The organism is Mesorhizobium sp. M1365, assembly GCF_040317865.1.
GTDB lineage: Bacteria > Pseudomonadota > Alphaproteobacteria > Rhizobiales > Rhizobiaceae > Mesorhizobium.
On the sequence record NZ_JAMYLG010000030.1, the window covers coordinates 1 to 57,671 of the forward strand.

Consider the following 57,671-nt stretch of genomic DNA (forward strand, 5'->3'; position numbering starts at 1 on the left):
TGACCCAGAACACGATCCACCATCGCGAATCTCCCTGCTCCAACCTCACAACAGAATCACTGATCGGCTTCTGTGCAAAGATCTCCCAAGGGGAGAAGGCAAGAACCTACTGCAAACTCGAACCGAAATCCTCATTGTCGCGCGCCAGCGCCATTTCGGTGATGGCGATCAGGGTCTCGGCGCGTGTCTTCAGATCGGCCGCTTCGAGCAGCGCCTGTTTCTCGGCCGGCCCGTAGGGCGCCATCATCGACAGTGCGTTGACCAGCATGGCGTTTTCGGCGCGGCTGACGCTTTCCCAGTCGGCCTCCAGATCGTTAGCCTGCAGATAGGCGCGAAACGCTTTGAGCAGCGCCGGCCGGTCGATCTCGGCGTCTGCCTGCTCCTCGTCGAGATCGGCGAGAAAGGGTGCCAACCGGCACTGCCGGAACGGTGTTTTGACCGTGAGCTCCTGGACAATACGGAACCGGCACACGCCCTGCAGCGAAATCAGGTAACGGCCGTCGCCGCTCTCGGACAGCGCAATGATGCGCCCGGCGCAGCCTACATTGCAGAGCTCCGGCTCGCCGTTGGGACGCAGCGCACCGTCAAGGCTGGGCTGGATCATGCCGATCAGCCGCGGCCCGGCGATCGCCTCGTCGACCATCTGCAGATAGCGCGGCTCGAAGATGTTGAGCGGCATGCGGCCTCCCGGCAGCAGCAATGCGCCCTCAAGCGGAAAGATCGGCATGGTCGACGGTAAGTCCGCAGCGAGCCGGTAATGCGCGTTTCCCGCCTGCACCTCAATCCTCCGATCGCTTTGTCAGGAAGCGCACAAATCCGTCTCCTCCCGGCCGGCACAAGGCGCAACACCGGAAACCTGAAATCGAACGCCGTCCGAAAACCTAATCTGGCGCAGCCGCGGCCCACCGCAAGCCCGCGCGACAAAACAGTCTGCGCCGGCTCAGGAAAACAGCAGCGACGACAGTTTGCGCCGTGCCGACAGCGTTGCTTCGTCGGTCATGCCCCATGCCTCGAAGAGCTGCAGCAACTGGGTTCTGGCGCCGTCGTCGTTCCACGAGCGGTCGGCCTTGATGATCGCCAGCAGATTGTCGGCCGCCGCCATGCGATCACCCTTGGCGTTCTGGATCATGGCAAGCTCGAACCGTGCCTGGTGATCCCCGGGGTTTTCGGCCAGCCGCCGTTCCAGTTCCGCCGGATTGCCGAGCACTGCTGCTTGCGCGGCGAGCGCCATCTTGGCCCGCAGCGCGGCGAGCTGGGGCGCATCCTTCTTTGCTTCCGGCGCCCGCGCCAGCACCGCCTCGGCACCTTCGGCATCGCCGGCCTCGAACAGCAGATCGCCCAAGCCAGCGATCGCCTCGATCGTCTCCGGCGCCTGTTCCAGGATGGCATCGTAAATGTCGGCCGCCGTCTGCACGTCCCCGGCGTCGCGCGCTTCGGCGGCCGCGGCCAGCGCCTCGGCAACTTGCGGCGCACCGCCGTTCTTGCCGCCGACCTTCTGGATGAATTGCGTGATCTGGCTCTCGGGAATGGCGCCCATGAAGCCGTCGACCGGCTGGCCGTCCTTGAAGGCAATGACCGCCGGTATCGACTGGATGCCAAGCTGGCCGGCGATCGATGGATGGTCGTCGATGTTCATCTTGACCAGCTTGACCTTGCCACCGGCGGCTTTCACCGCCTTCTCCAGCAGCGGCGTCAATTGCTTGCAAGGGCCGCACCACGGCGCCCAGAAATCGACCAGCACCGGCTGGTGACGCGATTCCTGGATCACGTCGGCGGCAAATCCAGCGGTCGTTGTGTCCTTGATGACGTCGGCCGGCGCCTCCGCAAGCGCGACCTTCTCACGCGCGGCATCGGTGCCGCCATATTGCACGGTGGTGGCATACCGGCCGCCATTGCTGCCAAATGGGCCGCCAAAGGGGTTGCTATCACTCATCTCTTCGCCTTTCGGTCGCGCCGCCGGCCAAGGGACGGGCGCAACATCCTTCTTTAGAACCCGGTTTCAGTCACCCATGTGGCGATCATGCCGAGACTTTCAAGATAACAGCATCATGTCCGGTTGCCTCGACGAACTTGACCAGGTCCGCGGCAGCGATGGAAGTCGTCGCTTCGTTGGTCAGCGGGTGGGCATTGACCACCGCATGGCTCATCAGCTCCTCGTCCAACACGACCTTGATCCTTCGCTCGGTGTCGTTGATCAGCCCGAACACCGTGACCGCGCCCGGGACGACGCCGAGAAGCTGCATCAGCATCTCCGGCCGGCCGAAGGACACGCGCCCGGCAGCGCCGATCAGATGGTGTATATGCTTGAGATCGACCACCGCCTCCTCGCCGACGCTGACCAGGAAGAAATTGTCCTTCTTGTCCTTGAGGAACAGGTTCTTGGTATGGCCGCCGGCAATCTCGCCGCGCAGCGCCTGCGAATCGGCGACCGTGAACAGCGGCGGATGCCGCCGCGTCGATACCTCGATCCCGAGTCCGGCGAGAAAGGCGAAAAGTTCGGCTTCGGTCTTCGGCATCGGTCTTTCTTCTGATGGCCCGCTTTCAACGGCTTGTTCGGCTAACGCCGTTTACGGCCAATGATGCGGCCAAGACAAGCCCGTCGCGCAACGCGGGGGTGATTGCCTTGCGACGTCCCGAGGAGCGCTTGTCCGCATTGCCGACGAAGCAAAAAGCCTGCGAATTCCCTGTTGCAATCGCCGCGCTCTTCAGCCATATAGGCGCGGCTTGCGGCCCAAAAGCCGCACGAGCGGGTGTAGCTCAGGGGTAGAGCACAACCTTGCCAAGGTTGGGGTCGAGCGTTCGAATCGCTTCACCCGCTCCAGTTTCCTTGAGGGGAACCAAGCGATTAAGAGGCGCCTTTCGGGGCGCCTTTTGCTTACGTGGCGAAAAGAGTGTCCCTGCCATGAGCGATGCGCGGAAAGCCGCACTGTGACCAGCAGGTGTCACAGCTCTTCTATTCCGTTGTGCTGGCTTTTTTTCTGCGCCGAATAGTGTGCGACTGCGCGACGGCCATTTTCAACTCGGGCGTGATCTCCAACGGTGCATTCTCTGCCCCATGTTGGTTCTGTAGCCCCTGGACCTGGACGGTCGGAAATGGGAGTTCGATGCCCTGTTCCTTGAAGACCTGGCGGAGGCGTACATAAAATTTGCGTTTCATACCGAAGGCACCTCCCGGCTTGGTTGTGGCCTTGACCCTCAATACGATGCCGTATTCGCCGAACTCCTGTACGCCCTGCATCTTGATCGGGTCGAGCACCCAGTGTTTGAACTCGGGATCTTCCGCCAGTTCGAGGCCGATCCGCTTGATCAGCTTGCGAGCGAAGTCGATATCGGTGTCATAACCAACGGTGATGTTGAATTTGTCGATAACCCAGTCACGGCTCTGGTTCTGGACTGCCCCGAGTTCACCGAAAGGTATTGTGAACAGCGGACCACGATGGTGGCGCAGCTTCACCGAGCGCAGCGAAAAGCTTTCCACAGTACCCTTGTAATTGCCCGATGAAATGTATTCGCCAACACGGAACGCATCATCGAGCAGAAAAAACACGCCTGAAATGACGTCCTTGACAATGGTTTGTGCCCCAAAGCCCACGGCGACGCCGACGACGCCAGCGCCGGCGATCAATGGGCCGATCTGGATACCCAGCGAGGCGAGCATCATAAGCACCGCCATCACGATGATCGATGCGAGCAGAATATTCTGGAGGATCGGCAAGAGCGTATGCAGCCGCGCCTGCTGCGGATCGAGGATCGGGACGTCCTCGTCGCTGATCACAGGGTGCGGTGTTTCGATGCCCAGCTTTCGTTCGATCAAAGCTTTGATGATCGACCAGCCGAAGTCGGCGGCAAGGGCAATGACCACGACATTGATCAAGCCGCGCAATATGAATGTTGTCGTCGTATCACTGCCCCGCATGGATTGCATGTCCAGACCCCAGACACGTGCGAGAAGGTAAGCCGCCGCCAGGATGAAAATCATTCGGATTCCGCGATCGATGACAGCGATCGTCACCGCCGGGATCGTGGGCCGGCCGACGTCTTCCGAACCTGGCCGCAGAACGAAATTAACCCCGCGCTGCGTCACCACGATTGCCAAAGGCAGGAAGAATGCGGCGAAGGTGAACCAGAAGTATGTATAAAGGCCGGCGATACGCTGCAGGAACAGGACGACGAAATAAGCAGTCAATAGCCATGTCGCTTCCGTGTGACCGATGTGGCGCGCACCGTCTCGCTGCGTTCTTGGCCGACGCCAAATGGCGAGCAGCAGGAGCAGCAGCAGCACGAAATCGGCGACCAGTGACAGGACCGTCATTCCGTCCTGATCGATGCCGAGACCTGGCAAGAGGATAAACGCGGCGCCGAAGAAGGCGAAGACGCCGACGATCCGGGGTAGCCAATAGGACCAATGGTCAGCCGCTTCGTTGGTGATCGGCAAAGCACGAACCTCGACGGCGTTCTCGACGTTCATGAAGGAAGGGACGAGCGTGGCCATGACGTACATGCGCACACCCCATGTAACGACTGCCGCCATCAGAAATGTCAGTACAATCTCGCGGATAAGCATCGGCCAGTCGAACAACATGAACGCGCCGGCGCTGCCCAGTGCGAAAGAGACTATCAGCATGCTGGAATAAAGCAGGCGGCCACCAATCTTCTTGGCTCGCCCAACGGGCGTATCCTTCGGTTGCGCGATAATCCAAAGACGAAATGGACGGGTGAGCTTGAACGTTGCCCAAGTGAGTGCCAGGCCGGCAGCGATGAACATTGCAATCAGCACAAATACGCCGGCGGGCCCCCTGCTGGACATATCCTCCATCGTCTCTGCCCGAACGCGCGCGAACTGGCCTGGCAGCAAGGGCAAAGTTCGCACGATTCTTTCGATATGATGCCTGATCCCATCGAGCGTCGAGGATGCCATCGTATTCATCTGGCCTGGTGCGGCCACGGCGCCGGACGATGCGTCGGTCGGCGAAGCCCCTCTCTCGGCGGGCGCTCCCGTTGACCCGGCGTCCTGATTTCGCTGTTCGGCCACCCAGGCCTTCACTGACGGATCGTCGAGAAGCTCGAACAATTGTTTGACCCTTTCAGGCGGGACGGTCGCCGGCGCCTGCGCTTGCGCCTGACCAGCCAACAAAAGGGCGATCCCAAAGACGAGCGGCCTGGCAATCAGGGCAAACATCGCAGTCAGGTCTCCGAGACGCCGTGCCGGGCGCGCCAGGTTCCTGGCTCCCAATCGTCGAGTCATGAGTGGCATCGTGCTGTTAACCTTCCGATCAGATCGGCGAGCAACGACATCTATGTCCGTTGTTGCCCCACCTTGAAGAAACCGATGTTGCGGTGCAAGACGTCATCGTTCCGAGCCAGACCGCTGTGCCGGGTACGTGGCGGTGTTTATTTAGCCGCCGGGGGCAGGGCATTCCGACCTCGGCCCAGGCCTCCGGCCGTTCTATGAACTGGGCATCGACGTTAAATCTCAGGAACTGATTTCCTGAGATGACCAGGACAGACCTTTGGCGGTCACTCGGTGGTCAACTGCTTCGCGCACCGCTGCGGACATTCGAAACCATGATGTTGCTTGAGATGCAATGCGCTTCCGGGTCGGCACTGCCATGCGGCAAATCAGGCCGGGAGCCGCCACATTCGCACACGACCTGTACCACGCAATTCCGTTTCCTGGAGTGGGTCGCAAGCAAAATTTGGTCCAAGCAGTTGACGAGTTGCATCCGAAATGCGGATTTCATCGGGCTCCGCGGACGTTTGGATACGTGCGGCGAGATTAACGGTGTCGCCCCATAGGTCATAGGCAAACCGCCTTTTGCCTATGACGCCCGCCACGATTGGTCCTGAGTGAATTCCAATTCTGAGTCTTATCGGTTCTCCTGCGAAGCGTTCGCGCTTAACCGCGTTCCGCAGTTCAAGTGCATAGTGCGCAAGGGCTTCCGCATGATCGGATCGCGCGGTGGGCAGGCCAGCGACCACCATCACACAATCGCCGATTGTCTTGATCTTTTCGCAGCCGTATCGCTCCGAGAGCAGATCCGCCGCCTTGAAGAAGTAATTTAAAATAGCGAGCGTCGTCACGGCTCCGACGCTCCGCGCTCTTTCCGTAAAGCCGACGATGTCGGCAAAAAGCACACTCACCTCCGCATGGTTGTCTGCAATTTGTTCGTGCGCTTTTAGCCGCTCCGCGATCGACGCCGGAAGAATGTTGAGGAGTAGGGCTTCGGCGCGCTGGTATTCACGCGACAATCCCTCTTGGCTCGCCCTCAACGCCTCGTTTGTCGATTGTAATTTCTCGTTGAGTTGACGCTCCCTCTCTTGCAGAAGCGTCATTTCATAAGCCTTCTGTTGAAGCCGCTGCCTATTGTCGCGTTCGGCAGTGGCGTCAAGAAAGAGCAGCCACACGCAGGCATTGTCAGCAAAAAGATGGAGGTCCGCGACACGCCCGCTGGGCAGTTCGACCATGGCCATATCATATGGAAGCTCCGGGCAGGGCAACAAACCTTCCATGAATTCAAGCTGCTCGGCAACAGGCTTACCTATGCGAACTGACGAGAGTCCGTAATGGTTAACGTTACCGCCCTTCGCAGCTATGCAAAGCTGGGCGTCGATTTTCAGATATGCGACCGAGCGCTCGTTGTAGAAGAAATCGTAAATCCAGCTTTTAACTTCTCTTGGCAAGACATTCATGGTTTATTTGCTGACCATCGAAGCAAGTTGACGAAACGCATCATCAACATGTTCGCCCGAAAGCGCACTTGTTAGATAGATTTGCCATCCAAGTTGCCTCAGTTCGTCAATTTCACTATCCGATATTGCCCACCGATCGGCCAGATCGGATTTGTTGAACAGCAATACAAACGGCATAGCGCCGAATTCAGCCTCGGCCCGCTCGCGCAACGTGAGCGCAACGGCAAGAGTAGCAGCGCGTGTTCCATCGACGACAAGCACGAGCCCACTCGCACCTCGCACATAGCTGACGCGGAATGAGCCGATATCGTCTTCGCCGGCCAAATCCCACAAAATCAGATCCACGGTTTTGTCCGGGAATGCGACACTCTTCTTGTCGATTTTCACTCCCACCGTGGTCAAGTAGGTTTCTGAAAAGATGCTTTGCACAAACCTGCGAACCAGACTCGTCTTTCCGACAGCGAACCCGCCCAACATGCAGATCTTCTTTTGCAATATCCTGGGCTCCGCCTAGTGGAAGTTTACCGTAACCGAAACTCTGCGGTTGGCGGAGTTCCCGGTTCGGCTATTTTCAATCTCCGCTGGCTCAAAGGTGCCCGCGCCGCGAACCAAGAGCAACTCCGGATTGACGCCGCGCTTCTTGAGAAGCGCACGAACTGTCTCCGCGCGCGCGGCGCTGATCGACAACTTGGCCGTTTCACGGCCCGTCTCGTCCGAATGGCCGGTCAACATGAACTGTGCTGTTACGCCTGCCTTGCGGGCGTCCTCGGCCAATTCCTTCAACTGATTCGCCAATTTGTCGAGAACCGGCAGTTGCTCTGGTCCCGGTACAGCCTTGCCAGAATCGAAGAAAATGTTGACCGCTTGAATAGCCTCCCTCAAATGAGTGAGTTGCGGAGGGGTCAACTCACGCAGCTCGGAGAGTTCTAGAGAGAGTCCGTCCGCGGAGAGCTGTTGGGCGGCGACCCGCGCCCGATCTATCCAGGCGGCAGGAGCTTCACCCTGGGCAACGATGCGATCCTTGATGATCGAAAGCCGTACTGAATCCGGCGGAGTCAGCGACGCCATCAGCCGCTTCACCACGAACTTCGGATCAAGGCTTTGATAGAATTGCCACTGTGAATGAACGCGAGCAGGATCGACCCCTGTTCCGGACAGCAGAGCCTTCGGGTCGGCGGCCTGCGGGTCTCTCAGGCCGGAAATATAGAAATGTCCCCCCCTCGCCGTTTGTTGGGCGACGATGATTCCCGCTTGGGCCTCCAGTCGCGACACATAAGTCTGCCAGTGCTCCGCCGCGCGTGCCTCGGGGCTCACATCACGAACCTTGGAGATGTCGAATTCCGGTCCGCCTGCCGAGAGCTGTCGGGCCGCTGCGCGTGCGCGGTCTATCCAGATGTCGGGAGCCTCACCCTCGGCAACGATGCGATCCTTGACGATCGAAAGCCGTACTGAATCCGGCGGGGTCAGCGATACCATCAGCCGCTTCAGGACGAACTTCGGATCAAGGCTCTGATAGAATTGCCACTGCGAATGAACGCGGGCGGGATCTACCTCCGTTCCGGACAGCAGAGCCTGCGGGTCGGCGGCAAGCGGGTCTCTCAGGCCGGCAATATAGAATTGGCCATCACGCACCTTTTGTTGGGCGACGATGATTCCCGCTTGGGCCTCCAGTCGCGACACATAAGTCTGCCAGTGCTCCGCCGCGCGTGCTTCGGGGCTCACATCACGAACCCTGGAGATGTCGAATTCCGGTCCGCCTGCCGAAAGTTGTTGGGCCGCTGCGCGCGCCCGATCTATCCAGGTGTTGGGAGCCTCACCCTCGGCAACGATGCGACCATTGACGATCGAAAGTCGTACTGAATCCGGCGGAACCAGCGACGCCGTTAGCCGCTTCAATACGAACTCCGGATCAAGACTCTGATAGAATTGCCACTGTGAATGAACGCGGGCGGGATCGACCTGCGTTCCGGCCAACAGCGACTGCGGGTCGGCGGCAAGCGGGTCTCTCAGACCGGCAATATAGAATTGGCCATCACGCACCTTTTGTTCGGCAACGATGATGCCCGGCTGGGTCCCCAGTCGCGACACATAGGTCTGCCAGCGCTGCACGGATTGCCAGGAAAGAAGGAACCAACCGCCTGCCGGAATCGAAACCAGCAGGACTGCAGCCACGACCAGCCACGGAAATCCCTGGTTTGATTCCTCCTGCTTCAGTTCAACGCAGGTCTGCAACTGCGTCTCTACGCCGGCCAACTGCGAACTGTCGCCGTCAAACTGCTCTAGAGCCTGTGAGCATTCATCATGGATGCGAAGCAATACATCGCGAATTATTTCATGTAATTCCTCCGGCGGATTTCCCCGGATCACCGCAACCAAGGTCGCAAACGGTCCAACTTCCGACCAGAGACGAAGCTCTCCGAAACGAATGGTATCTAGGCCGCTCTGTTCTTTCTCGTTAAATGAGTCTTTTACAAAATCTTGAATTGCACTAAGCATAGAAGAAATGAGTTGAGGATCTTCGCTAGTTGCATTAGCGGCAGTTACATGCGCTATCAAAAGCCCGGAATTGCGATTGATTAGAAAGACGTGTTCTACACGATAAACAAGAGAATGCTTAAGAACAACTTCTGAGAAGCTTGCTCCTGTTCTCCACGCTTCAAGTCTCCACTTGAGCCCGTGCCAGGTAAATATATGTCTTAAAGTTTCATTCAACGATTGAAAGGTCTGGTCGATCTTTTCGCCGATCGACTTGCGAATAGCCGGCAGAAACACCGGGTACAATATATCCGTCAGCGTACGCGGGCTCTTCTGGATGGACCGTTGCACGGCCCTCTCGACAGCTGGCGCAAGGGCCTCTCCGAGTTGCGCATGAGGCGCACGTGCGGCTGCACTGGGGAGAACGCTCCCCACTGCAGCCGCAAGCTGCTCGGGTTCGTCGAGCAGGTGCGTAACTCGTGAAAGCTCCGAAATTTCGCGGCCGACCAGCAACTGGCGCAGCGTTTCCATGCGAGGGTCGGCGGTTGGGATTCCGTCGAGACGCGCACGATAGTCCGGATCAACGTTCCGGGCAATTTCGATCAAAAGGCGAGCCAGCGCCTCGCGATCAATCTCTGTATCGTTCGAAGCTGCTCTTTGAGGGAGGCTGATTGGGTCGACAGTCGACGTCAAGTTCCGATCAACTCACTTTCCAGGTACGCTCCGAGTTGTTCTTGCTGCCGACGGGATCCTGATTTAGACATTTTGCAACCTCAACAAACAGGCCAGCCAAAAGATTTCGGTCGGTCTTGACATTGCCAAGATCGGAAAACATTTTCTCCATCAGCATCTGAATGCTTTCATTCTTTTGCTTGATTTCCTCACGCAGCAAATGATCGTTTCGATTTATCCGGTCCGCAACTTCCCGCTCAAGCTCGCTCAACTGATCCGACAACGCGCGCACCTGCTTTTCGAGCGCCTGATTTTGCTCGCGAAGATTCCGATCAATCTCCTTATCGGCGTCGGCTCGCGCGTCTTTTTCGTTCCGCAATTGCGCCGCAAGCGAGTCAACCTGCTTCTTTGCATTTGACTCGTACATTTCAAGATTGCGCTTGGCCTCGGATTCGACATCCTTGAAGCGCTGCAAGACCCGTTCTTCAAGCTTGGAAAAGCGGCGGTCATAGTCCTGCATCTGGTTGCCGAACAGCAGATCACGTATCTTGTCGACACCTACAGCGTCGCCGGGGGCTCCGCTCTCGCGAGCCTGGCCCGCCATGAAGGTCAGCCCGCTTCCGTCTGCATTACTTATCAGATTTGCGTCCGCTTTATTTGCCGAAGAAGCGGTACTCGAAGATTCCTTGGCCATCCCATGCCCCTTCTTTTGAACATTGCCACAGCGCTAATTTAGCAACTGGTAAACTTGCCAGTAAAATTGTCGACCCGCAAGCCGGAATCTTCGCGGCTTAAGTCGGTTCGAACGTCCCCATTCGGGTAGATTTCGACATGCGGCTCGATCCGGATCAGCTCGCGCTCGCGTCTTCGCCCGCGATCATCTTTATGCAGATGAAATGCGAGAGCGGAGATGCCCTGGCGCATCGACCCCAGCTCCAAGCCGTCGGGCATGCGCGCTGCCATTCAGCCTGTGTTCAAGTCTTTTTTGCCCGCCTCCAATTCGCCCTTATCTTGACAGGGCAGTGCTGCCAGCCGATGCCGTCATCCGGTTTTGACATTTGCCAACTCTTGCCGAAGAAAACGAAAGCTCGATGATCCAGGATGCTACCGCAGGGCGGTGTGGTACCGATGCTCAATGCCGAGCAAACCGTCGGCACAATGCGTGCCGGCATCCGCCGGCAGACCTGCCAGATACTGGATATAGTGGTGATGGACGATGGGTCGACGGACTGATCGGCGTCGATTGTGACGGCCTACGCCGAGAAAGATCAACACATCTTGTTCTACCTCGAACCAGGCGCGGGTAAGACGGCGTGGCGCATGATCCCTTGGTTTCAATCGTGGTTCCTGCGCACAACGCGGAGGTAACGCTGGCGCGCTCACTCGATTGCCTTCTTGATCAGGAAATAGTGGATTGGGAGGCGATCATCGTCGACGACGCCTCCACGGACCGCACCCCTGCGATCATCGCCGGTTATGTAGAGCACGATGCCCGATTTCGGATGTTGAGCTCTTGCGCGCATAGCCCCGCCGGCGCGCGCAATAGCGGGATTTCGAAGGCGCGCGGCCACTGGCTCATGTTTCTGGATGCGGACGATTGGGTGGATGCCAGCTTCCTTGCCAAAATGCTGGCCGCACTGAAATCCGCTCCCGATGCAGTGGCTGCCTATTGCGGTTCCCGACGCGTGATGCCCGATGGCGAACTCACGGCGTCGAGCATCGCAACGGAGGTTGCGATTCAACCCTTCGAAACGTTCGCCCGCCGGTGTGCCGTCCGCACTCACGCGCTGCTGGTCGATCGGGAGATAATTGTCGAGTTGGGCGGTTTCGACGTGTCGCTGCGCACCTGCGAGGACTGGGATCTGTGGCAGCGCCTCGCACGTCTAGGCAAAAATTGGGTGATGGTCGACGAGCCGCTCGCTTTCTATCGGGCCAGCCCCAACGCGCTCAGCCGCAATTCGGCGCAGATGCTGGCAGATGGCGAAGTCGTGATCGCTCGCGGCTTTTCCGCCGATCCCAGGGTCAAACACCCGCCATCGGCTCACGCCAATGGAGCGACCGACGCGAACGGCCACACCGCTTCAGAAGCACTCGCGTGGTTCGCGTTGTGGAACGCCGCATCGGATTGCGGCTGCGGCTCGCGCTCGATCAACCCGCAGTCCCTGCGCGCGCTCCCAGCAGGACGTAAGTGGGCGCGTGAGATCGCCAAGGTGGCCGTCGATGGCCTTATGGTAGGAAGCCTGTCGGTGCCAGCGCAATTGGCTGCCAGGTGGGACAGGTTCGGCGCTTCCCTCACCGAGTTGATCCTCGAACTCGGCAAGGTCTGGAATAATCCGGACGCGGCTCGCCGCGTGCAGTATCACTTTGAGCAAATGCTGCTCGATGTCGACGATCTTGCCGCGCCGCGCAGGCTGGCGCGGACACTTGGAATTCGTGTCGACGTGCGAAATCCGGCCTCGATCGAAGTACCGAAAGGAATCGATCAAATCTATGCCCATCTGATGATGGATGGCCAGATCGAGGCTCTCGTGCAGTTCGGCGTACTCGGGAGAGTGACGAGGCGTCATTGGATTGAATTGATCCTGAATTTCCTGCCCTCTGAGCGGCCTATGCACAGTGCCGCGCGACTTGCGAGGCGATCGCCTGTAGATGCACCGCAAAAGGGCGCCGGTGCCGACAAGTCAAACATGTCTGCAGCCGAGGCATTGTTGTCCATGGCGGGACGCCGGTCTGATCAGGACAGCCATTTCGGCAAACTTGCGGGATTGGCCGCGGAAGCGCAGGCGCTGGTTCGGTCGAGCGCCGAAACTAAAGAGCCTTTTGCAGCGCCGCGCCGTGCACGGGCCGCGGATGGGCGCGACAATGACCGCACATCTTTCTGGAATCGCCATTTTGCGATCGAGGATCCCTGGAACTACGGTTCGCCCTATGAGCAGGAAAAATATGAGCGGCAGCTCGAAATTCTGCCTGCCGGTCCCATCGGACGGGCGCTTGAGCTGGCCTGCGCGGAGGGCCACTTCACGCGGCAGCTGGCGCCGCGCGTGGGCCATTTGACCGCAACTGACATCTCCGCCGTAGCCGTCGGGCGGGCGGGCGCGCGATGCAGTGATCAGCCGAACGTTGAGTTCGGCGTACTGGATTTTTCTGCGGACACGCTGCCGGGCGAGATGGATCTGATCGTCTGTTCGGAAGTGCTCTACTACCTGGACGATCTCACCGAGTTGCGGCGCATCGCCAAAAAACTTGTTGAGGCGTTGGCGCCTGGTGGCAGTTTCATCAGCGCACACGCATTCGTGCTACGAGACAATGTTGAAAGGACGGGCTTCGACTGGAACACATTCGGTGCACAAGCGATCTCACAGACGCTGGCAGCGACCCACGGCCTCGTTCTCGAGCAATCGATCCAGACCGAGCTCTACCGCATAGACCGCTTCCGCCGCCTGTCACCAGGCGACGTGGCGACGGAACCGACGATAGATCATGTGCCAATCCGCGCCCCCATCGAAATCGGAGTCGCGCGAAATATCGTCTGGGGCGGGGCGCGGGCCTTGCGCCGCGACGTCGCACATAGCGAGCGGCGGCAGCGTATCCCTGTCCTCATGTATCACAGTGTCTCCGATCAAGGTCCGGCCGCGCTCGCCCGTTTTCGGCTCGCGCCCGCCGCATTCGCCAGCCAAATGACATGGCTGCGCGCCAATGGCTTTCACGCGATTAGCTCCGAGCAGCTGGAATGGTTCATCGCCAACCGTCAGCCTTTCGTTGGCCGCCCAGTGCTCATCACCTTCGATGACGGCTTCCAGAACTTTGCCGACCATGCCTGGCCGGCCTTGCGCGCGAACGACCTGACTGCGGAAGTGTTCCTGGTGACGGACTTGGTGGGTGAAAGTGCACAGTGGGACGCCTACAGCGGCCCGCCGACGCAGCTTATGGACGCCGGGACGGTGCGACGCCTCGCCGGCGAAGGTGCGTTCTTCGGAAGCCATCTGGCGACGCATCGCGCGATCGATGGTCTGTCGAGCTCTGACTTGGCCGCCGAGCTCCTGCGCTCTCGTATGTTCATCGAACGGTGGACCGGTCGGCCAACCGCGGCGTTCGCGGCACCCTTCTCTGTCACCGACCGACGGCTTGGCAGGCTGGCCAAGGAGTGCGGCTATCGAATCGGCTTCGGCGGCAGACACGGACCGGCGGACCTCGATTGCGATCCCATCGACCTTCCGCGCATCGAGATTCGTGGGGATCGTTCGCTCGATGACTTTGTTGCCGTTGTCGAGGCCGTGCTCGCATGAACCGTGAACTTGTCAGTGTCTAGATTCGTAACAAATTGGTTCCGCTTTTTATTCCGTGTCCCGCCCGCTTACCTCGTTCGCAAGTCTATTGGGCGACTTGCGATACGGCTGACATCAGCTCCTGCGGGCTTGGCGCCCCAAACATGTATCGCCCACCCTCTGGAACCTCCGTGAAGCTCCAGCGGACGATCCCCTGCCGGTCCAGCAGGAACTGACCGACCAATTGTCCGTGTCCCGTTGCTAGCATCTGCTCGTCGGCTTCGGTCAGCTCGTAATGGTCCCTCTTGTTGAGCATTTCACTGGCCGCAAGAGGATCCATAGGACCGGGCAACTCGCCTGGTATGTCGACCCGCATATCCTTTGCCGCTGCCATCGAGACCTTGTACGGCCAGTTCGTCTCGTTTTGGGTGAATTCGAGATTGGGCAGTCCAAAAGCACGATGTGAAGCGCGTTCAGGATCGGAGGCCGCAAGCAGATTCGGCATCGGATGGTAGCGGAAATAGAGACGCGCCCGTTCGATCGGCGTGTTGACCACCGTCAGGCTCTCCACGCCCCTTTCGCGCAGCTCCGGATCAAGCCGCGCCTGGGCGGCGATATGGCGCCGGCAAAACGCGCAATGCAGACCTCGAAACAGGCCGACCAGCACCGGTTTTTGGCCGCGAAAATCGTCAAGCGCGATCTTGCCTTCCTGGGTAATGGCGTCGAGTACCACGTTTGGCGCACGGTCGCCCGGTTGAAGCGGCACCAAGTCACTACGCGCGGACATTTCCAACCTCCAACCCCGGCTAGTCGAGAAAAGGCAGCACCACAAGCGCTTCCGGGTCGAGCCCGTGCTGGGCGCATATACCCTGCGCCAGGGAAAAGTAGCGTTCGGCCTCGGCCAGATTGTCGAGATCGAGATTAAGCGTTGCGAGACCATCATAACACGGAAACAGCAGTTGGGGTTCGCCCGTTTCGCGAGCTACGTCCAGTGCTTCGTGGAACAACCCAACCGCCAGGTCCGGACGGCCGTTGCACTGGTGGATTTGCCCAAGCACGATCAAAGGCACCGGCAGGTGCTCGCGCTGGTCGAGCGCCCGGTCGATCTCGATGGCCTTCTCGGCAGCGGGTACGCCCTCCGTTGGACAGCGATCCGTGAAAGTACAACAAGCGACCGCCAGATTGGCGAGGAGGCGCGCCTGGAAACCCAAATCACCAATACGGCGCGCCACTTCAAGACCGCGCCGACAGACCTCCATCGCCTTTGCGGGATCGATGGTCGTGTAAAGCACGCCGAGATTGGTGTAGCCGCGGCAGGCCGCGCCCAGCAGACCGGCGGCTTCGGCCAATTCAATGCTACGCTCAACCTGACGCACGGCCTCACGGTTTCGCCCAAGGCGAGCCAGCGCGACAGCCTTGGTATTGAGTGCCTCGGCGGTCACAAGAGTGGCATCACACCTTATCTCGGAGACATGCTCCGTTGTCAGTGTGCCTACGCAATCCAGCGCCGCGTCTGCCCATTTTGCCGCGAGAGCGTGATCTCCGCTACGGAACGCCTGTCGGCCACGTTCTTGCCACAGATGCGCCTGCTCGATCGGGGCATCCGCTCCATCGAGGAGCGCTGCCGCCTCAGCATAGCGGGGTTCTGCCTTGTCCCGCTTGCCGACATCCCAGAGTAGCCGACCGATCTTACGCAAAACTCGCGCCGAGGCGACGCGATTGGCTGACTCGCGGTATGCCTGCAACACCGTCTCATAGTGGTGGTGCGCGATCTCGCGGCGGCCTGCCGGGCCGCTCAAATCGGCAATGCGCTCTGCAATTGCCAGTTTGAGCGGTGTTTGCCCGATCGCGCCCAACGCAGTCAGTGCTCGCTCGTAGAAACGAAGGGCGTCGTCGTTGGCATATATCATGCGAGCGCGATCGCCTGCCGCCTGCAGGTAATGCGCGCCCTTCTCCCGCTCGGCGCTCTGTGCAAAATGATGACCGAGCACGGTCAAATCCTCGAGCCGTTCCGGCTCGTCGCCGCACAGTTGCTCCAAGGCAGCACCGATCCGCCCGTGGATTTCGGTCCGGCGTTGCAGGAGCAGATTCTGGTAGATCACGTCCTGCAGCAATGTTTGCGTAAAGCGGTAGCTTTGAGACGAGACCGAGCCTGATCCGGCAACTTCCTCGATGATTTCCGCATCGCAAAGCAGTTCGCAGCCGGCTTCGAGCCGGCCGGGGTCGGCTGTCACGGTTTTCAGAAGTGTGGCATCGAAGCGCGGGCCGATTACCGCGGCCTCCTGGGCCAACCGGCGCACCTCTTGGGGCAGCCGGTCGACGCGAGCAAGCAACATTGCCTGGATAGTGGCGGGGATGCCGGTTGCGACTTCGCCTGCCACAGTCCGCCATCGCTGGCCCTCTCGCACCAGTACACCGCGATCGATAAGGCCGCGAACGATTTCCTCTACAAAAAGGGGGTTGCCGCCCGCGCGCTCGAGGATCTGGTCGAGAAGCCCTCCCGCGGAGCTTACCCAGCTCTCGCCGAAAAGCGCTGCCAGCAGGCTGCGTCCGTCATCATTGTTGAGTGGCGGAAGCCTGAGCGCTGTGTGACTGACCCGACTTGAGTCGAGCTGGTCGTTGTCCGGCGCCGGACGATGCGTGACCAGCAACATCAACCGCGTGCGTTCCAACCTGTCCATCACGAAACGTAGTGCCTCGAGCGACACGGCGTCGGCCCAGTGCAGGTCTTCGACGACAATCAATAGCGGCGACAACGCAAGCCGCCGTTCGATGATTGTGCGGACTGCGTAGAGAATTTGCCGCCGCAGCTGCTCGGGCTCGACATGCTGCAAGGTGGCATCGGGGTCGCCAAGGCCAAGCACATGGTAGAGCAAAGGCATCAGCCGCTTCGCCTCCTCGCCCTGCAGGCCGAGATCGGCAAGCAAGCCTGCGAGCTTCCCCCGCATTTCGTCCCCATTGTCGTTTTGCATCATCCCGGCAGCGCTGCGCACCACTGCGCCCAAGGCGCCAAAAGATTGTTCACCCAGCGGTGAGCACGTGGCCTGCCGCACGGCGACGTTGCGAAAACGCTCGTCGTCGCCGACGCGGGCGACGAACTCACTCACCAGCCGCGATTTCCCGATGCCGGCTTCTCCGACGAGGCGGACAAGTTGGGCCGAGCCGCCGCACGCCTGGTCAAGGCTCGCCATCATTCTATTGAGCTCCGCACCACGACCTATTAGCGGCGCACTGAGGCCGAGCGCCTCGAGCCCGCGCGCTGCACGCGGCACCGCTAGCGGTGCGTCCAGTCGATGAACGAGCACGCTGCCAGCCTTGCCGCGAAACACGACATCACCCAGCGACTCATAAGAGAAGGCATGCCGGGTCAGCCTGTGAGTGAGCTCGCCTACCAGCACCTCACCCGGTGCGGCCAGCGATTGCAGGCGTTGCGCCGTATTCACTGTGTCGCCGGTCACGGAATAGGATCTGGCGGTGCCGATGCCCAATCCGCCAGTAACGACCGGACCAGTGTTTATGCCGATGTGGAGTAACAGAGGCGAGCCGGAGTGGGGGGTGCTTTCGCCGAGCCGCGCCGTCCGGGCGATCATGTCGAGAGCGGCACGAAGCGCGCGTTCCGGATCGTCCTCATGCGCGACCGGCGCACCGAACAAAGCGAGCAGCGCATCGCCGATGAATTTGTCGACGAACCCACCAAAGTTTCGCACGGCCGCCGTCAATTCCTTGAACAGTTTGTTCTGCAGCGCTTGCATGACCTCGGGGTCGAGCTGCTCGCTGAGTGTCGTAAAGCCGCAAAGGTCGGCGAACAGGACCGTTACCGTCCGGCGATCGGCGTCAGAGACGGGATGCAGCCCTTCTTCGCTTTCGATGTTCGGAAGCAGCGACGGAGTTCGAGAAGGCGACACAATGGTCCGGCTTGGTGCCGGAGCAGGCCGTTCGACGGCTTTTGCGGGCGCACCGACGCTTGCCCCGCATTTCGGACAGAACTCGAAATCAGGTGCGCAGGTGTAGCCGCAACTGGCGCATGGCACGGGCTGGCGCCTGCCACACCTCGGACAGAAGGCGTAACCGCCCTCAATCTCGAAACCGCAGCCCGAGCAGTCCATCGAACAAGACCTCACTAGTGGCCGTGACGGCGTGATCTCGCTCGCACTTCACGGCCAGGCTATTCACAAGGATGCACCGATAGCCGTCGGCGGGCAAGCGGCAGCGGGCGATCCGTGTGGGTCCGGTGGCAGACCGCTACCCATGACCTCTGATGCAACGGCTGGCTCGCAAACGCTGTCACCGACGTCTCGCGCGCGTTTCTGGCCGCCAGCTACGGTCATCTGGGCCGCTTCGCCGAGGCCCGCGCGCCATGGCAGGAGGTGCTTCGCGTCAATCGCGACTATTCGCTGGATACCGCTACAAAGTCTTGGTCTGCCACAAGAACCGGTCGATTTCGAACACGTGGTGGATGGGCTCCGCAAGGGCGGTGTGGTGCAATGACAGGTGAGGCCTGTGCGGCGGGGTCAGACGCCAGAGGCTCCCCGATGGATCGCCGTCGCTTGCGGTTGCGAATTAGGCTCAGGTCGGCTTGATCTCTGCCTGGCCGATCTTGCGCCATCTGGCGTTTTCGCGAACCAGTTTCAGGTCGTCGGTCGTCTCGGCAAATGTCCGCAATCGGTATTGCCGGAGCAGGTCCGGGAAGAGCGCTCCTTCCGGCAGGACGGCAAGCTGCTCGCGGACTGAGATCTTTTCATCGATGACCCGCATGCCCCAGGCATTTTCCCGAACCTGCAGTTCCGCGGCCAGATCGCGCTCTTCCGGCACGTTTTCGTCCAGCACGGCCAGGAGGATCGAGTGGAAAAGCGCTACATAGCCAATCTGTCTCAGGCCGCCCACGACCCGCACGCGCGGCAATATGGCAAGGACGAGGAACGTCAGGAACAAGTTCGGCAGCAGCACGCCGTCCAGCAGCGCCTGCCTGAGATACGGCCGCTCGAACGGGATGGAAAGACCTTGCGGCCTGTCGGGCTCGATCAGGTGCCCGTTCTCGAGAACGAGCTTGCGCACGCGCTCCTCGCGGATGCCCCAGAAATAGTCCGTGGCATTGGGCAGGAATCTGCCAAATGGGCTCGATGCGGCCTCTTGCCAGGCATGTTCGAGACGCTGGCGTCTTGCGGGTTCAATCAGCAGCCTGGAAAGAAGGCTGCCGTCATATTCTAGATGCCGCGCCATGGCAGCCGCGGCGACTCGATCATCGACGAAAACCGGCAGGGCCATGCCGGCACGATCCCAATTGGCGACCAGATCCTCATTCAGTTCAGTCAGCGCATCGGCGGCGGTTTCAAACACCTTGTCCCGGCTGGCAAGCAGTGTGCCCAGCCAGCGGCTGGCATCCGTTTCATCGCCCACCGCTTCGAGCGCGCGCTTGTTGATGGAGACGGGACCGGCCACGCAGGCGCTTTTGCGGCACAGTTTGTGGCGCCCCATGCCAAACAGGTTGACCTTGTCGTCGCCGACATCGAGCCATCCCGGCCCCTCCCGGCCAACTGTCTCCATGGTCATCGTCGTTCCCATGAAGCCGACGAAGGCCGACAGCCCGTTTTCGACCGCGCCGAGCCAGGCAAGCAGAAGGGCATCGAAGGTGATCCGGTCCATCAGAAGCAAGCAGTGCAGGCCGGACTGAATCACCGGTCTGTGCTCGAACTCGTCGAGGGCTTTGCCGATCTCCTCAGGCTGCATGATCCTACCGAGGCGCTGATGCAGGACTTCGCGCAGGATCGAGCGGGCAGCGATCGCCGGGCCCGATGCAGGCCTTGCCACCGGCCGCCACAGATGGCGGGCGTAATCGGAAACCGGTGCATTCCAGTTCTGCTCGATGTCGCGCACGACCTCCGGGCAGAGCAGCGACAGCACAGCCAGAATTTCCCGCGGAGGGGTAGGGGTTGGATCAAAGACGGCGGTCATTGGTCCCGTCTAGCCGCTTGCGGTGTAAACGCCAAGCGAGACCAGACTTGCTGGATGCGGCCGGCCCACATAGATCGTCAATTCGATCAAGGTGGTGTGAGACGAAATGACCGTATCCTACGCAGTTCTCCTTGAGCAATCCCCTGTTCGCTGCCTCGGCACGAATTGTCAGATTGGCCAAACAGCTAAGGCAAACAGCGGATCTTAGAACCGCAGCCGGGCCATGCTCAGGAGGTCGTGGTACTGCCCGTCGGTAAAGCCGGCCTTCACATGCCGGCCTTCGATCTCAAAGCCGTGGCTCTTATAGAGACGGAGGGCCGCTTCGTTGTCGGCATAGACGGTCAATTCGACTCGCTTCAGGGCGCGCCAGTTGTCGGCCACGTCAAGCAGCGCGCCAAGTATGGCAGAGCCGATACCTTTGCCGACAAAGGCATCGTCAAGGCCGATATTGATCTCGCCGATGTGCGAACGGCGCGGTGAACCTTGCACGACCAGGCTGCCATGGCCGACGACCTTGCCGTCCAGCTCGGCAACGATCCAGGTGGTTTCCGGGCCGGACTTGGCAATGCGCCGCGCCACCTGCTCCACCATCTCGAAAGGCATCCTGAGCGTGCCCCAGCGGAAGCCCGGCATGTTGAAGATAGCGCAAAGCGCCTCCGCATCGCTTGACCGGACGGACCGCAGCAGCGGCTGGATTTTCTCGGCGGGTGGCGAGGTCGTGCTGGTCATGGCGTTCCCGGCGAAGGCAATCGGCCCGGTACGATGCACCGGACGCCACCTGAAAATCCAGCCGTCTCTGACCTATGATACCGATTGCGGGCTAAAAATACCGGGAGGCAGCGTAGAGTTTGAACACGCCGCTGATGCCTATCCAGCCGAAAAGGGCGAGCCAGCACAATGTCCCGGTCGCCGTCCAGTCGATCCGGTGCACCGCAGCGTCGGTGATGACGACGCCGAGGATGGCAAGCAGGCCAACCAGAAACTGCGCCAACCCGATCACCAGCAGTTCCTCGCGCGGCGCGCTTCTCCAGACGAGATATATACCGCCCGCACCGGCGAGGAAGATGGCGCTGTAGACCTGAGCGTGGAAGGCATCGATCGGCCATGGCCAGATGCCACTGAATGTCAGGGGAAACAGCAACAGGCCGACGCCATAGAGCCCAAGGATCGCGGATTCCGCCGGCATGTAGCCGCGCCATGCGGGATTTAAGGTCACGCCTTTTGCGGAAGGACGGGCCCTGGCCCGCCACAGGAACAGCCCGGATAGCGCGGCCGAAGCAAGATAGACCAAAAACCACAGCCAAGGCGCTTTGCGCTCGAAGTTGAAATAGCCGAGATTGATGAACGAAGCCACCGACACGATGACGGTGAAGATGAAGGCCATGACGAGCACGAGCCTGCCGGGCGACCAGCGATTCCAGACCAGCAGTGCCGCCATCACGACCATTTCGGCGGTGTAGAAGCCACCGAGGAAGCGCGCATTGAACGGCGTGACGGCCCAAGGCCAGCCCGGTTTCACCAGCGCAGGCATGAAAAACAGGCCGGCGCCTACGATCAGGACGACGATGACCCCCGCAGAAAAAAGGCGCAGGACCGCGGGAAATGGCGGATTGTCTGATGTCGGCATGGAAGAAAATCCCAAAGATGAATGCTCCATGGACCATCATAGTGCTGCTTGCGGCCGGTTAAAATCCGCCGAATGGAAATTGAACGGTCACCAGGCTTATCCATTCGAATGGCCGTACGGTCCGTTTCGAAGTAAGATGGAACACTCGGACCAAAGATCGGTCCGGTCAAAACGCCTCGAGGTGCATTTTCCGGAGCCTGCACGATGAACGAAGCTCAGGATCTATTCTCACTTCTGCGACAATCGGCCGATGTCGATCCGCAGGCGATTGACGCGATGAAGCGAACCATCGCGGAGGGCGAGGACCGCGAACTTTGCCGCATCAATGCGCCAGCCTTCGCCAGCAAGCATGACCTCGACGAGGAGCGCGCAATAGGCGCCTTTCTCCATGCGGCGCGGGTGGGCATCTTCGACATTTCCTGGAATGTTCTGTGCCCCGGCTGCGGCGGTGTGCTCGACACCAACGCCACGCTGAAAACCCTGCAAAAGGACGAATACACCTGCGCGCTGTGCTCCGAGGGCTATTCACCGACTCTCGACGAGATGGTCGAGGTGACATTCACCGTCAGTCCCCGCGTGCGCAGGATTGCCGCACACAATCCACACGAACTGCCGGTGGCGGAATATTTCCGCCAGATCTACTGGGCGTCCGGCGTCGATCTGCCGGAAGAGGATTTCGTGAAAAAGCTGGAAGCGTTCTCGCTGGAGGATATCGAGCTTGCGCCCGGTGAAAAGGCGGTTCTGACCATACAGCTTCCGTCTGAATTCATCATCGTCTTCGAGCCGGTCACCCATTCAGCGCAGTTCATCGACGGGAAGGGCGAACCAACAAAGGAGCGCCGGAGCCTCTCTTTGGCCTTCGACCGCGACCATGTCCAGAACCAGACGCTGGAGATGCAACCCGGCCCGTTGCGCATTTCGCTGGAAAACCGGACCGACACCCGCGTGCTGCCGACAGTCTTCATCGCCGGCCAGACATTGCATGATTTCCTGGGCAAACGCCGGCCCTTCCTGACCGCCAAGCGCCTGCTCACCAACCAGACGTTCCGCGATCTCTATCGCACGGATACACTCGACATCAACCAGCGCCTGAAGATCACCAGCCTGACGTTCCTGTTCACCGACCTGCGCGGATCGACCGAGCTTTACGAGCGGGTGGGCGACCTTTCAGCCTTCGATCTCGTGCGCGAGCATTTCCAGGTTCTGCACGAGATCGTCACGGCGGAGGCAGGCGCGGTGGTGAAGACGATCGGTGATGCGGTGATGGCGACCTTCGCGACGCCTGATCGTGCGATTGCTGCAGCCCTCAGGATGCGCGATGCCATGCGTACGCTCAACGACAAGAGCGGCCGCGAGGATCTGCTGCTCAAGATCGGAGTCCATGCCGGCCCCTGCATCGCCGTGTCGATGAATGAGCGACAGGACTATTTCGGCCAGACGGTCAACATTGCTTCGCGGGTGCAGAACCTTGCCAACGCACAGGCGATCTTCGCCACTCGAGCGGTGGTCGACGACAATCTCACCGCCGATCTCTTACATAGGAACGCGCTGACGCCCGTGCCCCACGAGGTCTCGCTGCGAGGCATTGACCGGGAGATAGCAGTATACACGATCCCCTGAAGGCTTGGCCCCTGAAGAGTTGGCTCGTCCCGGCCCCTCACACGCGCCTACAGATAAAATAACGATCGGCGGCAATCGAAGGTGGCGGCGAGAGGCGTTGCAACTGCGGGTGATCGAGCGGCGTGCCGCTGACCGCGATGCCGCCGACGCGAAGCAGGCGCGCGGTCAGATCGGGAAGCCAGGTAGAGGTCACTGCATCGCGATCTTCATAGCCGGTGCCGATGTCGGCATGAACAAGAGCGGCGTCGATGCCAATGAACCTGCTCGCCGTCTCGCGTATTTCGCCGAGCACGAGGTTTTCAGCTTCGGGAATTGAGCTGGCGTGTGCGGCAAGTGCGCGATCGAACGCTACGATCCGGCGTCCGGGCAGGCGCTCGCGCAGATGGTGGAACGTCCGGCCATTGCCGAGGCCGAGCTCGAGCACGGGGCCCTCCATCTTCGCAACCTCGGCGCAGACATGATCGAGTATGTCGCGCTGTGCGGTCATCCTCCGGATGAAACTGTCAAGGCGACTCATGTGCGATTGTATGTCCAGAACCAGTTCACGAAATCAACTGCCCCCGACCAGAGCGTTTCGCGGCTGAAACCCAGGCCGACGAGCTAAACCCCGATCGAGTCTTGCCGCGTGTAGAGGCGAACGATGAACACTGCAACAAGCGAACAGGCTGCCGACAAGGATCATACCGGGTGGAATCGGCGGCGCAGCGCGCGGCGGAACAGCGATGTCATTTGTAGGGGTCCGCGGCGTCCCGCAACCCGTCGCCCAGGAAGTTGAACGCCAAGATGACGAGAACGACGGGGAGCATCGGCAAAAGCAGCCATGGATAGAACGCGATCACGCTGACGCTGCGCGCCTCGGTGAGCAGGATGCCCCAGCTGGTTATCGGTGCCCTCAGGCCGAGCCCGAGGAAGCTCAGCGCCGTCTCGCCCAGGATCATGCCGGGTATGGAGATCGTCGCCGTCGCGATCAGATGCGACATGAAGCCGGGAATGAGATGCCGCCCGATAATGCGGCTGCTTCTGGCGCCCATCAATTGCGCGGCCAGAACGTAATCCTCCTCGCGCAAAGCTAGAAGCTTTGAACGCACGGCCCGCGCCAGTCCGGTCCAGTCGAGCAGCCCGAGGATGACGGTGATGCCGAAATAGATCAGGATCGGACTCCAGGTTATCGGCATGATCGCCGCCAGAGCCAGCCATAGCGGAATGCTGGGGATCGATTGCAGAACTTCGATTATCCGTTGGACGATCAGGTCGAAGATACCGCCGTGATAGCCGGCCAGTCCGCCGATGACAATGCCGAGCAGGAAGCTGAAACTGATGCCGACGAGGCCGATTGTCAGTGAAATGCGGGCGCCATAGATGATGCGCGAGAGCACATCGCGCCCCAGCCTGTCAGTGCCGGCCAGAAAGAGCTGGCCGTTTTCGGCGGGGCAGACAAAATGCCTGTCACCTTCGATCAGGCCCCAGAACCGGTACTTATCGCCCTTGCAGAAGAAACGGATCCGCTGAACATCATCCTGGTTCTCGATGTAGTTCCGCTTGAGCGTGTCCATATCCAGCGTCATCTGGCGGCCATAGACGAACGGCCCGACGAACTCGCCGTTGTGGAACAGGTGCACCCGCTGCGGCGGCGAATAGATGTAGTCCATGTTGCGCGTGTGCAGATCGTAGGGCGCCAGGAACTCGCAGATCAGTATCCCGAAATAAAGCGCTGCCAGGAATATGCCGGATACAAGGGCAAGCCGGTGCCGACGGAATTTCCACCACATCAGCCGCAACTGCGACGCCTGAAAGACCTTCTCCTGCTCCGGCGTCATCGCCTCGACCGACTGCAGGTCAAAGGGCTCGATGGAAACGTAGTGTTGCAGTGGGGCACCCGGAGCGGGCAGCGGCGATTGCGTGTTCATTTGGTGCTGCCGCCTTGCAAACGAATTCGCGGATCAAGTAGCGCCAGCGCCAGGTCGGAAATCAGGACGCCGATGACCGTCAGGAAGGCGAGGAACATCAGGAACGACCCTGCGAGATACATGTCCTGGCTTTGCAGCGCCTTGATCAGCATCGGCCCGGTCGTTTCCAAAGACAGCACGATCGCCGTGATTTCGGCACCGGAGATGATGGCCGGCAGGATAGAGCCGATATCCGAAATGAAGAAATTGAGCGCCATGCGCAGCGGATATTTGACCAGCGCCCTGAAGGGATGAAGGCCTTTGGCGTGCGCGGTCACGACATATTGCTTATGTAGCTCATCGAGCAGATTGGCGCGCAGCCGCCGGATCATGCTTGCCGTGCCCCCGGTGCCGATGATCAAGACCGGAATCCAGAGATGGGCGAGGATCGATTTCGCCTTGGCCCAGCTCATCGGCTCGCCGAGATATTGCTGGTCCATGAGATGGCCGATAGACGTTCCGAACCAGATGTTGGCGAAATACATCAGGATCAGCGCCAGCATGAAGTTCGGAATCGCAAGGCCGAGAAGGCCGAAGAAAGTCAGGCCGTAGTCGCCCCAGCTGTATTGATGCGTGGCGGAGTACATGCCGATCGGAAAGGCGATGAGCCAGGTAAAGATGATCGTGACGAAGGAAACCAGCACCGTCAGCCACATTCGGTCCCCGACGACGTCGCGAACCGGCAGCTCATATTCGAAGGAATAGCCGAAATCGCCGTGCAGCATCCCGCCGACCCAGTAGAAGTAGCGAATGACCGGTGGCTTGTCGAAACCATATTCCTTGCGCATCATCTCGATGCGATCGGAATCCACCGCTTCGCCCTGAGCCCGAAGCTCGGCAACATAGCTGTCGAAATAGTCGCCTGGGGGAAGTTCGATGATCGTGAACACCAGTGCCGATATGACCAGCAGCGTTGGAACCATCACGGCGATACGCCAGACAAAATATCGAAGCACGCTCAGGACTCTCCAAGCCAGAATGTATCCGGCATATAGACACCGAAATAGGCGGTCGGGTCGTAGCCGTAGAGCGCCTTGTCAGGCAGATTGCGCAGCCGCGAGGATGCCAGAATCGGCTGATGCGTTCCGTTTACCGTGCCGATCGAAAACACCTGATCGGTATAGATCGACAGCATTGAATTCCAGATCTCGGCGCGCTCCGTGGCTTCGGTCGATGCGTTCCAGCGCTTGAGTAAAGCCATCAACTCGACCACGGGCGGAAGATCGGGCGCTTCGCCGACCTTGCCACGGGACAAGTAGTGAGCACCCCAGAGCGGCCATTGCAGCTGGTCATCGACGGTGGGGGCGAGTTGGTAGGGGTTCATGTCGGCGGTCGGCACGCCATTGTCGATGCCCGACCACATCGACATCATGATCTGGCCACCAAGCGCGCGGCTGCGGAAGATGTCGCGCTGCGAAGTCCGGATGAACAGGGCGATGCCGATCTTGCGCCAGTGATCGGTGATGAGCTCGAGCGCGTCCGTTTCCAGCGTGCTTTCGCCGGCCGTTTCCACTACGAGCTGCGCCGGGCGTCCGTCGGGGAGTATCCGCAGGCCGTGATCGTCACGCGCCTGAAGCCCGACCTCGTCGAGCAGGGCATTGGCCTGGTCGGGATCATGGGCGACCCAGGCTTTCGCGAATTCCGGCCGGTAGAGCGGGCTCTCCGGCAGGACCGTATCGGCACTTTCCTGCGCCAATCCGTAGAACACAGCCAAATTGATCTCGCGCCTGTCCACAGCGAGCGAAAGTGCGCGGCGCACGCGCACGTCACGAAAAAGGCCACGCCACACCTGGTCGGCACAATTCAGATTGGGCAGCAGCGCCAGCCGCGAACCTTGTGTGCGTTTCCAGAGATGCATCTTCACCGGGTAGCGCTTCTCCGCATCCTTCAGGAAGGAGTAATCGGTGAAGTCAATTCCCATGCCTTGCAGGTCGCTCTCGCCCGCACCGGTCTTGGCGGAAATGATCGCCGACGAGCTGACATTCATGACAATCCGGTCGACATAAGGCAGTTGCCGGCCATTCTCGTCTATTCGATGAAAGAACGGGTTCCGCTCGAAGACGAACTGCTCAGCCGGCGGCTTGGTCCGGTTCTGCCAGGGATCGAGCGTCGGCAGTTCCGGGTTCTCCGGGCGATACTGCCGCGACATGCGGATATGCAAGAGCGTCCATTTCTGGGCCCGGTTCTCCTTCATTAGGCCGGCGAGCCGGAATGGATCTTGGTATTTCTTGTGGAACTGCTTGAGATAGGCGGCCGGCAGAACAAGCGATAGGGGCGAAGCAGCGGCGAGCTTGGGCAGGAAGTCGGGATTGGGCGCATCCCAACTATAGCGGACTGTCAACGGATCGACGATCTCGAAGCGTGGCGGCTTGCCGTCCGCCAGCAGGGCCGGGGCGAGCCCGCCTTGCGAAAGCTCATCGTTCAGCCAGACATCTTCCCAGCAATAGCGAAAATCCTCCGACGTCAGCAGGCTACCGTCAGACCATTTATGTCCTTCTCGTATCTTGAAAGTGAAGACACGATCATCCGCTACATCGAAGCTTTCGAGAATGTCGGCTTGCAGGTTAAGCTTTTCGTCATAGCCGACCAGGCGAGCGTACCCGTAGATCGTCATCATCCGGATATCTTTCTGGCTGCCGATGATCGTGCGCAGCGTGCCGCCATATTGGCCGGGCTGCCGGCCCATCGCAGCGAGATTCAACGCGCGCGGGCGCTTTGGCAGGCGTTCGGCGAGTGCCGGCAGCGCTCTGGCCTTCAGCTGCGGCTCAAGAAATTCCGGCTCCAGATCGCCGGCGCGCAACGTGCCCGGCAGAAATGCCGAAGCCATGAGTCCAAGGACGGTGCGCCGGCTGATCAATGGCGTAGCTCGCTGAAATCGGCCGAACGTCGGGCCAGCACGAGGTGGCCGCCGCCAAGATCGAGCGGCGACAGCATATCCTCGTCGCCCTCGTCGCGGAATTGCGGTCCCCATGCGCTGGTGTCGGAAGCGCCGCTGAGTTTCAGCGTCTTGAAATCCATCGGCCTGTCGAGATCGGGGAAAGGTACTGCGGCGACCAATGAGCGCGTGTAGGGGTGGACCGGTTTCCTAAGCAGAATTTCGCGCGGCGCGAGCTCGACGATACGCCCGCCGCACATCACCGCGATACGGTCTGCCATGTAGTCCACCACCGCGAGGTTGTGGGATATGAACAGGTAGGTCAGGCCCAGTTCTTTCTGCAGGTCCTTCAGAAGGTTCAGGATCTGCGCCTGGACAGAGACATCGAGTGCCGAAACCGGCTCGTCGCAGATCAGGAGTTCAGGCCCCAGCGCCAACGCGCGCGCGATGCCGATACGCTGACGCTGCCCGCCGGAGAAACTATGCGGATAACGCTTTATGAAGCGCGGGTCGAGCCCGATTGCCTGCATCAGGCTCTTGACCGTGGCGAGTCGGGACGCGGCATTGCCACGTCGATGGATTTCCAGCGGCTCGCTCAAAATGTTCTCCACCGTCATGCGGGGTGAAAGCGACGAAACCGGATCCTGGAATACCATCTGGATTTTCGCGCGCAGCATGCGCAGGGCGTCTCCCTCGGCTTCCAAGACGTCGATCGGACCATCGCGGCCATTGAAGATCACAGAGCCGCCGGTAGGGGTGACAGCCCGCATGAGGATCTTGCTGACGGTGGTTTTGCCGGAGCCGCTTTCGCCGACAAGACCCAGGCACTCACCCCGCCTGATATCAAAGCTCACGCCGTCCACGGCGCGAACAGAGGTTTGATGATCTCCGCCGAACCATCCGGACTTGCGGATCGTGAAGGTCTTTGTCAGATCGCTGACCGATAGCAGGAGGTCGTTCGGCCCCTTCGATGCCGGCGCCGTCTGCTTGCCGAGCAGGTTCCCGACATTCACCGGCACCTCGCGGAGCGCCTTTAGCCTTTCGCCGGGCTTCAGGTCGAAATGCGGAACGGCTGCCATCAGGCCCTTCAGGTAAGGGTGGCCCGGCCGGCGGAATATCGCCTCCACGGGTCCCGCTTCCATGATCTCGCCATGGTACATGACCACCACCTCGTCGGCGACATTGGCGACTACGCCAAGGTCGTGCGTGATCAGCAGCATCGCCATGTTCAGCTTCGTCTGAAGCTCGCGCAGCAATTGCAGGATTTGCGCCTGGATGGTCACGTCCAACGCCGTCGTCGGCTCGTCGGCGATCAACAGGGCGGGCCGGCAGATAAGCGCCATGGCGATCATGGCGCGTTGACGCAATCCTCCCGAAAGTTCAAAGGGATACATGTCATAGGCGCGCTTGGGGTTGGGAAAGCCGACAAGGCCGAGCATTTCCTCGGTCCGCGCCTTGCGCTCCACCCGGGCCATGGGCGTATGAATCTGCAGGGATTCGCTGACCTGATTGCCGATCGTATGCAGCGGCGACAGCGATGTCATCGGCTCCTGAAATATCTTGCCGATGCGGCTGCCTCTCAACGCCCGGATTTCGGTTCCGTCACGCGGCATCTGCAGGATATCCTGCGTCGTACCGGGCTTTTTTGGATCGGAAAACAGGATACGGCCGCGAACATGGGCTGTGTTCGGCAAAATGCCCATCACTGCCTGGCTGAGAACCGATTTTCCGGAACCGGACTCGCCCACAAGCGCGGTAACCTTGCCGGGCAGGACGCGAAGATTTGCACGCCTGACAGCATGCAACGGTCCCCCTATAATGGCAAAAGAGATGCCAACATCCTCGATCCGCAGCAGATCAACGCCCAAATTCATTCTCACACCAGCCCCCACTCTGGCACGTCCAGAAGGCGAGACTAACGCATTGCCAGCCTAGAGCAACTTGGATTCGAACAGTCGCCAGTTCCCTGGCGGAACCGGCGACCGGACTGCATACCAAACGCGTTCGGATCAGAGCGTGGCGGTTACTGGAGCTTCCTCGGGTCGCCCGCGGACGGCCGCGCGGCATTGCGATGAAGCAGCATGACCTGCTCGGCGTCCGATATGCGGTCGTAAATCGGCTCCAGCGCACCATCTTCGTCGAGCGACAGAGCACCCGACAAATCGGGTGAAAGCACCGTTAGCTTCTGCCTGATGCCCGCCAGTTCCTCCATGCCGAGCGCCAGCCAGTTGTTGGCGCCGCAATAGCTGGCGAAGTCTTTGCTGGCGAGAACGCTGTGCGGATATTTCTTGGTCAGGGTCTGGAGGCGCTGGACCTCGTTTACAGCCGAGCCGAAGACAGAGAATGTGAGCCGGTCGGTAAGCCCGACATTGCCGAACATCACATTGCCGACATGCAGCCCGATACCATAGTTTATGTCGCTCAATCCCTGCTGCTTTCTGCGCCGATTAAGATCCATCATGCGCGCGGTGGCCTTGTGCGCTGCTGCAAGAGCAGCCTGGCAGGCGATCTCGGACTGTGAACGGTGCCTTGCGCAAGGGTAGACGGCAATGAAGCCATCACCTATGAAACTCATGATCTGCCCACCCTTGCGATTGAAAGGTGCAGCAGCGGCGTCGAAAAACTGGTTCAGCGTATCGATATAGACTTCGCGGCCGGAGGTTTCGGCAAGTCTTGACGACCCGCGCATGTCGCCCATGACCAGTGCCGCCCGGATTGTATCACCCTCGCCGCGCTTGATCTGGCCTTCGAGCACGCGCCTGCCGGCGTCGCCGCCGAGATAAGTGGTCATCATGTTGTCGGCAAGCTTGGTGAGCACCGCCATCTTGGTTGCGATAGCGAGATGGTTCTGGATACGCAGCAGCGCCGAAATCATGCTGTCGCTGAAGCCTGCAGCACTGTCGGTGGACCAAGACCCGATCATGCCCTGACTGGTGTTGCCGCTGAAGGGATGGACAAAAGCCATGTAATCGGTGACGCCCATCAGCTTGAGGTCATCGAAAACAGGAAATTCCGACGGCACCGACGGGTCGAGCCGGCGCCGCAGATGGTCCAGCTTATGGCTGAGCAGATGGTAGTATGGGCTGGTCAGGAATCTGTCGGAATGAACGCCGTTCTCCTTGCGGAAGCCTTCCACTTCCAGGCCCTGGCCGCGGAGCCAGGTGAAGCCGAGCGCGTCATAAAGCGGATGAAGCATCGAAAAGCTCAAATGCACCCGCTTCAACGGCAGGCCGGCAGCAGCCAGCCGTTCACAAAAGCCCCTTACCAATGTTTCCAGGTCGTTGCCCGCCAACGCCGATTGGGTCAGCCAATCGGCAACCTTATCCATGAGAATGGCAGAAATTTCTGCTTGCGCTGTGCTCATGCTATCTCGAAATCTCCTTGATCCGCCACAAATTCGCCGGCTCGGACGCCGTCAGGCCTTCACCACCGTCTCTCGGGCTAGCCCGAGGCGGCCAAAAACATTGCGTGTGTCGACGATCAGTAGAGCGTGATCCGCGATCGCCTGATAGTCGATCGCGTCGTGGTCGGTTGCAACGACGACAGCGTCGAAATCCTTCAAGGCCACCTCGGTCAATTCGACCGAGCGACGCCCCTTGATCGCCATATGCTCCCGTGTGGCCGGGATTTCGGTAACATGCGGATCGTGGAATTCCGCCTTGCCGCCCCATTCCTCGATGAGTTCAATGAGCCGCAATGAGGGGCTTTCGCGGATGTCGGGCACATTCTTCTTATAGGCGAGCCCGATGATGAGAATGCTCGAGCGGCTGAGCGCCTTGCCGCAGCGCCGGTCCAGCGCCTTCGCCAGTTCATCGACCACATGACGCGGCATGGCCGTGTTGATCTCTGCCGCCAGCTCGATGAAGCGGGTCGGCAGTTCGTATTCGCGAGCCTTCCACGTCAGGTAGAAGGGATCGATCGGAACGCAGTGCCCGCCAAGTCCAGGGCCGGGATAGAAAGGCATGTAGCCGAAGGGCTTGGTCTTTGCCGCCTCGATCACCTCCCAGATGTCGATTCCCATCGCACCGAGCACGATCTTCAACTCGTTGACGAGGGCGACGTTGACCGAGCGGAAGATGTTTTCCGTCAGCTTGACCGCCTCGGCGGTCGCCGTGGTGGAAACCGGAACGACGGTCTTGACCACGCCATGGTAGAAAGCCTGCACGAGCGTCGCCGCTTCAATGCCGTCACCTGCCACGACCTTGGGGATCGTCGCGACTTCAAAGCTGCGGTTGCCGGGATCCTCGCGTTCGGGCGAGAAGCCGAGGAAGAAATCTATCCTCGACTGCAAGCCGGTTTTTTCCAGGATGGGCTTGATCACGTCGTCGGTGGTGCCGGGATAGGTGGTCGATTCCAGCACGATCAGCTGGCCGAGACGCAGATGCTTCGCGATGGTGCCTGCGGTGTTCCTGACAAAGGAGAGATCCGGCTCGCGGTGTTTCGTCAGTGGTGTCGGAACGCAGATGATGATGACATCGCAGACGGCCAGTTCGGCAAAATCCGCAGTGGCGCGGAACTGTCCGCTTGCCACCTGGCCGGCAAGAGCTGTCGACGTCACCGCCTCGATGTAGGATTGGCCGTTGTTCAGGCTCTCGACCTTCTGGCCTTCGATGTCGAAGCCGGAAACCGGGAAGCCGGCGCGTGCGATCGCAACCGCCAGCGGCAACCCGACATAGCCCAGTCCGATCACGCCGACTTGCGCGGCACGCGTCGAAATCCGGTTCAGAAGACGGTCATATGTCGATCGTGAGGCGTCCAAAAATCTGCTTCCCGTCAATTCGGACAGGCCGTCCGCTTCCATGGTGAGGCTCACCGCTCACAAGAGCCCCGAGGCATATTGCGGAAAATCGATGTCCGCAAGCGTCAGACCGGCACCTTCGCCTTAAGGCTTGCGGCAGCCATCGCATAGCCGCCGGCGGCGCCATCGATGAAATGAACGTGATCGCGCTGCAGCGGCGATGCGACGAGGCATGTCATCAAGGCCGATTTCTGGCGGTGCAGGCCATAGTTGCAGATGCCCGCCTCTTCCGCCTGTTTCAGCCGGTCCTCGATCCGTTGCAACACATCCGCGTCAACGTCGATGGTCATCTTCAAGCCATCGTCGAACTTCCGGAAATCCGAATTGCTGGCCACTTCGCGTTTGTAGATCTTCGGATCGAATCTGCCGATCGTCCAGCCATATCTATCCGTAACAGCCGTAAGAGTCATTAGGAACACTATCCACAGCTTCGACAGCCACCGCCGTCCTGCCGGCGCCGTGGCTCGCGCTTCGATATCGAGGCCGGCGGGCAGCATACTGTAGTCCGGCCCGTTCACCGGCACCGGGTGGCCATCGCGTTCCTGCCTGCCGGCAAGGGCGATGATGTCGGAAACCAGAAACTGAAAACCGCGCAAGTCGCGCGACGCCCCCGGTATGGCTATGATCGAGACGATTTCGCCATGGCGGGCTTCGATCGGGTTCCAGCGGCACGAGAGGCCGGTCAGGTCCGGCCGCGCGCCGGCCGGCGCAGGATCGATGCGGTAGCGCCCCGCTTTCATCTCGGCTTCCGCCCAACTGCCACCACCTCCGGCGAACATGGCATAGAAGACCGCATCGGAGGCCTGGAACCTCGCCACGCGAACGTCGAGGCCTTGCGCTCTTATATCCTTTATCGGCACGATTGCGGCACGCAAGGTCAGGTCCAGTTCGTCCGCCACCCATCTCTGGACAGCCGCCAGCGCGTTGCGGGTGATCTCCAGCGCCGAGCCGGGAAACGCCACGAGCGCACCGTCGCCGCCGAAGACAAAGGGAAGATCTTGCCTACCCAGCGCATTGAGCAGCGCCGAAATGACGCTGGCACCGGCCATATTGACGGTTTTATAGCGCCCCGCCTCGATCGCCTTGGTCGAGCCGACGATGTCTGCGGTGGCCAGCGCCCAGCCATCGGGGAGAGGCCGATAGTTATCGATATCGGCAACGCTTTCGAACTTTGCGAAGACCGGCAGAGAAGCGACAAACGGATCGGACGCGGCAGCTGTTTCCATGAGCATCAAATAGCACATTCCAGTGCTTGAGGGTGAAGTCGATCATGCTTCGAAATTGACTTGCGCAGGCTTTCCGATGATAGGGTCCGGCGATGCGAATTGCCTTCTACGCGCCGCTGAAGTCGCCCAATCATCCCGTTGCCTCCGGCGACCGCCAGATGGCACGGATGCTGGTCAAGGCACTGGAGCATGGAAGGCATAGCGTCGAATTGGCATCCGAATTGCGCTTCTATCTACGCGAACCGGATTCGAAAAGTTTCGATGCGCTCAAGATCGAGGCCCGGGAGGAAGCCGCGCGGCTGGCAAGGCTTTGGGATCGTGACGGCAAGCCCGATCTGTGGTTCACCTATCATCCCTATTACAAGGCACCCGACCTGATCGGGCCCGAACTGGCGTTGGCCTTTGGTGTCCCCTATGTGACAGCGGAAGCCTCCTATTCGAGGCGGCGCAACACCGGTTTGTGGGCCGATACGCAAGCGTTGGTGGCGCGAGCCGTCGAACAGGCGGCGCTGAACATCTGCTTCACGCAAAGGGATCGTCAGGGACTGGCAGATGCGGTACCCGACGCCGCTTTCGGCATGCTTTCGCCCTTCATCGACACATCGCTATTCCGGGAAACGCCGGCGCGGGGTTGTCCGTCGCGCCTCGTTACCGTCGCCATGATGCGCCCGGGCGACAAAGTCGAAAGCTATGGCATGCTGGCGCAGGCGCTCGGTTCGATCGGTCACCTGCCCTGGACGATGTCGGTCGTCGGGGACGGACCTGCCCGCGAGGAGATCAAAGCGCAATTCGCCGGCTTGCCCGCCGACCGTATCGAATGGCTTGGCGCGATTGAGCCAGCCGCCGTGCCGGATGTCCTCTACAGTGGGGGAATTTACGTCTGGCCGGGTTTCGGCGAGGCCTATGGCGTTGCCTATCTTGAAGCACAGGCCGCCGGCCTTCCGGTTGTGGCTCAGGACATCGCCGGCGTGCCGGAGGTCGTGCGGGATGGCCAGGCCGGGTTTCTCACCCCGCCGGGCGATGTGGCGGCGTTCGCTTCTGCCATTGAAAGGCTTCTGGCCCGTAACGACGAAAGATCCATCATGGCCGCAGAAGCCAGACGTTTCATCCTCGAAGAACGTTCTATCGGTGCTGCGGCGGCGCGTCTGGCCGAACTTCTTGCAAAGATCCCGGCCTCATGACATCCGATCAGATCTGGCAACCCTTGGTGGAGGAACTGGCGAGCCGGCAACGGGCGGACCGTAAGGCAGAGTTCTGGCTGCGCGACGATGACGCCGTGGATCCGACGCCTGCGCTTGATCGGTTGCTCGACCTCACTGGTGAATTCGCGGTTCCGGTGACTCTGGCCGTCATTCCCGCCCTGACTGACGAGAAGCTTGTCGTTCGGCTTGACGAGGCGCCGCATGCCACGGTCGCCATCCATGGCTGGGCGCACCGAAATCATGCGCCCGAGGGCCAGAAGAAGCAGGAGCTCGGCGCGCATCGGCCACGCGAGGCGGTGCTCGATGATGTGGCTCGCGGGCTGGCGCACGTAACCGGCCTGCACGGCGCACGTGCCGTTCCGATGCTGGTGCCACCCTGGAACAGGATCGACGCCGGCTTGGTATCCGACCTTGGATCGATAGGATTTTCGGCATTGTCGGTCTACGGGCCGCCAATGCCGGCTTCACTTGCGGTCATCAACAGCAATGTCGACATCATGGATTGGCATGGCACGCGCGGGTGCCGCGATCATGGCCTGTTGGTTCAGGCTATCATCGCGCACTTGCAGCATGCATTCGATAGGGGCGAACCGGTGGGCCTGCTCACCCACCATCTCGTACATGATGAATCGGCCTGGCTCTTCCTCGAACGGCTGTTCACAGTCACCGCACAGACTGAAGCCTGCGCATGGCTTCCGATCAGGACATTGATCGGGCGCAGCGCCGGTGGAACAATTCCAGGAAAGTGTGAACGGTTTCCGTCCGGAATTGCGTCAAGACAAAGAGATAGAGGAAAATAGCTCAGCGCTTTTTGCGCAATGAGACTGGAATGTTGAGCGTCTGGCCATCCCGCGCGGCAAAAGCGCCGGTAAACCTGTCCTTGGCCAGTTTCTGGATCTTGTCCAGTTCCTTGTCGGTGCGTGTCGGATCGTGGTGAAACAGCGCAAGCCTCCGCGCACCTGCCGCCTCACAGAGTTTGACGCCCTGTTGCCACGTCGAGTGCCCGTAACCGCGGCGGCGTTCCATTTCCTCCTCGGTGTAGGTGCAATCGTAGATGACGAGGTCGGCATCTTCGATCAGGCCGAGCACCGTCTGATCGAGTTTGTCCGGGTCGTGCTCAGTGTCTGTGATCACCGCCACGACGCCGCCACCCCATTCGACCCGGTAGCCTATGCAGCCGCCCGGATGCATAAGACTGCCGGTTCGGACCACCACCCCTTCGCGCGGGCGAAGCACGTCTCCGGATACGAAATCGCGATAGTCGAGGCTTGCCTTGCAGGCCTCCAATTTCACCGGAAACCACGGCGGCCGCATGAACTCATCGACCATCTGCCGGGTCGTCATGTGTCCTGCAAGATGCCCGGACCAAAGCGTAACCTTGGCGCCCCGGTCATAGATCGGCGCAAAAGACGGCAGCCCGATGATGTGATCGTAATGGCAATGGGTGAAAAGCAGGTCGAAATCGGTCACGCCCAACGCCTGAAGCGCCGCGCCGGCAGGCCGTAGGCCAGAGCCTGCGTCGAACAGAAGCGTATGCTTGCCGCATCGCATCTCGACGCAGATTGAGTTGCCGCCATAGCGAGAGAATTCTGGCCCTGATACCGAAATGCTGCCGCGGACACCCCAAAACCTGACCTGGAAAACGTTGTCGTCCATGCTACCCCTTCGCCCATCATATCCAAACAACTGCTGCTAGGCGAGACAGGCTTTCTCCGGGTGATCTTCTCAGCGAGAGGACAGTGCCGTCACGACGGCGAGGATCGAGCGCACGTCCTTCGTTATTTGGCGCTTCGTGCGTCGATGAGATCCGCGGTCGTATGGCTTAGGCGATCGGCAAGAACCCGCAATATCTCGATGGTCATTTCCGGGAACTCCCTCATAAGCCTCAGGAAATGATCCTTGCGGATTCTCAGGGCTTCCAGCGGACTTGCCGCTCTGACGGTGGCAGTGCGGGAGCTGTTGCACAATATGGCGATCTCGCCAACGATCGAATTTGGCTCCAGTTCGGCAACTTTTATCGGTCCGCTGTCGGAATCGACAAGAATATCCGCCCTGCCTGAAAGGATGACATAGGCGGCGTCTCCCTCGTCGCCCTGCCGGAAAAGGATCTGGCCGGCGCTGTAGCTCACACGATCGGATGTGAACGCAAGCAGCTTGAGCTTTGTCGGCTCGATGGCAGAGAACAAGGGAACGCGTTGCAGCATTCCAACTTCATCCTTGAGCAGCATTGTCGCAAACCTTCCAAAATTCGCGTTTGCCAGACTAGAGCAACGGACGCCCAGATGGAATCAATTCTCTTTCCGGGATGGCGAGACAAACCACGCGAAAGGTGGCGAGCCCGATGTCGTGCACCGGCAGAATGATCCCATCTGAATGTCCGTTGCTCTATGACAACAGTTCCTTGAAGATACCGTTCCCTGCCAAAAGTGTCTCGTGTGTTCCGTCTTCCGCCAATTGACCCGAGTCGAAGACGATAACGCGATCGAACATCATCGCCATTGCCGGATTCGTCACGACCCACACAATTGCCGGCGAATGGCCGTCGCGCCTGGCTTCCTCGAGCACATTTCGCAGCACCTTATCCTGCATGCGCTGGTCGAGCGCCGACAGCGGCCGGTTGAGAATGAGAAAATCGGGACGCTTGAGCAAGGCCCGGGCAACATCGAGCTTCTGTCGCTGTCCACCGGTCAGCCGCCTGCCGCCGGAGCCGACGTTGAAGTCCAGGCCGACATCCAGAAGTTCGCCATAAAGCCCAAGTTCGTCAAGAATGTCATAGACGATGGAGCGTATGCGGTCGGGCGCGTCGGGATGATTGTTGCCCACACGCCCGAACAGGACATTATCCATGACGGTGGCCGCGGCAATGTATTTGGCAGGATCATACCGTTCGACCGCATTGTGCAGCTCGGGCGGCAGGTCTTCATAGAACCGGTTGCGTGCAGCGACGATCTTGCTCATCAGCTCGTCGCTCAGCAGGCCGAAGCGGTGCCGGGGCTCGATGTAGGCAAAGCTCAAGGTAACGATCATGGCGCGATCGTTCTCCGAAACCGCCTCGTAGGGACGGTTCTTGAGCCGTTGCAGCAAGGTTTCGTAGGCGGGTATCTCCTCCGCGCTCATGAAGGCGAGCTGCTGGAAGAACTGGTGATCGGGCGGCAGGTCGGCAAACAGCTCGATCGCCTGTTTGGCGATCTCCAAGCCCATTTCGTAGAGCGTTCGGTCGAGGCCGGCTTGCCTCAGCACGGAAGCAAAATAGGGATTGGCCGCCAGGGCCCTGTCGGCCAGTTCAGGGCCGGCGGCAGCGCCGAAGAGCAGGTTTTGGCCGATCGTTGCTTCCTTGTTGTAGGCGCCCGGTTCGAAAGGAACCACCAGTCCGCTCAGCCCCTCTTGTTCCAGCCGGGTCCGCAGCGCCGCACGCAGTTCGACGATCCGCCTGGCAAGCTCCGTGTGACGCGTGAGGTCGGCCGAAGAGCGCAAGCCGAGATCCAGAATGTCACGCGACAGAACAACCGCGTCGAGCACCCGGCGCACGGCTTCAAAGAGGTCGTGCGGGCCGGTAGCGCCAGCGGAAGCATAGTTGATCCAGTCGCTGTGGATATCAAGATCCGGATTGCCCGACCGGCGCGCCTCGTGAATGTTCCAGCGTTGCTGATCTGCCGCAGCACCGTCATAAGGCACCGATGTCAGCGGCGCATGCTTCAACCCGTAGAGCAGGTTGTCGCGGAGGCTTGCCTGGAACAGGAAAACATCCGACGAGGCATACGACATGCGCCGGCCGGTTACTGCTTCGGGGAGTTCAAGCAGGTCGTCGGTGCCCGAAGCGACCCTTCCGCTGTCCGGCCAGGTCAGCCGCGCGAAGGCTTCTGCAAGCGCCTCCGCTCCACCTGTTGCGGTACTGACCAGTGCCACCGTCTCACCCGGCTTGACCTGGAGGGAGATACGGTTGAGGAGCATTGCACCACCATCGTCTGCTACGGACAGATTGATCGCCGACAGCGGCTTGGTCATCGGATCGGGATCGTCGATCGTCAATGCCCCGATTTTCGGCGCGATGAGACCTTCGACGGTGAACTGTTCAACGACCTGTTGATATTTGACCTGGACATCCTGCCGATCCTGATCCCAGTCGATCAGTTCCTTCATCGGTCCGGGCAGGTCCTTGTAGGCGCCGATCACGGCCACGAGCTGGCCGACGTCCAGCCGCCCCTCAAGGACCAGATACCCGCCGATCATGTAGAACAGAAAGGGCGTGAGCTGCGCGAGAAAATTGTTGAGGAACTTCACCATGAATTTCCATTGGTAAAGATCGAAGCGGATCTTGAAGATGAGCCCGAGCCGGGCAGCTATGTCGGCGCGCTCGTAGTTTGATGTATCGTGGACGTGAACCGCGCCGATGCCGTCGACGATTTCGCCAACCCGGCCCGAAAGCGCGCGCGCCGTCAACTGCCGTTGGCGCCCGAGCACGATCAGCCGCCGCCGCATTCGCGGGATGAGCACGATCTGGATCGCCACGATCACGACCGCTATCATTCCGAGCCAGACGTTCTGGATCATGATGAACAGCATGGCCGTCAGCGCTTGGCCGCCGAGCAGTACCGGCTGCAGGAAGGCGTCGCCGATGAAGCCGCCCAGCGGCTCCACCTCGTCCTTCACCATGGTCGCCACTTCGGCGGATTTCACCCGCTTGAAATAAACCGGCGGAAAACGCAGCACACGGTCGACCAGATCGAAGCGGATACGCCGCAGCATGCGTTCGCCGAGGCGGCCCTTGTAGGTGTTGATGTAGAATTTGAACAGGCCGTTGATGACGACTAGCAAGAGGAACACAAGGCTCAGGGCAAACAGGGTCTCCTTGCGGTCGAGCTGAAAACCGGAGAAGAACTGGACCTCTCCAACGAACGGCAGGTTATAGTGTAGCCTCATGAATGGCTGGGTCGCGCCCGGTTGCTCGAAGCCGCGACCTTGGATCGGTCCGTTGACGATCAGCTTCGGCAGGTCGAAGGACATGAAATACGGGATCATCGAAAGCACGACGATCATCAATATCCAGAGTTGCTGCTTCTTGGTGTGCGTCCAGATATAGCGGGCTAGGCTGGCTTCCATATGCGACTGTGGACCCTTCAGTTGGAAGGATGCAGGATGTAAAAGCACCTGCTGGCGAATGGCGTATCGGCAATTTCTTCATCGCCAACGACAAGCTCGAAGCTGCTGTGCACGGACATTGTCCTGCGCTCAACGATGCAAGAAACCTGCGAGGCGGCGCGATCCAGTTCCGACGCATGGTCGATGGCATCGACATGGGCATTGTTGATCGGCGAAGACAGCGGCTGGCCAAACGGTCCGCGGCTTTCGTAGGGCTTTGGCGAACAGCCGAGCGGCACGAGGCCGCAGCTGCGCGGCTGGTGCTGGCGGATGGACGCCGATGATCCGGACAGATGCAACAGGCTCTCTCCGGCACCGGGCAATAGCCAAGCGGCTTGCAGCATGATCACGTCCGCGGAATCAAACAGTCTTGCGGGAGGCAAGATTGCGTTGTGTCGCCCAAAATCCCAACATACAAGACGAATTATGATGGATGTCACGCAACCACGCAATGCCATGGACTGGCACGAGCAAGCCTTAGACCTCACGCGGGGAATTGCTGCTTATGTCAACTGCCCTCTCGTGGCAGGGCTGGCGCGGGTCGTCGCCAAGCATCCGAAGGCCGATATCGCCAACGCCTTCAACCACAAGCAGGTCGCCTGCAAGATGTGGGCGCTCGACAGGCTGTTCGAAAGCGGCGACGGCCGCTTCGGACGCATATGGGTTCTGGGTGGATGGTACGGCGTATTGCCGGCAATGCTTTTCAACGACGCCCGCTTCGACATCGCGGCGGTCGATAGTATCGACATCGATCCCGAAGTCGCGCCGGTCGCCCGGACCCTCAACCGGGAAGCCGGCGACCGGTTCCGGGCGCTGACGGCAGATATGTACGCACTCGACTATGCGGCCGGGCGGCCCGATCTGATGATCAATACGAGCTGCGAACACATAGCCGATCTGCGCGCCTGGCTTGCTCTGCTTCCGCCGGGCACGAATGTACTGCTGCAATCGAACGATTATTTCAGCGAGCCGACGCACATCAACTGCGTGGCTTCGCTTGCAGCCTTCGAGGAAATGGCGGCGCTACGGGAGGTGCGGTTCTCCGGCGAACTGCCGACAAAAAATTATACGCGCTTCATGCTGATTGGAACTGTTTAATGCATTTCGCCCAAAAGCGCGTAGCGGTTTGGGCCAACGACACGCATAAAAACAGGACTTGAAGCGCGTCGCACGAATCTCACCAGACGCGACGCGCGTTAGGGCATTTGCAGGAAAGTGTGGAAACGGCTTTCCGTCCGGAATTGCGTCAAAACAAAGAGACAGAGCGGTTCTGCGTGAAACGATGAACCGCTCTAGGATCTATCGTCTGTTTAATCATGAACTTTTCCGAAACCGGGCCCCACGTTTAGGGACCATGTTCGATGCCGCTCGCGCAGGATTTGCGCGGAGCGACGCGCGCCTTCCAGATCGAGACGATGCGCAGATGGCGTCGGTTCCACAAGCGCTTGTTCGACCGCTTGCGCCAAACCTTCAGGCGTCAGGTCCTTTTCCATCAGCACCGTTGCAAGACCGAGTTCTTCGAGCATCAGGGCGCGAACCGTCTGTTCGGTTTCCCCGCCGGCTGCAAATGGGACGAGCAGGGAGCGACAGCCCGCGCGCAGGACATCGCAGACCGTGTTGTAACCCGCCTGCGAGACTGACAGGCGGGCGCCGGTCAGCAGGCTGGCGAAATCCTCGCGGAACCGGAAGATGGACAGGCCCGGCGTGGCATCGCGTGCGATCGCGTCAAACTCGTCTTTCGGCAGGTTTGGGCCGGTGATCAAACACCATTTCCAAGCGTTGTTGGCATTCCGCGCCGCTGCGATGGTGGATCTGACAAGGCTCTTTCCGGCAGCCCCGCCGCCAACTGACACCAGAACGTCGAAGCGCTCGGAGGCCGCGGGCGACGGCGGCGCGGCAACGAGCCCCGTGTAGGTGACCTCGGCCCTGATCGCCCCAGCCAGTGGAAATGTCTTGTCGATGGTTGCGAAAGCCGGATCGCCGTGGACCATAACAAGATCGAAATGCCCGTTGATGAGATCGACCGTTTCCTCGTTTCGGCCCAGCTTGACGCGCTCCTGGAGGATATCACGGACGGACGTCGCCAGCAGCGGTCTGGGCGACGTCGCGTCGATGGCCTCGATCAGCGGCAAGAGTTCGAAACGCATCTGCCGGCGTCCAAATGGAAACGCCTCGACAATGACGATATCAGGCCTGCAATCCCGGAATGCCTGCAGCAGCATCTCTGAACGCCATTTCTTGAAATCATCGTCGATCGGGTTGCCTTGCAGGTCGACAAGTCCCGAAAATCCTTCATCACCGGAGGTGACAGGTGGCAGAGTTACAGATTGTACACCCAGTCCCGGAAACCCGGCGATCGGCGCTCCGCCGGTCACGACGGTAACGTCAAACCCGTCATCGACCAGAGCCGCCGCAATGCGGCTGGCGCGCGCGAGATGGCCGATGCCGAGCAGGTGCTGGACATAGAAGAAAGCGCGCAGCCGCTTCATTCGGCGGCCCGCCACTCCCGCTCGAACAGTTCCTTGAGCTGTCCAATGCTTGCCATATGATCGAAATTGCCGCGCACGCGCCGCTCTGCGGCGTCGCCGAGGCGGTCGCGGAGCACGGGATCACGGATCAGGCGCTCCAGCGCCTGTGCCAGGGCAATCGGGTCTTCCGTCGGAACCAGCAACCCCGTTTCATCCGGCGATAAAAGCTCCGGCACGCCGGAAATATCGGTCGACACGCAGGCAAGCCGCTGGCTAGCCGCCTCCACCAGAACGTTCGGCAGACCGTCGCGGTCGCCAGTTGCGGTGATCCTGCAGGCCAGGGCGAAGATGTCGGCACGGCGGTAGTGCTCAAGCACCTCCTCCTGCGCAAGCGCGCCTTTCCAAGAGACGCGACCATCCAGGCCGAGCTTTTGCGCCAGCGCCTTGCACCGTTCCAGTTCTTCGCCGCCGCCGATATGCTCGAAACGCCACGCCAAATCGCCGGGCAACAGGGCAAGGGCCTCCAGCAACGTATCGTAACCTTTCTTTTCAACGGCGCGCCCGACACTCAGAACGACAACCGGTTCGTCCGGAGCCGAGCCGTCATGCTGCTTTCGCGCCTCGCCGAAACTGCCGAAGCGATCAAGGTCGAGCCCATGATAGCTCAGATGCACAGACGAGTTGCCGTTAGCGAGTTTTTTCAGACGATCGAAGCCGGTTTTCGTGCAGGTGACCGTCCAGCGCGCCGAGGAAAGCTTGCCGGCCAGATCCCAGTCCGCCGAAGTCCAGATGTCCTTGGCATGGGCAGAGCAGGTCCAGGGCTGGCCACGAAGCTGGCTGGCATAGCGCGTCACCGATGCAGGCGTGTGCGCGAAATGTGCATGCAGCCAGCCCGCGTTTTCCGGCCATTCGGCCGCCAGCACGAGCGCTTGCCCGAAGCGGCGCGCGCGATTGCGCGTAAAGTCGCGGGGCATATCGGCAGCCAGCGATCCGAGCGCGCGCCAGAAGCCCGGACGCAGCACATAGGCAAACAGCGAGCGAAGCACGCGCAGCGGCTCTTCATGCAGATATTCCGGCAGATAATGGACGGGCGCTTTGATCTCGTCATGCACGGGGTGGCGTTTTTCGTCGGTCGGCCGCCTGAGCGCGACGAGTATCAGGTCGAACCCCGCACGCTCAAGACCGAGCAGTTCCTGCGCGATGAAGGTTTCGGACAGCCGCGGATAACCCTTCAGAACCACGACGATCTTGCGATGTTGCAACTCAGGTCATTCCTTCAATGACCGAAAGGTGATGGCCGGCCCGCCGGTCGAGCAGTTCCGCAACGATTTCGGAAATATGAGGCAGCCCTTCCAGCGTCAGATGCGGATTGCTCTGCGATGGGCGGGGCCGGTCCGGCAGCACCTTCAGTGCATCAGCAAACCGCCGGGAATCCTCGGCTTCTTCCGGCAAAAGCATCTCGATGAGGCCGAGTTCGGCTGCGCGCCGTGCGCGGATCAGTTGTTCCCGGCGGGGCTCGACGCGCGGCACGATCAGCGCCGGCTTGTCGAAAGACAGTATCTCGCAATAGGTGTTGTAGCCGCCCATCGCCACTACCGCCTTGGCGCCGGCAATCAGGTCTTCCATGCGGTTGTCGAACTCGATGATCTTGATGTAAGGGATCTTGGACCCCTTCTTGAGCAGCTTGTTGCGCTTGCGCGCCGGCATGTAAGGCCCAAGCACGATCAGGGCTCTATGCTGCAATTGCGGATCCTGCTGATAGGCATCGATGACGTCGTGGATCAGATCGGCGCCGTCACCGCCGCCACCGGTAGTAACGAGGATATAGTCGCCCTCGGGCCGGTGGCCGGGCAACTCGTTCCGCTGCAGGCTCCGTTGCAGGAACCCGACGAACCTCATCTTTGCCCTGACAGCCGGGGGCACATCCAAGCCCGTCAACGGATCGTAGAAATCCGGCGGACCATAGGCCCAGACCTTGTCATAGAAGACGCCTATCTTGCGCATCACGTCTCTGCGTGCCCACTCTGCTTCGAGCAGATGCGGCGCATCCATCACCTCGCGCAGGCCAAGCACCAGCGTGGTGCCCCGCGTCTTGAGGTAGGACAGCGTGTCCTCAATCTCACCGCGCAGGCCGAGCGGTTCCTTGTCGACGATGAAGATATCGGGCCGGAAGGTCTCAGCTGTATGGCGGATGATCGACTGGCGCATCCTTAGCGTCTCATGCAGATCGATGTCCTTTTCCAGCGAGGTGTATTCGCCGTTGCGCAGCTTGATGACGCTGGGGATCTTCACGAAGTCGACACGGGCGCGGTAATCGAAGGCGCCAGCTATAGTCGCACCCGAAATGATGAGCACCTGAAGTCCGCGGAAATCCTCGACCAGTGAATGCGCGATAGTCCGGCAGCGCTGCAAATGGCCGAGCCCGAACGTGTCGTGGCTGTACATGAGAATTCGAGCGTTTTCTGCGTGCTGGGTCATTGTTGAACGTCTCTTAGAATTCTCGCCTTGAGGACCGTGAGCGACCCGCAGGATTCGAAATCATCCTCGCGGGTCTACCGACCTGTTCTGAAACATGAGGGCGCAATTTTCAATTCGTATTACAAAGAGGGTCCATATGCTGAAACCAGGAAGCTACGTCTGCTCAGCGGCCTGCTTGCCACGTGGTCCAGAAGAACCTGCATCATTTCACTGGTATTGACCATCTCGGATTCTCGGCGGCCTTGACCGCTGCGAAAAACGTGGAAACTCCAGAATGGAATAAGATATGGGCTGGGTACTTCACTTCGAGCGTCTAAGCCAAGCTCCTAAACCATGATGTGCCTTGGCGGTGGGAAGCCGGAGCGTTGACGGAGTAGGGGACGCGTTCGAACCGCCTAGATCTTGACTTCTCAGACCAGAATCTAGGGGTCAGGAGTTCGACTCTTTTCGGGCGAGCCAATTGAACTCACTAGCTTTTTGGACGCCATGGGCGCATGAACTCGCCGATTGCAGGCGTGTCAAAGCTGACCTGTTTGCCGCCAACGACAGCGCCGGCCTTCGGGCCAGCATCCGAGTCTTCGATCCCTTTTCCGGTTGTACCGCGCAGGTAATATTCGGCTTCCATATATATTCGAGATTGAGGGCGAACCGGAAAAAAATGTCTTCGCCTTTGACCTCATCCTGTGCATAGGCCCGGGAAACCGGGGCAAGGCCGGTGGCCGAAGCGAGCGTTGCTCCCAGGCCAAACTGCAACGCGCGGCGGCGCGAAACACGAAATGCAGGCGTGACGCGGATCATGGCTTCCTCCCAAAAGCCCGCCGGCATCAAACATTTTGGCACCTCAAAAGCGCACCTGCGCTCCCAACTTCAGGAGATGTGGAATGTTTCTCAATCGCCTTGAATGATCTCACCGATGGTCGAGCAACTAGGTTTCCTCGACCCTAGCCTGATGTCAGCCGACGCACACTGCGCTGTAGCGGCGCCGGATCTGCCGGCAGCAAAAATCCCGCCGCTGCGGTCGTCCGAAGTACGCTGTCGATAAAATCCAGGACTTTTGCGTATCGATTTCGGACCAAGGTCCGTCTTGTAGAATACTGTATTTGAACAAAGCTAGGTAACAGCCGACTTTCGGATTCGAAAGTCCTGACGTTTTTCATCTGAAACCCATCCTGGCGGGAGGGCGACTCGAAGGAGGAACTATGAAAACGCGCACCTGTCTATTCGCGACTGTAGCCGCTCTCACCCTTGTCGCATCTCCGGTACTCGCTGCTCCCGGGGGCAATGGCAATGGCAACGGCAATGGCGGCAGCAACGGTAACGGCGGAAACTCGGCCGGGGCCGGCTCGCAGGGACACGGAGCCGCCACTTCCGCCGCGGCCAAGGACAAGTCGACGACCGGCGTTGCTCATGCAATGGCGGTCGTTGCCACGACACCGGCCTCACCGCAGGCTACGCTGGCCTTGCAGGCAGCGCTGGACAGGAAGGCCGCGAAAGACGCGGCAGACACTGCCGACGACACCTCTGACGAAACCGAGTAAGCATTCCAAACAGACCACTTGTCGCGTTGAAAGCCGTGGTTCGCCGCGGCTTTTTCGTTTCCCGACGACGAACTCTCAAGGTGAACAGCGCTTCCAGAAAAAAGCTGCTCCACGGCGGCACTGAAGCTACGCTAAGGCCAAACGACGCCGCATCGGCGTCGGATTCGAGTGCATTCGAGGAGATCCCATGGCCGGCTTTGTCGACCGCGAGCGCGCAACTGACCTGATGCAGCGCGCCGGCATCGAGGCGCTGGTGCTTTGCGAGCCCGAGGCGTTCCAATATGCCACCGGTGCCTGGATCGGCCCGGCCGGCCTGTTCCGGCGGGCCGGTGCCGGTTTCGTCGTTATTTCCAAGCGAGGCGACCTGCCGCTCGGCGTCGTGGTGGCGGATTTCCAGGCTGCCCGGCTCCGGGCGGCGATGGCCGGCGCCGTGCTGCGCACGCATGCGATCTGGATCGAATCGGCGTCGCTCGAGCCGGCGACGGCCGACCGGCCTGTTGCGCAGCGCATCGAGGCCGGCCTGGTTGGCCGCGCCCCCGGTTTTTCACGTCCGGCGACCTTCGAGCTTGCCCGCTCCGTCCGCGAGCTGAAAACGATCCTCGCAGAATTCGGGCTGGAGCGTGCGACGCTCGGCATCGAGCTGGATTTCGTCTCGGCCAGCGATTTTTCCGCGATGCAGGCAATGTTGCCGGGCACTGCCCTGGTCAACGGCTCGCCGGTTCTCGACAGGCTGCGGGCAATCAAATCGCAGAGCGAGATCGACCTTCTGCAGCAGGGCATCGCCCTGTCGGAAGCCGGCCTGTCGCGGCTGCAGCAGCATGCGACGACCGGCATGCGTCAGTCTGAGCTGGTCGCGCTTTACCGGCAAGGCGTCGCGGATGCAGCCGCCGGGTCGTCGCAGCAAATCTCGACGGCGGAATACGTCACGCTGGGCGCTCGCCCAAAAGGCGCCGACGTCGTCGCCGCCGCCGGCGATCCGCTGAAGGCCGACATGGTGTGCAGCGTGAACGGCTATGCCTCGGATATGTCGCGGAATTTCACCTTCGGGCCGCCGTCGCCCGAACAGGCCGAATTGCATGCGATAGCCGAACGCGCCTTCGCCGACGGGCTTGCCGCGCTTATGCCCGGAAAGCCGTTAGCCGCCGTGCATCGCGCCGCCAGCGAAAGCCTGGCGCGCCAGGGCCTGCGTTCCTATCGCCGCGGCCATTTCGGCCACGGCGTCGGCAATTCCGTGTTTTCCGAGCAATGGCCGTTCATCTCGGCCGACAGCAATGTCGTGATCGAGGCCGGCATGGTGCTGGCATTCGAAATCCCGCTCTACATCGACGGTCTCGCCAGCTTCAATCTCGAGGACCAGTTCCTGATCACCGCCAACGGGCCGTCGCCGATGAACCGCCTGCCGAGGCGCCTGGATATTATCGCTTGAATCCAGCCGTTATCTGGCGCTGGCCACGCCCCTGCGGAAATCCGACGGCGACATGCCGGAAAGCTTGCGGAACGACTTGTTGAAGGCACTGAGCGAGCCAAAGCCCGATTCCATGGCGACGCGCAGCACATTGGCATCCTGATGCATCAGCAGCGCCTGCGCGTAGCTGAGGCGCAGCAAGTTCACATATTCATTGAGCGTCATGCCGGTCGATTTCTTGAATATGCTCATGGCGTATTTGGGATGGATATCGGCCGCCGCGGCGATGTCGACGCAATCGATCTCGTAGAGGAAATTCTCGGCGATGAAGTCGCACATGCGCCCGACATTGCGCAGCGATTGCTGATCGAAGGGACTGCCTATCTCCTGTTCGACCGGGGTTTCGGGCACCAGCCGGTAAGGCTCGAAGCGCACCCGCTCCAGCCGCAGCAAAAGCTCGTTGACGGCATGCTCGGCCTTGACCGGGTCGCCGGAGCGGGCATAGCGATTCCAGCGCTCGAAATTGTGGTCGTCCGACCGGTCGGTGGCGTCGGTCACCAGCGTCGCGCCGGTCATCAGCCTGTTGCGGACATCGACGGGCAAATGCAGCCGGAAGAAATGCACCAGCGGCAAATGCGCGCCGGCATAGATGGCATCGTCGGACGCTTCGTCCATCTGGTGCGGCAGGCCGCCCCAGAACAGGCACATGTCACCCGCAGAAAGCGAAAGCCCGTGCCCGTCCATGCGGTAATGCACGGCGCCGCGCACGATGAAATTCACCTCGACCTGGGCGTGCCAATGCGGCTTTAGCATCACCAGGGGCTGGGTGTGGAACATCTGCAGCAGCAGCGGCAGGCCCTCCACGCTGCTGGCGCCAGGCTGGTAAAACGGCCTTTCCGGCATCTTACTTTCCGCTCATTTCTTATTCCCTTTGTCGCGGACAAGGCTTTCCCGAGGCCTAGTCTAGCCACGCTCGCAAACAGAGAGCAACTGAAATGGGAGGATTTCAATGCGCATAAAATTGACCTGCGCCGCGCTCGCGCTTGCCTTGGGCTCCAGCCCGGCCTTTGCGCAGTCCGGTGAAATCACGATCTGGAGCTGGAATATCGCCGCTTCGTCGCTGAAGGCCACCATAGCGGGCTTCAACAAGCAGTATCCCGACATCAAGGTGACGGTCGAGGACCTTGGCAACCAGCCGACCTACGACAAATCAATCGCCGGCTGTGCCGCCGGCGGCGAGGGGCTGCCTGACATCGTTACGATCGAGAACGGCGAAGCCGAAAACTACTGGAGCCAGTTCCCGGATTGCTTCGTCGACCTGCATACGCTCGGCTACACCGCGGAAGACCAGGCAAAATTCCCCGACTTCAAGCGTACCGAGCTCGAGGTTGACGACAAGGCCTATGCGATGCCCTGGGATTCCGGTCCAGTGGCGATGTTCTACCGCCGCGACTTCTACGAGAAGGCTGGCGTCGATCCGTCCTCGATCAAGACCTGGGACGACTTCATCGCCGCCGCCAAGAAAATCCAGGCCGCCAATCCCGGCGTCACGATGACCAACGCCGATTTCAACGGCGATTCCGAATTCTTCCGCATGATCTCCAACGAGCAGGGTTGCGCCTACTTCTCCGCCGACGGGCAATCGATCACGGTCAACCAGCCCAAATGCGTCGATGCTATGACCAAGATCAAGGAGATGAAGGACGCCGGCATCATTTCCTCTGCCGACTGGAGCACCAAGATCACCAACAACACCGCCGGCAAGGTCGCCACGCAGATGTATGGCGGCTGGTATGAAGGCACCGTGCGCACCGAATCGCCCGATGGGGCAGGCAAATGGGGCGTCTATCTGATGCCGAGCCTGACCGCCGACGGTCCGCGCGCCGCCAATCTCGGCGGCTCCTCGCTCGCCATCACCTCGGTGTCGAAGAACAAGGAAGCCGCCTACGCCTATCTGAAATACACGCTTGCGACGAATGAGGGCCAGATCACCATGCTGAAAGGCTTCGGCCTGGTGCCGTCGCTGATCTCGGCGCTCAACGACCCTTATGTCTCCGAGGGCCTGCCCTATTGGGGTGGCCAAGCCGTGTGGAAGGACATCCTCGGCACCTTGCCCAAGGTCGTCCCCAGCCGCGGCACGCCGTTCCAGAGCGACGCCGAAATCATCATCCGCGCGGTGCAGACCAAATATCTGGCCGGCGGCTATCCCGACGCCAAGGCAGCGCTCGACGATGCCGCAAGCCAGATCGCCGCGGCGACCGGCCTGCCCGTCAAGTCGTGATCTAGACGAGGCGGCTCCGAGCGCGCGGCTCCCCTTCTCCCCTTGTGGGAGAAGGGGAGCCGAAGGCGACGGATGAGGGGTGCTCCAGCTTGGCGCCGGCGGCACTCCGGCCATCACCCCTCAACCGTCTCGGCGCTACGCGCCGATCTACCTTCTCCCACAAGGGGAGAAGGCAAGAACTTGAAAGCAGAAAGGAGGAAACGATGCGCTACCAGAACGCCACGGCGTATCGCTTCCTCGCGCCGTATCTGCTGATTTTTTCGATCTTCTGGCTGTGGCCGATCATCGATTCCTTCCTGATCTCGTTCCAGGCGACGCGCACCGTGCCGTGGCGCTTCGCGCCGACCTTCAACTGGGGCCGGCTGATCGGCGATCCGGCCTTCTTCAATGCCTTGAAGAACACATTGCTGATCCTTGTCATCCAGGTGCCGGTGATGATTTCGCTGGCGATTGTGATGGCGGTGCTTTTGAATTCGCCACTGCTCAAGGCCCGTGGCCTGTTCCGCTTTGCCTTCTTCGCGCCGGTCGTGGTCGGCGAGGTCGCCTATTCGGCGGTTTTCCGGCTGATGTTCAATCTCGACTACGGCATCATCAACAAATTGCTGAACAGCATCGGCCTGCCCAGTGTCGACTGGTTTACCAACGTCACCCCGGCGATGGCGGTGATCATGATGGCGGTGACGTGGCGCTGGGCCGGCTACAACGCCATCATCCTGCTCGCCGGCCTGCAGTCGATTCCCGAGGATGTCTACGAGGCGGCGACCCTGGACCGGGTCAGCAAGGTCAAACAGTTCTTCTACATCACGTTGCCGCTGCTCAAGCCGATCATCGTGTTCTGCGCCGTGCTGTCGATCATCGGCACCATGCAGCTGTTCACCGAGCCCTTCCTGATCACCGAGCGCGGCGGGCCGGGCGGCGGCACCGAAACGCTCGGGCTGCTGCTTTACCGCCAGGGCTTCCGGTCGCTCAATTTCGGCTACGCTTCGGCCGTCGCCTACACCATGGCCGGGCTGGCGATCGCCATTTCGCTGGTGCAGATATGGCTGACGAGGGAACCGAAATGACCTCGCACTCAAGAGTCAGCCGCTCCCAGGCCAGATTGGGACGCAGCATCGCGCTGCATCTGTTCCTGACGCCGCTGGCACTGGTCTGGCTGTTTCCGCTATGGATGATGGTGGTTTTTTCGACGATGCCCGACAACGGCATCTTCAGCCCCGACATCGAGCTTTTGCCGCATGGCAATTTCCTCGACAATGTCAGCAATCTGCAGCGCGGCACCAATTTCATCGGCGCCATCGGCATCTCCGTCTCGGTGGCGGTGACCTATACCTTCCTGTCGGTGATGCTGACCTCGATGGCCGGCTGGGCGCTGGCGCGTTACAACTTCTTCGGCAAGGGCATGGTCGTCGCCATCATCTTCGGCACCATCACGCTGCCCTATGCGGTCGTGCTGATCCCGCAATTCATCATGGTGGCGCGCGACTTCAAGCTCGCCAACACCTGGGTGGCGCTGATCGTGCCGCCGCTGTTCAATTCGCTGGGCGTGCTCTTCATGCGGCAGAGTTTTTCGATGATGCCGCACGAGCTGTTCGACGCCGCCAAGGTCGAGGGCGTCAAGGAATGGCGGATATTCCTGTTCGTCGCACTGCCTCTGGCGCGGCCGATGCTGGCGGCGCTCGCCATCATCCTCTTCCTTGCCTCCTGGAACAACTATCTCTGGCCGCTGCTGATCAATTCCAAGCCGGGCGCGATGACCGCGCCCGTGGCGCTCGGCACGCTGATCGGTCTCACCAAGGTGTCCTGGGGCGGCATCATGGCGGGCGCGGTGATGCTGACGGCGCCAATGCTCGTCGTGTTCGTGCTTCTGCAGCGCCATTTCGTTGCCGGCATCGCCGCCGGCGCCATCAAGTAAGGATCAGCATGGCGGCAGTCACACTCAAAAACGTCATCAAGCGCTTCGGCGTCTTCGAGATCGTCCACGGTGCCAATATCGACATCGATGACGGCGAATTCGTCGTCTTCGTCGGCCCTTCCGGCTGCGGCAAGTCCACGCTGCTTCGGATGATCGCCGGACTCGAGGACATCAGCGACGGCGAGATCGCCATTGGCGGCAAGGTGGTGAACGACGTCGAGGCGGCCGATCGCGGCATCGCCATGGTGTTCCAGTCCTACGCGCTCTATCCGCACATGACGGTCGAGCAGAATCTGAGCTTCGGCCTGAGAATGACCGGCAACCCCAAGGCAGATACCGAGCGGCGGGTGAAGCGGGCTTCCGAAATCCTGCGTATCGCCGAGCTGATGAAGCGGCGGCCGCGGCAATTGTCGGGCGGCCAGCGCCAGCGCGTCGCCATCGGCCGCGCCATCGTGCGTGAGCCGCAAGTGTTCCTGTTCGACGAACCGCTCAGCAATCTCGATGCCGAGCTCCGGGTGCAGATGCGCGTCGAGATATCGCGCCTTCATAAGGAACTCGGCGTTACCATGGTCTATGTGACGCACGACCAGACCGAGGCAATGACGCTGGCCGACAGGATCGTTGTGCTCAACGCCGGCAATATCGAGCAGATCGGCGCGCCGCTCGATCTCTACGACGACCCCGCCAACCGCTTCGTTGCCGGCTTCGTCGGCTCGCCGAAAATGAACTTCCTGGCGGCAAAAATGGTCGGGGCCGACAACGGTGTGGCGGTCGTCCAACTGGTCAATCATCGCGGCGCGCGACTGCGCAAGCCGCTTTCGGATGCCTTGCCTGCAACAGGCGGCGATGTTGTGCTTGGCGTGCGGCCGGAGCATTTCTTCGACGCCGGCCAGGGCGATTGCGACCTTACCCTCAAGGCCGACGTCGCCGAGCACTTGGGATCGGTGAGCTATGTCTATGCCAATTCCGGTACCGGTGGCGGACGCGAGGAACTGATCATCGAGCGCGAGGCCTCGCGGCATCGCGCGAACGGCGACGACCTGGTGGTGTCGATCAAAGCCGACCGCTCGCTTCTCTTCGACGCCACCGGCGCACGCATTCGCTAACCCATCTTTCTTTTGTCCGATCGCGATTGCTCGCGGCCACCCCACGGAGATTTGACATGACGTCCAAACCAGAAAAAGTTCGCTGGGGCATTCTCGGGCCCGGCAACATCGCCAAGGCTTTTGCCGGGGGCGTCGCCCATTCGCGCACCGGCACATTGGTCGCCTTAGGGGCGCGCAATCCCGGCAAGTCGGGGCTCACCGAGGCTTTCCCCGGCGCCCGCATCCTGGACGGCTACGAGGCTTTGGTTGGCGATCCGGATGTCGACGCGATCTATATTTCGACGCCGCATCCGAGCCATGCCGAATGGGCGATCAAGGCGGCCGAGGCCGGAAAGCACGTGCTTTGCGAAAAGCCGCTTGGCCTGACCGCATTCGAAGCGGACGCCATGATCCATGCCGCGCGCAAGGCCGGCACCTTTCTCGGCGAAGCCTTCATGTACCGGCTGCATCCGCAGACGGCCAAGCTGGTCGAGCTGATCAGGGCCGGCGCGATCGGCGACATCAAGATGATCAAATCCAGCTTCGGCTTCGCCATGCCGGGCTTCATGCCGGAGCACCGGCTTTACGCCAAGGATCTCGCCGGCGGCGGCATTCTCGATGTCGGCGGTTATCCCGTCTCGATGGCGCGGCTGATTGCCGGCGCAGCAGTGGGAAAGCCCTTCGCCGAGCCGGACAAAGTCGTCGGCGCTGCGCATCTCGGCCAATCCGGCGTCGACGAATGGGCGTCGGCGCTGTTGCATTTTCCGGGCGGCATCGTCGCGGAAGTGTCCTGCAGCATCTCGCTCGCTCAGGACAATGTCTTGCGTATTCTCGGCAGCAAAGGCCGCATCGAGGTGGCGGATTTCTGGTATGCCGGCGGCCAGCAAGGCGGCACCGGCGAAATCCGCATCATCCGTCCGGGTGACACCGAGGTGGTCGAGGTCACGGAGGACGGCTGGCTGTACGCATTTGAGGTCGACGCCGCCGGCGAGGCCATTCTCGGCGGAAAGCAGGAGTTCGCCTGGCCCGGCATGGGCTGGGCCGACAGTCTCGGCAATCTGCGCGTGCTCGACAAATGGCGGGCCGCAATCGGGCTCGAATACGACATCGAGAAACCGGCAAAGCGCGTCAACACGATCTCCGGACGGAAGCTGCGCTCCGGCGGAACCGCCATCCCCAAGCGCAGCATTCCGGGCCTGCCGCGGCCGGCCTCGTGCCTGGCGCTCGGCTTCGAGGATTTCCGCACCTTTTCGTCGGGCGCCATCCTGCTCGATGCCTATTTCGAGGCCGGCGGCAATCTGTTCGACACCGCCTTCGTCTACGGTTCCGGCTATACCGAGACGCTGCTCGGCCAGTGGCTGAAGAACCGCGGCGTGCGCGAGCAGTCGGTGGTCATCGGCAAGGGCGCGCACTCGCCGCTCTGCTATCCCGACGTCATCGGCAAGCAGCTCACCCAGTCGCTCGAACGGCTGCAGACCGACCATATCGACGTCTATTTCATGCACCGCGACAATCCGGACGTGCCGGTCGACGAGTTCGTCGATGCGATGGACCGCGAGGTCAAGGCCGGCCGCATTCGCGGTCCGTTCGGCGGCTCGAACTGGACGATGGACCGCATGGACAAGGCGATTGCCTATGCCGAGCGCACCGGCAAGCAGAAGCCCGGCGCGCTTTCCAACAATTTCTCGCTGGCCGAGATGCTGGAGCCGATCTGGGCAGGCTGCGTCACCTCCTCCAGCGACGAATGGAAGGCCTGGCTCGCCGCCCGGCAGATGCCGAATTTCGCCTGGTCGAGCCAGGGCCGCGGCTTCTTCACCGACCGCGCCGGGCGCGACCGGCGCGATAATGAGGAGCTGGTCCGGGTCTGGTATTCGGAGAGGAATTTCGGCCGTCGCGACCGCGCCATCGAGCTCGCCAAACGGCTGGGCAAAAGCCCGATCCACGTCGCGCTCGCCTATGTGCTGGCGCAGCCGTTTCCGTCCGTCCCGCTGATCGGGCCGCGCACGCTCGACGAGTTGGAAGACAGCCTCCAGGCGCTCGACATCTCACTTTCGCCGCACGATCTCGCATGGCTGGATAGCGGTTCGGATCAGGCCCGCGCGCGGGCCTGACGGCAGCGGCAGTCGCTTCGGCCTACGCTGCGCCCTTAGCTTCCGGACTGTTTGCACGGCCCTTACCCTCTCCCGCAAAGAACCGGGAAAGGGTAAGAATGAGGTCAGCGCAAAGGCCACTGGAAGTTAGGCAAGACAGATGCTCGACATCGCACCGACGAAACAGGCTGCCACCTGGCTCGATTCCTTTGCCCGGGCGCTCGAGGCCGGCGACGTCGAGGCGGCAACCAATTTGTTCGTCGAGGACTGCTACTGGCGCGATCTCTTGACCTTCACCTGGAACGTCAGGACGATGGAGGGCCGCGTCGCGATCCGCGACATGCTGGCGGCGACGCTGGCAACGACAAAACCTGCCCGGTGGCAGCTCAGCGGCGAAGCGACTTCGGACGAAGGCACGATCGAAGCCTGGTTTTCTTTCGAGACGTCATCGGCGTGGGGCCAAGGCATCATGCGCCTCAGGGACGGCAAATGCCGGACACTGTTTACCGCGATGAGCGATCTCAAGGGGTTTGAGGAGCGCAAGGGCCCGGCGCGGCCGCTGGGTGTCCGCCACAAGGCCGATCCGGAGCGCGAGACCTGGCTGGAGGCGAGGGCGCGCGAGACGCGTGAACTCGGCGCCGGCCAGCAGCCTTATTGCCTGGTCATCGGCGGCGGCCAGGGCGGCATCATGCTGGGCGCCCGGCTCCGGCAATTGGCCGTGCCGGCCATAGTCATCGAGAAGAACGCTCAGGCCGGCGATTCCTGGCGCAATCGCTACCGCTCGCTCGTGCTGCACGACCCGGTCTGGTACGACCATCTGCCCTACATACCGTTTCCCGAGAACTGGCCCGTGTTCACGCCCAAGGACAAGATGGGCGACTGGCTGGAGATGTATACGCGCGTCATGGAGCTCAACTACTGGACCTCCACGACATGCGTGAGCGCGTCCTATGACGAGACCGAAAGGGTCTGGACGGTCGAACTCGATCGCGCCGGCGAGCGCATCACGCTAAAGCCGAAGCATATCGTCTTTGCGACCGGCGCCTATGGCCCGCCCAGGCGCATCGACCTGCCGGGTGCCGATGTCTTCAACGGCGAGATCCTGCATTCCAGCCAGTATTCCAGCGGCGAGAAATTCCGCGGCAAAAAGGTCGCCGTCATCGGCGCCGCAAGTTCCGGCCATGACGTCAGCGTCGACCTCTGGGAGAGCGGCGCCGAGGTGACGATGGTCCAGCGCTCGCCGACGACGGTGGTCAAGTCGGACACGCTGATGGAGATCGGTTTCGAGATCTTTTCGGAAAAGGCGCTGGCCCGCGGCATCACCACCGAGAAGGCCGACATGATCGTCGCCTCGACGCCGTTCGCGCTGCTGCCGCAAGGCCAGCGGGCGCTTTACGACATCATCAAGGCGCGCGACGCGGCCTTCTACGACCGCTTGCGCGGCGCCGGCTTCGCCATCGATTTCGGCGACGACGAGACCGGGCTCCTGATGAAGGCCTACCGCACCGGCTCGGGCTTCTACATCGATGTCGGCGCTTGCGACCTGATCATCGATGGCGAGATCGGCATCCGCAGCGGCGTCGGGATCAAGTCGCTGACGCCGACAGGCATCCTCTTCGACGACGGCACCGAACTGGCGGCCGACGCAATCATCGCCTGCACCGGCTATCTCTCGATGAACGAAACCGTGGCGGCGATCGTCTCGCGCGAAGTCGCCGACAAGGTCGGCCCGTGCTGGGGGATTGGCTCGGGCGTGAAAGGCGACCCGGGTCCGTGGCAAGGCGAATTGCGCAACATGTGGAAGCCGACGGCACAGGAAGCGCTGTGGTTCCACGGCGGCAATCTGGCGCTGTCGCGCTTCTATTCGAAGTACGTCGCGCTGCAGATCAAGGCGAGGATGGAAGGCATTGCGACGCCGGTTTATGGA

Annotated in this window: 44 protein-coding genes, 1 tRNA gene and 2 pseudogenes (1 of these 47 running past the window's edge); 16 read left to right on the forward strand and 31 right to left on the reverse strand. The window is 60.8% G+C overall.

Annotated elements, in window-relative coordinates:
* Positions 1 to 106 precede the first annotated feature (106 nt).
* The 3 genes from NKH04_RS24400 to NKH04_RS24410 all read right to left on the reverse strand — a co-directional run bounded on the left by NKH04_RS24400 (position 107) and on the right by NKH04_RS24410 (position 2,516).
* Positions 107 to 778 (reverse strand): LON peptidase substrate-binding domain-containing protein, encoded by a 672-nt coding sequence (locus NKH04_RS24400; RefSeq protein WP_352450238.1) that lies wholly within the window; start codon positions 776 to 778, stop codon positions 107 to 109.
* A 162-nt stretch (positions 779 to 940) separates the two neighbouring features.
* Positions 941 to 1,933: a thioredoxin gene (gene trxA, locus NKH04_RS24405; RefSeq protein WP_352458335.1), complete on the reverse strand. Its 993-nt coding sequence runs from the start codon at positions 1,931 to 1,933 to the stop codon at positions 941 to 943.
* 85 nt (positions 1,934 to 2,018) lie between these two features.
* Positions 2,019 to 2,516, reverse strand: a complete 498-nt coding sequence (locus NKH04_RS24410; RefSeq protein ID WP_352834859.1) for a prolyl-tRNA synthetase associated domain-containing protein — start codon at positions 2,514 to 2,516, stop codon at positions 2,019 to 2,021.
* 230 nt (positions 2,517 to 2,746) lie between these two features.
* Between NKH04_RS24410 and NKH04_RS24415 the strand changes: the two genes are divergently transcribed.
* Positions 2,747 to 2,821 (forward strand) — tRNA-Gly (locus NKH04_RS24415).
* Between the two features lie 132 nt (positions 2,822 to 2,953).
* Here the strand turns inward: NKH04_RS24415 and NKH04_RS24420 are convergent.
* The 6 genes from NKH04_RS24420 to NKH04_RS24445 all read right to left on the reverse strand — a co-directional run bounded on the left by NKH04_RS24420 (position 2,954) and on the right by NKH04_RS24445 (position 10,800).
* Positions 2,954 to 5,179, reverse strand: a complete 2,226-nt coding sequence (locus NKH04_RS24420) for a mechanosensitive ion channel family protein (RefSeq protein WP_352834861.1) — start codon at positions 5,177 to 5,179, stop codon at positions 2,954 to 2,956.
* Between the two features lie 440 nt (positions 5,180 to 5,619).
* Positions 5,620 to 6,690 (reverse strand): adenylate/guanylate cyclase domain-containing protein, encoded by a 1,071-nt coding sequence (locus tag NKH04_RS24425; RefSeq protein ID WP_352834864.1) that lies wholly within the window; start codon positions 6,688 to 6,690, stop codon positions 5,620 to 5,622.
* Between the two features lie 3 nt (positions 6,691 to 6,693).
* Positions 6,694 to 7,185, reverse strand: coding sequence for a Rab family GTPase (locus NKH04_RS24430; RefSeq protein WP_254818889.1), 492 nt, complete (start codon positions 7,183 to 7,185; stop codon positions 6,694 to 6,696).
* Between the two features lie 15 nt (positions 7,186 to 7,200).
* Complete coding sequence (locus NKH04_RS24435) at positions 7,201 to 9,858, reverse strand: OmpA family protein (RefSeq protein WP_352834867.1); 2,658 nt, start codon at positions 9,856 to 9,858, stop codon at positions 7,201 to 7,203.
* Positions 9,859 to 9,865: 7 nt separating this feature from the next.
* Positions 9,866 to 10,531 (reverse strand): DUF3450 domain-containing protein, encoded by a 666-nt coding sequence (locus tag NKH04_RS24440; protein ID WP_352470876.1) that lies wholly within the window; start codon positions 10,529 to 10,531, stop codon positions 9,866 to 9,868.
* Between the two features lie 38 nt (positions 10,532 to 10,569).
* Positions 10,570 to 10,800 (reverse strand): hypothetical protein, encoded by a 231-nt coding sequence (locus tag NKH04_RS24445; protein ID WP_352470877.1) that lies wholly within the window; start codon positions 10,798 to 10,800, stop codon positions 10,570 to 10,572.
* Positions 10,801 to 10,938: 138 nt separating this feature from the next.
* Between NKH04_RS24445 and NKH04_RS24450 the strand changes: the two genes are divergently transcribed.
* Both NKH04_RS24450 and NKH04_RS24455 read left to right on the forward strand, forming a co-directional pair.
* On the forward strand, positions 10,939 to 11,070 hold the full coding sequence (locus NKH04_RS24450) for a glycosyltransferase (RefSeq protein WP_352470878.1): 132 nt from the start codon (positions 10,939 to 10,941) through the stop codon (positions 11,068 to 11,070).
* Between the two features lie 80 nt (positions 11,071 to 11,150).
* Positions 11,151 to 14,123 (forward strand): trifunctional glycosyltransferase/class I SAM-dependent methyltransferase/polysaccharide deacetylase, encoded by a 2,973-nt coding sequence (locus NKH04_RS24455; protein ID WP_352873908.1) that lies wholly within the window; start codon positions 11,151 to 11,153, stop codon positions 14,121 to 14,123.
* Between the two features lie 85 nt (positions 14,124 to 14,208).
* Here NKH04_RS24455 and NKH04_RS24460 read toward each other — a convergent pair whose 3' ends face one another.
* Both NKH04_RS24460 and NKH04_RS24465 read right to left on the reverse strand, forming a co-directional pair.
* Positions 14,209 to 14,889, reverse strand: a complete 681-nt coding sequence (locus NKH04_RS24460) for a peroxiredoxin-like family protein (RefSeq protein ID WP_352470916.1) — start codon at positions 14,887 to 14,889, stop codon at positions 14,209 to 14,211.
* Positions 14,890 to 14,908: 19 nt separating this feature from the next.
* On the reverse strand, positions 14,909 to 18,208 hold the full coding sequence (locus tag NKH04_RS24465; protein ID WP_352820744.1) for an adenylate/guanylate cyclase domain-containing protein: 3,300 nt from the start codon (positions 18,206 to 18,208) through the stop codon (positions 14,909 to 14,911).
* 171 nt (positions 18,209 to 18,379) lie between these two features.
* Between NKH04_RS24465 and NKH04_RS24470 the strand changes: the two are divergent.
* Positions 18,380 to 18,590: pseudogene (locus tag NKH04_RS24470) on the forward strand (adenylate/guanylate cyclase domain-containing protein); the annotation flags it as partial.
* 78 nt (positions 18,591 to 18,668) lie between these two features.
* Here the strand turns inward: NKH04_RS24470 and NKH04_RS24475 are convergent.
* From NKH04_RS24475 to NKH04_RS24485, 3 genes are all read right to left on the reverse strand, one after another.
* Positions 18,669 to 20,054, reverse strand: a complete 1,386-nt coding sequence (locus tag NKH04_RS24475; protein WP_352500817.1) for a hypothetical protein — start codon at positions 20,052 to 20,054, stop codon at positions 18,669 to 18,671.
* A gap of 204 nt (positions 20,055 to 20,258) precedes the next feature.
* Complete coding sequence (locus NKH04_RS24480) at positions 20,259 to 20,783, reverse strand: GNAT family N-acetyltransferase (RefSeq protein WP_352470882.1); 525 nt, start codon at positions 20,781 to 20,783, stop codon at positions 20,259 to 20,261.
* Between the two features lie 91 nt (positions 20,784 to 20,874).
* Entirely contained in the window at positions 20,875 to 21,681 is an 807-nt protein-coding gene (locus NKH04_RS24485) for a hypothetical protein (RefSeq protein ID WP_352834874.1), read from the reverse strand.
* A 204-nt stretch (positions 21,682 to 21,885) separates the two neighbouring features.
* Between NKH04_RS24485 and NKH04_RS24490 the strand changes: the two genes are divergently transcribed.
* Entirely contained in the window at positions 21,886 to 23,301 is a 1,416-nt protein-coding gene (locus NKH04_RS24490) for an adenylate/guanylate cyclase domain-containing protein (RefSeq protein ID WP_352614639.1), read from the forward strand.
* Between the two features lie 37 nt (positions 23,302 to 23,338).
* Here NKH04_RS24490 and NKH04_RS24495 read toward each other — a convergent pair whose 3' ends face one another.
* The 8 genes from NKH04_RS24495 to NKH04_RS24530 form a co-directional block, all read right to left on the reverse strand.
* The gene (locus tag NKH04_RS24495; protein ID WP_352541938.1) at positions 23,339 to 23,818 is read right to left on the reverse strand and encodes a class I SAM-dependent methyltransferase; all 480 of its coding nucleotides are present in this window, start codon (positions 23,816 to 23,818) and stop codon (positions 23,339 to 23,341) included.
* A gap of 208 nt (positions 23,819 to 24,026) precedes the next feature.
* Entirely contained in the window at positions 24,027 to 25,208 is a 1,182-nt protein-coding gene (locus NKH04_RS24500; RefSeq protein ID WP_352470886.1) for an ABC transporter permease, read from the reverse strand.
* Complete coding sequence (locus tag NKH04_RS24505) at positions 25,205 to 26,203, reverse strand: ABC transporter permease (RefSeq protein WP_023675966.1); 999 nt, start codon at positions 26,201 to 26,203, stop codon at positions 25,205 to 25,207. Before NKH04_RS24505 ends, NKH04_RS24500 begins: the two co-directional genes overlap by 4 nt.
* Before the next feature lie 2 nt (positions 26,204 to 26,205).
* The gene (locus NKH04_RS24510; RefSeq protein WP_353045104.1) at positions 26,206 to 28,104 is read right to left on the reverse strand and encodes an ABC transporter substrate-binding protein; all 1,899 of its coding nucleotides are present in this window, start codon (positions 28,102 to 28,104) and stop codon (positions 26,206 to 26,208) included.
* Entirely contained in the window at positions 28,101 to 29,996 is a 1,896-nt protein-coding gene (locus NKH04_RS24515) for an ABC transporter ATP-binding protein (protein ID WP_352614644.1), read from the reverse strand. The genes NKH04_RS24510 and NKH04_RS24515 overlap by 4 nt, the downstream gene beginning before the upstream one ends.
* 149 nt (positions 29,997 to 30,145) lie before the next feature.
* The gene (locus NKH04_RS24520) at positions 30,146 to 31,486 is read right to left on the reverse strand and encodes an adenylate/guanylate cyclase domain-containing protein (RefSeq protein WP_353045105.1); all 1,341 of its coding nucleotides are present in this window, start codon (positions 31,484 to 31,486) and stop codon (positions 30,146 to 30,148) included.
* Between the two features lie 51 nt (positions 31,487 to 31,537).
* Positions 31,538 to 32,881: a nucleotide sugar dehydrogenase gene (locus NKH04_RS24525; protein ID WP_352470890.1), complete on the reverse strand. Its 1,344-nt coding sequence runs from the start codon at positions 32,879 to 32,881 to the stop codon at positions 31,538 to 31,540.
* 104 nt (positions 32,882 to 32,985) lie between these two features.
* Positions 32,986 to 34,164: a DUF3095 domain-containing protein gene (locus NKH04_RS24530; protein WP_352470891.1), complete on the reverse strand. Its 1,179-nt coding sequence runs from the start codon at positions 34,162 to 34,164 to the stop codon at positions 32,986 to 32,988.
* Between the two features lie 74 nt (positions 34,165 to 34,238).
* On the opposite strand from NKH04_RS24530, the gene NKH04_RS24535 reads away from it, so the two are divergent.
* Both NKH04_RS24535 and NKH04_RS24540 read left to right on the forward strand, forming a co-directional pair.
* Positions 34,239 to 35,327, forward strand: a complete 1,089-nt coding sequence (locus NKH04_RS24535; protein ID WP_352834878.1) for a glycosyltransferase family 4 protein — start codon at positions 34,239 to 34,241, stop codon at positions 35,325 to 35,327.
* Complete coding sequence (locus NKH04_RS24540) at positions 35,324 to 36,148, forward strand: polysaccharide deacetylase family protein (protein ID WP_352834881.1); 825 nt, start codon at positions 35,324 to 35,326, stop codon at positions 36,146 to 36,148. Before NKH04_RS24535 ends, NKH04_RS24540 begins: the two co-directional genes overlap by 4 nt.
* A 1-nt stretch (position 36,149) precedes the next feature.
* Here NKH04_RS24540 and NKH04_RS24545 read toward each other — a convergent pair whose 3' ends face one another.
* From NKH04_RS24545 to NKH04_RS24560, 4 genes are all read right to left on the reverse strand, one after another.
* Positions 36,150 to 37,004, reverse strand: a complete 855-nt coding sequence (locus NKH04_RS24545; RefSeq protein ID WP_352834883.1) for an MBL fold metallo-hydrolase — start codon at positions 37,002 to 37,004, stop codon at positions 36,150 to 36,152.
* Between the two features lie 122 nt (positions 37,005 to 37,126).
* Positions 37,127 to 37,576: a cyclic nucleotide-binding domain-containing protein gene (locus NKH04_RS24550; RefSeq protein WP_023675957.1), complete on the reverse strand. Its 450-nt coding sequence runs from the start codon at positions 37,574 to 37,576 to the stop codon at positions 37,127 to 37,129.
* A gap of 157 nt (positions 37,577 to 37,733) precedes the next feature.
* Positions 37,734 to 40,448, reverse strand: a complete 2,715-nt coding sequence (locus NKH04_RS24555; protein ID WP_352770398.1) for an ABC transporter transmembrane domain-containing protein — start codon at positions 40,446 to 40,448, stop codon at positions 37,734 to 37,736.
* A 17-nt stretch (positions 40,449 to 40,465) separates the two neighbouring features.
* Positions 40,466 to 40,831: a hypothetical protein gene (locus NKH04_RS24560; protein WP_352470896.1), complete on the reverse strand. Its 366-nt coding sequence runs from the start codon at positions 40,829 to 40,831 to the stop codon at positions 40,466 to 40,468.
* An 85-nt stretch (positions 40,832 to 40,916) separates the two neighbouring features.
* On the opposite strand from NKH04_RS24560, the gene NKH04_RS24565 reads away from it, so the two are divergent.
* Positions 40,917 to 41,585, forward strand: a complete 669-nt coding sequence (locus NKH04_RS24565) for a class I SAM-dependent methyltransferase (RefSeq protein WP_353045108.1) — start codon at positions 40,917 to 40,919, stop codon at positions 41,583 to 41,585.
* 212 nt (positions 41,586 to 41,797) lie between these two features.
* Here the strand turns inward: NKH04_RS24565 and NKH04_RS24570 are convergent, their stop codons facing one another.
* The 4 genes and pseudogenes from NKH04_RS24570 to NKH04_RS24585 form a co-directional block, all read right to left on the reverse strand.
* The gene (locus NKH04_RS24570) at positions 41,798 to 42,976 is read right to left on the reverse strand and encodes a glycosyltransferase family protein (protein ID WP_352834886.1); all 1,179 of its coding nucleotides are present in this window, start codon (positions 42,974 to 42,976) and stop codon (positions 41,798 to 41,800) included.
* Positions 42,973 to 44,217, reverse strand: coding sequence for a glycosyltransferase (locus NKH04_RS24575; protein ID WP_352834889.1), 1,245 nt, complete (start codon positions 44,215 to 44,217; stop codon positions 42,973 to 42,975). Before NKH04_RS24575 ends, NKH04_RS24570 begins: the two co-directional genes overlap by 4 nt.
* 1 nt (position 44,218) lies before the next feature.
* Positions 44,219 to 45,433, reverse strand: coding sequence for a glycosyltransferase family protein (locus tag NKH04_RS24580; RefSeq protein WP_352450264.1), 1,215 nt, complete (start codon positions 45,431 to 45,433; stop codon positions 44,219 to 44,221).
* A 490-nt stretch (positions 45,434 to 45,923) separates the two neighbouring features.
* Positions 45,924 to 46,231, reverse strand: a pseudogene (locus tag NKH04_RS24585) (ferritin-like domain-containing protein); the annotation flags it as partial.
* Between the two features lie 401 nt (positions 46,232 to 46,632).
* Here NKH04_RS24585 and NKH04_RS24590 point away from each other — a divergent pair.
* Both NKH04_RS24590 and NKH04_RS24595 read left to right on the forward strand, forming a co-directional pair.
* Positions 46,633 to 46,971, forward strand: coding sequence for a hypothetical protein (locus tag NKH04_RS24590; protein ID WP_023675950.1), 339 nt, complete (start codon positions 46,633 to 46,635; stop codon positions 46,969 to 46,971).
* Between the two features lie 187 nt (positions 46,972 to 47,158).
* A complete protein-coding gene (locus NKH04_RS24595) occupies positions 47,159 to 48,397 on the forward strand; it encodes a M24 family metallopeptidase (protein ID WP_352834892.1) in 1,239 nt (412 codons plus the stop codon).
* A 9-nt stretch (positions 48,398 to 48,406) separates the two neighbouring features.
* Here NKH04_RS24595 and NKH04_RS24600 read toward each other — a convergent pair whose 3' ends face one another.
* The gene (locus NKH04_RS24600) at positions 48,407 to 49,279 is read right to left on the reverse strand and encodes a helix-turn-helix domain-containing protein (protein WP_352491733.1); all 873 of its coding nucleotides are present in this window, start codon (positions 49,277 to 49,279) and stop codon (positions 48,407 to 48,409) included.
* Positions 49,280 to 49,385: 106 nt separating this feature from the next.
* On the opposite strand from NKH04_RS24600, the gene NKH04_RS24605 reads away from it, so the two are divergent.
* The 6 genes from NKH04_RS24605 to NKH04_RS24630 form a co-directional block, all read left to right on the forward strand.
* Positions 49,386 to 50,657 carry an extracellular solute-binding protein gene (locus NKH04_RS24605; protein ID WP_023675947.1) on the forward strand — a complete coding sequence of 424 codons (1,272 nt, stop codon included), beginning with the start codon at positions 49,386 to 49,388 and terminating at the stop codon, positions 50,655 to 50,657.
* 203 nt (positions 50,658 to 50,860) lie between these two features.
* The gene (locus NKH04_RS24610) at positions 50,861 to 51,721 is read left to right on the forward strand and encodes a carbohydrate ABC transporter permease (RefSeq protein WP_254817930.1); all 861 of its coding nucleotides are present in this window, start codon (positions 50,861 to 50,863) and stop codon (positions 51,719 to 51,721) included.
* Entirely contained in the window at positions 51,718 to 52,569 is an 852-nt protein-coding gene (locus NKH04_RS24615; protein ID WP_023675945.1) for a carbohydrate ABC transporter permease, read from the forward strand. The genes NKH04_RS24610 and NKH04_RS24615 overlap by 4 nt, the downstream gene beginning before the upstream one ends.
* Before the next feature lie 8 nt (positions 52,570 to 52,577).
* Positions 52,578 to 53,675 carry an ABC transporter ATP-binding protein gene (locus tag NKH04_RS24620; protein WP_353045106.1) on the forward strand — a complete coding sequence of 366 codons (1,098 nt, stop codon included), beginning with the start codon at positions 52,578 to 52,580 and terminating at the stop codon, positions 53,673 to 53,675.
* Positions 53,676 to 53,731: 56 nt separating this feature from the next.
* On the forward strand, positions 53,732 to 55,765 hold the full coding sequence (locus NKH04_RS24625; protein WP_352820761.1) for an aldo/keto reductase: 2,034 nt from the start codon (positions 53,732 to 53,734) through the stop codon (positions 55,763 to 55,765).
* Between the two features lie 139 nt (positions 55,766 to 55,904).
* Positions 55,905 to 57,671: the 5' portion of an NAD(P)-binding domain-containing protein gene (locus NKH04_RS24630; RefSeq protein WP_353045107.1), read on the forward strand. The gene runs 15 nt beyond the window's last position; 1,767 of the gene's 1,782 nt are visible here — the first part of the coding sequence; its start codon is at positions 55,905 to 55,907; the stop codon falls past the right edge of the window.

Bases quoted from the DNA above. Each gene is read 5' to 3' on its own strand.
- NKH04_RS24555 (WP_352770398.1), bottom strand. From the start codon at position 40,448: ATGGAAGCCAGCCTAGCCCGCTATATCTGGACGCACACCAAGAAGCAG.
- NKH04_RS24490 (WP_352614639.1), top strand. From the start codon at position 21,886: ATGAACGAAGCTCAGGATCTATTCTCACTTCTGCGACAATCGGCCGAT.
- NKH04_RS24515 (WP_352614644.1), bottom strand. From the start codon at position 29,996: ATGAATTTGGGCGTTGATCTGCTGCGGATCGAGGATGTTGGCATCTCT.
- NKH04_RS24570 (WP_352834886.1), bottom strand. From the start codon at position 42,976: ATGAAGCGGCTGCGCGCTTTCTTCTATGTCCAGCACCTGCTCGGCATC.
- NKH04_RS24560 (WP_352470896.1), bottom strand. From the start codon at position 40,831: ATGCTGCAAGCCGCTTGGCTATTGCCCGGTGCCGGAGAGAGCCTGTTG.
- NKH04_RS24550 (WP_023675957.1), bottom strand. From the start codon at position 37,576: ATGCTGCTCAAGGATGAAGTTGGAATGCTGCAACGCGTTCCCTTGTTC.
- NKH04_RS24530 (WP_352470891.1), bottom strand. From the start codon at position 34,164: ATGTGCTATTTGATGCTCATGGAAACAGCTGCCGCGTCCGATCCGTTT.
- NKH04_RS24520 (WP_353045105.1), bottom strand. From the start codon at position 31,486: ATGAGCACAGCGCAAGCAGAAATTTCTGCCATTCTCATGGATAAGGTT.
- NKH04_RS24420 (WP_352834861.1), bottom strand. From the start codon at position 5,179: ATGTTTGCCCTGATTGCCAGGCCGCTCGTCTTTGGGATCGCCCTTTTG.
- NKH04_RS24495 (WP_352541938.1), bottom strand. From the start codon at position 23,818: ATGAGTCGCCTTGACAGTTTCATCCGGAGGATGACCGCACAGCGCGAC.
- NKH04_RS24460 (WP_352470916.1), bottom strand. From the start codon at position 14,889: ATGTCCGCGCGTAGTGACTTGGTGCCGCTTCAACCGGGCGACCGTGCG.
- NKH04_RS24615 (WP_023675945.1), top strand. From the start codon at position 51,718: ATGACCTCGCACTCAAGAGTCAGCCGCTCCCAGGCCAGATTGGGACGC.
- NKH04_RS24545 (WP_352834883.1), bottom strand. From the start codon at position 37,004: ATGGACGACAACGTTTTCCAGGTCAGGTTTTGGGGTGTCCGCGGCAGC.
- NKH04_RS24535 (WP_352834878.1), top strand. From the start codon at position 34,239: ATGCGAATTGCCTTCTACGCGCCGCTGAAGTCGCCCAATCATCCCGTT.
- NKH04_RS24625 (WP_352820761.1), top strand. From the start codon at position 53,732: ATGACGTCCAAACCAGAAAAAGTTCGCTGGGGCATTCTCGGGCCCGGC.
- NKH04_RS24475 (WP_352500817.1), bottom strand. From the start codon at position 20,054: ATGACCGCCGTCTTTGATCCAACCCCTACCCCTCCGCGGGAAATTCTG.
- NKH04_RS24425 (WP_352834864.1), bottom strand. From the start codon at position 6,690: ATGAATGTCTTGCCAAGAGAAGTTAAAAGCTGGATTTACGATTTCTTC.
- NKH04_RS24500 (WP_352470886.1), bottom strand. From the start codon at position 25,208: ATGAACACGCAATCGCCGCTGCCCGCTCCGGGTGCCCCACTGCAACAC.
- trxA (WP_352458335.1), bottom strand. From the start codon at position 1,933: ATGAGTGATAGCAACCCCTTTGGCGGCCCATTTGGCAGCAATGGCGGC.
- NKH04_RS24610 (WP_254817930.1), top strand. From the start codon at position 50,861: ATGCGCTACCAGAACGCCACGGCGTATCGCTTCCTCGCGCCGTATCTG.
- NKH04_RS24605 (WP_023675947.1), top strand. From the start codon at position 49,386: ATGCGCATAAAATTGACCTGCGCCGCGCTCGCGCTTGCCTTGGGCTCC.
- NKH04_RS24440 (WP_352470876.1), bottom strand. From the start codon at position 10,531: ATGGCCAAGGAATCTTCGAGTACCGCTTCTTCGGCAAATAAAGCGGAC.
- NKH04_RS24565 (WP_353045108.1), top strand. From the start codon at position 40,917: ATGGATGTCACGCAACCACGCAATGCCATGGACTGGCACGAGCAAGCC.
- NKH04_RS24485 (WP_352834874.1), bottom strand. From the start codon at position 21,681: ATGCCGACATCAGACAATCCGCCATTTCCCGCGGTCCTGCGCCTTTTT.
- NKH04_RS24465 (WP_352820744.1), bottom strand. From the start codon at position 18,208: ATGGACTGCTCGGGCTGCGGTTTCGAGATTGAGGGCGGTTACGCCTTC.
- NKH04_RS24410 (WP_352834859.1), bottom strand. From the start codon at position 2,516: ATGCCGAAGACCGAAGCCGAACTTTTCGCCTTTCTCGCCGGACTCGGG.
- NKH04_RS24540 (WP_352834881.1), top strand. From the start codon at position 35,324: ATGACATCCGATCAGATCTGGCAACCCTTGGTGGAGGAACTGGCGAGC.
- NKH04_RS24480 (WP_352470882.1), bottom strand. From the start codon at position 20,783: ATGACCAGCACGACCTCGCCACCCGCCGAGAAAATCCAGCCGCTGCTG.
- NKH04_RS24620 (WP_353045106.1), top strand. From the start codon at position 52,578: ATGGCGGCAGTCACACTCAAAAACGTCATCAAGCGCTTCGGCGTCTTC.
- NKH04_RS24595 (WP_352834892.1), top strand. From the start codon at position 47,159: ATGGCCGGCTTTGTCGACCGCGAGCGCGCAACTGACCTGATGCAGCGC.
- NKH04_RS24450 (WP_352470878.1), top strand. From the start codon at position 10,939: ATGCTACCGCAGGGCGGTGTGGTACCGATGCTCAATGCCGAGCAAACC.
- NKH04_RS24600 (WP_352491733.1), bottom strand. From the start codon at position 49,279: ATGCCGGAAAGGCCGTTTTACCAGCCTGGCGCCAGCAGCGTGGAGGGC.
- NKH04_RS24580 (WP_352450264.1), bottom strand. From the start codon at position 45,433: ATGACCCAGCACGCAGAAAACGCTCGAATTCTCATGTACAGCCACGAC.
- NKH04_RS24590 (WP_023675950.1), top strand. From the start codon at position 46,633: ATGAAAACGCGCACCTGTCTATTCGCGACTGTAGCCGCTCTCACCCTT.
- NKH04_RS24445 (WP_352470877.1), bottom strand. From the start codon at position 10,800: ATGGCAGCGCGCATGCCCGACGGCTTGGAGCTGGGGTCGATGCGCCAG.